The following is a 57,671-nucleotide window of genomic DNA, read 5'->3' on the forward strand; positions in this document are numbered from 1 at the left end:
CCTGATCAGCAACATTGCCCGTCAGACCGAAGCGCCGACCCTGGGCCCCGATGACCTGGACGCCGGCGGCAACCTGGTGGTGCCGCCCTTCGTCGAACCGCACATCCACCTCGACGCCACGCTGACTGCCGGCGAACCGCGCTGGAACATGAGCGGCACGCTGTTCGAAGGCATCGAATGCTGGGGCGAGCGCAAGGTCACGATCACCGAAGAGGACACCAAGACCCGGGCCAAGAAAACCATCCAGACCCTCGCCGCCCACGGCATCCAGCATGTGCGCACCCACGTCGACGTGACCGACCCGCAGCTCACCGCGCTGAAGGCGATGCTCGAAGTGCGCGAGGAAAGTCGGCACTTGGTCGACATGCAAATCGTCGCGTTCCCGCAGGAAGGCATCGAGTCGTACCGCAACGGTCGCGAACTGATGGAAGAAGCGATCCGCATGGGCGCGGACGTGGTCGGCGGGATTCCGCATTTCGAATACACCCGCGACCAGGGCGTGAGCTCGGTGAAATTCCTCATGGACCTGGCTGAGCGCACAGGTTGCCTGGTGGATGTGCATTGCGATGAAACCGACGACCCTCATTCGCGCTTCCTCGAAGTGCTGGCAGAGGAAGCCCGCAGCCGCGACATGGGTTCGCGGGTCACGGCCAGCCACACCACGGCCATGGGTTCTTACGACAACGCTTACTGCGCCAAACTGTTTCGCCTGCTCGGGCATTCGGGGATCAGTTTTGTTTCCTGCCCGACCGAAAGCATTCACCTGCAAGGACGCTTCGACAACTTTCCGAAACGCCGCGGCGTGACCCGGGTGAACGAGTTGCTCGAAGCGGGGATGAACGTGTGTTTCGGCCAGGACTCGATCGTCGATCCCTGGTATCCGCTGGGCAACGGCAACATCCTTCGGGTGCTCGAAGCGGGTCTGCACATCTGTCACATGCTGGGGTATCGCAACCTGCAAAGCGCGCTGGACCTGGTGACCGACAACAGCGCCAAGGCCATGGCGTTGGGTGAGCGTTATGGACTGGAGCGCGGACGGCCGGCGAATTTGCTGATTTTGTCGGCGGACAGCGATTACGAGGTGATCCGCAGTCAGGGATTGCCGCTGTATTCGGTTCGTGGCGGGAAGGTATTGATGAAGCGGCAGATGCCGGTGGTGGAGTTTTTTGGCGAGCAACCCTGAATTTTGCTTCGACAGTAATGGCGCCTTCGCGAGCAAGCCCGCTCTCACATTTGATCTTCAGTGGACATAAATTATGTGTCGGACAGAGATCTAATGTGTGTGGGCTTGCTCGCGAAGGCGCCCCTGAGATCACCGCATCAACCGCGCCGTACCGAACAGGCTGACCCGACTCAATTCACCGCCCATTTCCTCCAGCAAAATCGGCGCCGTACCACCGGGCATCGCCACGCTCACCTCACCCGCCGCCACCCAGCCCACCCGCCACGCCGCACACGCTACTGCGCTCGCACTGGTGCCGGACGACGCGGTCGGGCCTTCCCCGCGTTCAAACACTCGAGCGACAACTCGCCCTTCTGACGCCCGCATCGCCCATTGCAAATTGATACCCGCCGGGCACGGCCGCCCTGCTCCCGTCGGCATGGCGTAGGCAATTTGCGTCAAGCCTTCGGACAATCTCCCCTCGCGCATCTGCTCATTGGACGGCAATGCCTGCGCGTCCTCCACAAGCGTCACGCAGTGCGGATTGCCGACCCGCACGAACTGGCTGCGGGACCACGCCGGCTCCAGTGCCGACAGCGGTTGAACCTGGCTGAGTTCACGACCGTTCATTGTCACCCCTTCAACCCCGTGCGCACTGACCGCCTCAGGCCCGAACGCCGGTTTGCCCAGGTCCAGCCAGAAACCCTGAACGCCCTCGACCTGCGCGGCGCTCACCGACGTTTCACCCGGTGAAGGCGTATCGGCCTTGTCGTGATGAACCCTGAGCACACAGGCTTCGCGGTCCGGAAAAAGCCCTTGGTCGCTGAGCGCCTGAGAGAAAATCGTCAACCCGTTGCCACTGCGCTCAGCCAATGTGCCGTCGGTGTTGACGATCAACAGATCGAACGGCGGCGCTGATTGAAACGGCCCCACCAGTAGCCCATCGCAGCGATGGTCCTTGCTGCCGGCCGGTTGCGTGCCCGGCGCCCAGGCGCAGAATGCCTCGATGGCCGACTTCGCCCATGCCGCGCGGGTTTGCGCCGCCAGACCGGCCTGTTCCGGTAAATCGATCCCTTCGCGACGCACCGCGTCAGGCGCCACTACCGCATAGATGTTGCCTCGAGCATCGTAGAACGGCGTCATGACGCCTCCCGTATAACCATCGCAGGCGTGCAACATATCGCGAAACCGAGACAAGCTGTGCAAGGATGTCACCCTGCCTGAACGCGTAACCGTCCGGACGCTGATCGAACCTCACCGGTGAGTCACTGTCCCTTGGGGACGCGACGTTTTTTGCCAAGGATCGATATGACCAACCTCAACACCCAGACCACCTTCGTGCCCGGACGCCTGGAACAAATGTCCACGCGCGTGGCTTTTTTCATCGCCGGGTTCGGGATTGCCGCGTGGGCGCCGCTGGTGCCTTACGCCAAGGCGCGGGCCGGGCTGGATGAAGGAACCCTCGGCCTGCTGTTGTTGTGCCTGGGGGTGGGCTCGATTCTGGCGATGCCGATGGCCGGGATTCTGGCCACGCGCTTCGGCTGCCGGCGGGTGGCGGTCGGTGGCACCCTGTTGATCTGTGCGGCGCTGCCGCTGCTGGCGACGGTGTCGTCGATTCCGGCGCTGATCGCCGCGTTGTTCATGTTCGGCGCGGGCCTGGGCACGGTGGATTCGACGGTGAACCTGCAAGCGGTGATCGTCGAACGGGCCAGCGGCAAGACCATGATGTCGGGTTTCCATGGGCTGTTCAGCCTGGGCGGGATTGTCGGTGCGGCGGGCGTCAGCGCCTTGCTCGGCTTCGGGGTTTCGCCGCTGGGGGCGATGCTGGTGGTGGTCGTGCTGCTGCTGATCGCGCTGTGCAAAGCCGCGCCGCACATGTTGCCGTATGGCAGTGAACGTTCGGGGCCGGCGTTTGCCGTTCCCCACGGCATCGTGCTGTTCATCGGCGGAATGTGCTTCATCGTGTTCCTCGCCGAAGGCGCGGCGCTCGACTGGAGCGCAGTATTCCTGACGCAGGAACGCGGGATCGACACGGCGTACGCAGGCTTGGGCTACGCCGCATTTGCGTTGACCATGACCGTGGGCCGGTTGACCGGAGACGCGATTGTCCACCGCCTTGGTGCGACACGGGTGATCGTGTTGGGTGGGCTGACGGCCGCCGGCGGCCTGTTTCTCGCGACATTCGCACCGAGCTGGGAGCTGGCGCTGGTGGGTTATGCACTGCTGGGGGCTGGCTGTTCGAACATCGTGCCAGTGCTGTACACCGCCGTGGGCAAACAGACGGTGATGCCGGAAAGCGTGGCAGTGCCGGCCATTACAACACTGGGTTATGCGGGAATTCTGGCAGGGCCTGCGGTGATCGGGTTCATCGCCCACGGCAGCAGCTTGAGTTTTGCCTTCGGGTTGATGGCGCTGTTGCTGGTGGCCGTCGCTATCGGCGGGAAAGTGTTGAAGGTCTGAAAAGCACTGCGATTAATTGTGGCGAGGGAGCTTGCTCCCGCCGGAGTGCGAAGCGGCCCCGAAAAATGGGACTGCTGCACAGTCCAGCGGGAGCAAGCTCCCTCGCCACAGGTTAATCATCGCTCGTGCATTAAAAGCCGACGCTTGCCTGCACAAAGAACGTGCGTGGCGCGCCGACGTACATGCCCGAGTTGTTGTCGCTGGAGCGGGTGAAGTACTGCTTGTCGAAAATGTTTTTCACCCCGGCACCGACCTTCAGGTTCGACAGTTGCGCGCCAAAGTCATAACCGCCCCGCACGTTCCAGGTGACGTAACCCGGAATGTCGCCGTACTGGCCGTCGGCAGTGCCTTCGGTGATGTAGTTGTTGGTGAAGCTGCCATTGGCATTCACCGCTACGCCCGGCGAACGCTGTCTGGACTGGGCAAACGCATCGAGGTTATAGGTCCAGCGGTCGATGTCGTAGCGCAGGCCGGCAGTCGCAACCTGGCGCGAATAGAACGGCAGGTCGCGGCCCTTGAAGCCGGGAATCTCGCCTTCATAAACGGCGCGGGTGTAGGTGATCCCGGCGTTGGCGGTCAGGCCGTCGAGCCGTGGGTCCAGTGCCGCCATGTCGTAGTGAACCGAAGCCTCGATGCCCTGGTGCGTGGTTGCGCCGAGGTTGGTCCAGCCTGCGTCGTTGCTGATGTACTGCAACTCTTTATCGAAGTCGATGTAGAACAGCGTCACTTCGCCGCCCCACACGTCATCGTTGTAACGCGTGCCGACCTCGTAGGTCTTGGCCTTCTCCGGCTCCAGGCCATTGGCGGGTTCGTCACCCGTGCCGCCCTGGCCGAGCTGGAAATACTGCAGGCTGCCAAACGAGGTTTCGTAGTTGGCGAACAGCTTCCAGGCATCGGAGAGGTGATACATCACGCTCAAGGCCGGCAGCGGCTCGTTGCTTTCGATGCTGCGATTCTTTTCCTGCACGCGCTTGCCGGCGGTGTCGAGCACGGGGCGATCGTGCCAGTCGGTGCTGATGTGTTCGAAACGGATACCGGGCGTGATCGTCCAGTTGCCGACGTCGATTTTGTTATCGATGTACACCGAGTTGGCTTCAGTGCCGCCGGTGCGGTCCTGATAGACATGGCCGTCCGAGGCCTTGGTCACGACCGGCTCGTTGTTGACCAGCGCCAGACGACTGGCCTCTTCGTGCATGGCTTCCTTGAGGTAGCGATAACCGACGCTGACTTCCTGGGTGGTCGGGCCGACGTCGAACACATGGGACACCCGCGGTTCGATGCCGAGGGTGTAGTAAGTGCGCGGGAACGAGCCAAGGGTTTTCTGATCGCGGGCGGCGATGTTGCTGCCACGGAAGCTGTCGGAGTAGTAGGTCAACACTTCGGCCTGGGTGCGGTCATCGATCTGCCGCGTCCACTTGAAGGAAATGTCCTTGCGACGTCCGCTGAAGTTGTCGTTGTTGCGGTCGGACTGAAACGGATTGGCATCGTATTGCGCCTGGGTCAGGCCGCCGGGCATGTCGGCGCTGGCGTCGTAGTAATGCAGGTTGAGGCTGAAATCGTCGACATCGGTCGGTGCCCAATGGGTCTTGAGAATCACGTCGTCGATGTCGTTGCCCTGGTTGCGCTCACGGTAACCGTTGCCGTTCACGCCCGAGTACAACAGCGCCACGCCGATGCCGTTGTCCGCCGTTCCGCCGACGAACGCCGTATCGATGTGTTTCCAGCCACCGTGTCGGGAGGTTTCCAGGGTAGTGCCGATTTCGGCGGAAGCTTTTTCCGGGATGGCGCGGGTCACGAAGTTGATCACACCGCCGACGTTTTGCGGCCCGTAGCGCACGGAACCGGCGCCGCGAACCACGTCGATGCTTTCAAGGTTGCCCGAGGAGATCGGCGCCATGGACAGCTGCGGCTGGCCGTAAGGGGCAAACGCTGCCGGCACGCCGTCGATCAGCACCGTGGAGCGTGGCGACAGGCGCGACGTCAGGCCCCGTACGCCGACGTTCAGGGAAATGTCGCTGCCGCCGGTGCCGTTGGCTTCCTGCACTTGCACACCGGGCACACGCTTGAGCACGTCACCGACGTTCATCGCACCCTGCTCGACCATGGCTTCGCGGCGGATCACCGTACGCGCGCCGGGGTGGTTTTGCACCACGGCGGCATCGGCGTCGCCGAGCCAGTCGCCGACCACCTTGATGTCGGTCACGCCCAGTTCCAGCGGGCCGTTGGCGGCGGGAGTCGACGCCTGGGTCAGGGTCACCGCCCCCTCGTCGATCTGATACTCGAGGCCGCTGCCTTGCAACAACTGGCGCAAGGCCTGTTCCGGCGAGAGGTTGCCATCCACCGCCGGGGCTTGCTTACCGGCGACCAGTTCAGGACTGAAAAAAACCTGCAACGAGGTTTGCTGGCCGAGTTCACTGAGCGCCTGACCCAAGGGTTGCGCCGGAATGTGAATGGCATCGGCGGCAAAGGCCTGAGGCAGCGCAACGTTGACCGCCAGCGCAAGGGCCAGCGGCAACCAAGGACGTTTGTTGTTTCGAGCAGCGTTGTTTTTAGCGGTGTTTTTTTTCACGTCGAACCTAGCCCTGTGGATCGCAAGAGTATGCGTTTGTTAATGCAAACCAGTTGCAGTTAGGCTAGAAGACGATGAACTCGAAAAAAACCTGAATTTATTGTGAAATTATTTCCTGACTGCCGTCATCGAGGGTGCGCACGGATACCGGCAGGATGTTCGGCAAGGCCTTGAGCAGCGCGTCGGTATTGTCGGACTTGAACACACTGGTCAGGCGCAGATTGCCGACTTTGTCGTTGCCGACGGTGAGGGGTTTCTCCCGATAGCGCGACACTTCCTCAGCCACTTCGGCAAGGCTGGCGTTGTTGAACACCAGTTTGCCGCTGCGCCAGGCGGTCAGTTCCGCCGGGTTAACGGCATACGCCGCCGCGACGGTGCCCTGGGCGTCGACACGTGTACCGAGGCCGGCAGTGAGGCTGATGAATTCATTGTCGGGCGCACCGCGCCCCTGAACCTTGACCGTACCTTGCTCCACCACGACCCGGGTGTCGCTGACGCCGCGACGCACATCGAAGCGGGTCCCGGTGACCGTGACTTTGCCGCTGCCCGCCTCGACCACGAACGGCCGATCGCTGTCGTGCGCGACGCTGAACATCGCCTCGCCTTCCATCAGCTCAATGTCTCGATGGCCTTTTTCATAGCGCACTTGAAGGCGGCTGCGGCTGTTCAGATCGATCACCGAACCGTCCGGCAACGCCACCTGGCGACGTTCGCCCAGGGCCGTCGAAAACTCGGCGGTGTAAGACGTGGGTTGATTCAAGCCGCTGAACAGTCCCAGGCCGAGCGCCACGGCCAGTACACTGGCCGCCACGGCATAACGCACCAGCGGATGACGTTTGCGGCGCACCGGCGGGGTTTCGCACAAGGCTTGCAGTCGCGCACGTGGCACCAGGTCTGCGGCGGTCCACAGGCCCTGAAGCAATTGAAATTCATCGCGGTGCTGAGAGTGCTCGTTCAGCCAAAGCTCAAAACGTCGACGCTCTTCGACATCGACGGCCGGTTCCTGCAAACGCACAAACCACTGCGCCGCCTCATCGCGAACCGTTGTTTGCCCGCACGCACAATCACGAGTATCCATTATGGAAGTTCCTGTTTGGCTGGGGGTGAGAAGGCGCGGCGCCTTTGTTTCGTGCAGGAGCTGGCGAAGGCTGCGATCTTTTGGCGGTGTTGAAATCGCCGAACATCAAAGGATCGCAGGCTTCGCCAGCTCCTGCAAAAGCCAACGCACATCATGATTGCAGTCCGTCGAGGCGGTCGCGCAGATGCCGCAGGGTGCGGATCATATACTTTTCCACCATGTTCTTGGACAGTCCCAGGCGTTCGGCGATTTCGGCCTGGGTCAGGCCTTCGATCTTCTGCCAGACAAACACCTTGCGACAATTGACCGGCAGCTCGGCCAGCGCCCGTTCGATGCAATCAGCCAATTGGATCGCCTGCATGAAATGCTCCGGGTCGCCGGACGACGACACACTGTGATCGATCGCCTCCGACTCCATGGCACCCCGTCGATCCTCACGCCGATAACCATCCACCGCGATATTGCGCGCAGTCTGGTGCAAATACGCCCGAGGCTGCGCCACCACCGCCGAATCCGACTCAAGCAACCGCACGAAGGTGTCGTGGGCCAGATCCTCGGCCTGCTGTCGATTTCTCAGGCGACGGGTCCAGGTGCCAACCAACTCTTCGTAATGCTCGAAAAAGCCGTGTCTGCGGGGCAGCTTGGGGGACATTGCGGTGTGCTGTGGAGATGGGGCGTGAATAGTAATGCTTCCTATTAACTGGAAGCAATGGATTCCAATCCGAGGCAGATCAACGGGAAAGTTGATTTAGGCACGGAGCCAAAGGATTCTGGCAGGCATCCAAAAGAAGCCAGTCACTGGCTGTAGCAAAGTGTGCTAATGCCAGTCATCGGCTTTCGTCCAGGAACCCCAGACATGTTCACCTCCTTTGCCTCACTGAAAAGAAAACCCCTCGCCCGCCTCGCGCTGGCCATCAGCCTTGCCACGCTCGGCCTGCCGTGTTGGGTCAACCAGGCCAGTGCCCACGGTGGCGCCGCTGAAATGGTGCCGTTGCAATCGGGTCTTGAAGAGTTTGGCGCAACCGTCAAATGGGACGACTACGCCGATCTGTTCGTGATTGCCAAGGACGGCGTTTATCTCAAGGTCAAGCCGGGCAGCAAAGTGGCGGTGCTCAACGGTAAACGGATGGAGCTGAGCGTACCGGTGGTGTTCAAGGGCAAGATCGCCTTCATGTCCAAGGACTTTATCAATCAGGTGTTCCAGTCCGGTCTGGACAAGACGTTTGTCGTCGAGACACGCCCCAACCCGCTCAACCCGCTGAGCGCGGACGAGATCAAGACCGCTGTCGAGATCATCAGGCAATCGGAGCACTACAAACCCGGTTTCCGTTTCACCGAAGTCTCGGTCAACGAGCCGCCGAAGGAGCAGGTGTGGAATTTCGTCTACACCGGGCAGAACGTCGCCCAGCCGCGTCAGGCCAACATCGTGGTGCTCGACGGCAAGCATGTGATCGAGGGCCTGGTCGATCTCGACAGCAAGACGCTCAAGTCGTGGAAACCCGTCGAAGGCGCCCACGGCATGGTCCTGCTGGATGACTTCGCGACGGTGCAATCCGCCATCGAAGCGAGCCCCGACTATGCGCAGGCGCTGGCCAAACGCGGGATCACCGACGTGAAAAAGGTCGTGGCCACGCCGTTGACGGTCGGTTACTTCGACGGCAAGGACGGCCTGGCGCAGGACAAGCGGTTGCTGAAAATCGTCAGCTATCTGAATACCGGTGACGGTAACTACTGGGCGCACCCGATCGAGGGTCTGGTGGCGATTGTCGACCTGGAACAGAAGAAGCTGATCAAGATCGAAGACGACGCGGTCATTCCGGTGCCGATGAAACCCACGCCGTACGACGGGCGCGGGCGCAAGGGCACGTCGGTCAAGCCGCTGGAAATTACCGAGCCCGAGGGGAAAAACTACACCATCACCGGCAACAGCATTCACTGGCAGAACTGGGATTTCCACGTTCGCCTCGATTCCCGGGTCGGTCCGATCCTGTCCACGGTCACGTATGACGACAAGGGCAAGAAACGCAAAATCATGTACGAAGGTTCGCTCGGCGGCATGATCGTGCCCTACGGCGACCCCGATGGCGGGTGGTACTTCAAGGCCTATCTCGACTCGGGCGATTACGGCATGGGCACACTGACCTCGCCGATTGCGCGCGGCAAGGACGCGCCGGAAAACGCCGTGCTGCTGGACGCCACGATTGCCGACTACACCGGCGCACCCACCTCGATTCCCCGCGCCATGGCGGTGTTCGAGCGTTACGCCGGCCCGGAATACAAACACCAGGAAATGGGCCAGCCCAACCTCAGCACCGAACGGCGAGAACTGGTGGTGCGCTGGATCAGCACCGTCGGCAACTACGACTACATCTTCGACTGGGTTTTCCAGCAGAACGGCACCATCGGCATCGACGCCGGCGCCACCGGGATCGAAGCGGTCAAGGGTGTTAAATCGAAAACCATGCATGAAGCCACGGCCAAGGAAGACACGCGCTACGGCACGCTGCTGGACCACAACATCGTCGGCACCACGCACCAGCACATCTACAACTTCCGCCTCGACATGGACGTGGACGGTGAAAACAACTCACTGGTGGAAGTGAACCCGGTGGTGGCCCCGAACGACCGTGGCGGACCGCGGACCAGCACCATGCAGACCGAGCAACAAGTGGTCGGCACTGAACAGCAGGCCGCGCAGAAATTCGACCCCTCGACCGTTCGCCTGCTGACCAACTTCAGCAAGGAAAACAAAGTCGGCAACCCGGTTTCCTATCAGTTGATTCCGTATGCGGGCGGCACGCACCCGGTGGCCAAGGGTGCTAACTTCGGCAAGGATGAATGGCTCTATCACCGCCTGAGCTTCATGGACAAACAACTGTGGGTGACCCGCTACAACCCGGAAGAAAAGTACCCGGAAGGCAAATACCCGAACCGTTCGGACAAGGACGCGGGACTTGGGCAGTTCACCCACGACAATCAGTCCATCGAAAACGCCGATGATGTGGTCTGGTTGACCACCGGCACCACGCACATCGCCCGCGCGGAAGAATGGCCGATCATGCCGACCGAGTGGGTGCATGTGCTGTTGAAGCCGTGGAATTTCTTTGATGAGACGCCGACGTTGAACCTCAACGCGCCGAAGTAAGACACACACAACCCTGTGGGGGCGCGCTTGCTCGCTCCCACAGGAGTTAGGTGTTTATTCAATTGGATCTCAGGCGTGTTTTTTGCGGTATTCACCGGGCGAAATGCCGAACCGCGATTTGAACGCCGTGGAAAAGTAGCTCGAATCGGAAAAGCCCCACGAATACCCCAGCACCGACAACTTCTGCTCCGTACGCGATTGGCGCAGGGACTCCGCGCACAAATCCAGCCGACGATTCTTGATGTACCGCGCAACCACCAGGCCCTTCCTGGCGAACATCCGGTACAGCCCACGCGTCGACATGCCCACTTCTCGCGCCAGCCATTCGGGGCAAAGGTCTTCCGAGCGGATGTGCTCATCAATAAAGCCCAGGGTCTTGCGAAAGAGGCGCTCCTGCACATCCGTGCACGCTTCACTGTGGCTGATGGCCGGACGCAGCAGGCTGACAATCGCCTCCAGCGTCGCTTCGCTTTCTGCCCGGCTCAGGCATTGCTGGTGCGTGGCGTCCAGAATCAGACGGTGCGACAGCATCGCGATGGGCGATGTCGCGGCAATCCGGTGGCCGCACTTGACCTGACTGAAGCGCAGGGTTTGCTCGACCAGTTGCGAGGGAAGAATCAAGGACAACTGCCGCGAGTTTTCACTGTAGGTAAAGTCGCTGGGGCGCGAGGCGTCGATCAGCGTGATATCCCCGGCCGACAGCAACACCTTGCTGTCGCCCTGGGCCATACCGGCGGTGCCATCGAGCTGGAACACCGCAAAGTATTTGCCACCCTCGCCCGCCGCGACTTCCTGAGGCGTGCGGTACAGCCGAGCCTGGCGGGCATCGACAAAACTGAGCTTCAGCGCGCCGTCCTGGTGCTCGCGAATGTGTCCGGCAAACTCGTCACCCAGAGGCTGCGCGTTGAAGGCGCCACAGATCTGGTTGATCTGATGAATCCACTGATCGAAGCCATCACGGCGCTGTGCAATTGAAGAAATCATGTCGGGCCTCACGCAGGCTTGTTTTTATTATCTACGCCAATCCACGGGTTCTCCTGAACAGGGACGCTCCTTCGACAACAAGCGGGTTATTTAAGCCCGCCAAAACGCCGATAGAAGCTTTCGCCCACATCCGGCAACGGACCATCGGCGGTCTCCAGTGCGCTGTTCAACCATTCCTCGGCCTTGGCGTAGATCAGCCGGTAAATATTGCGGCACAACTGCCGGGCGGCGCGCCCTTCCCAATCGCCGGGCAACAATTCGTCCGGCAGCTGCGGGTCGCGCAACAGCAGTTTGCGGTACTCATGAATAAGCAGGACCCGTGCCAGGAAGCAGTCGGACGGCTGCAGGTTTTCCTGCTCGCGAAGCGCTTGCCAGAGCGGTCGGAACAGCTGGATGAACTCGCTGTAATGGGCCGCCAGCTCCTCGATGTTCCAGCTCTCGCGTACCTGCAGACGCAGGGCCTTGGAGGCCAGCACGTCTTGCGCGGTGGTTTCGAAAACGATGGTGTCTTCCTGGGCGCCAAGGTCGAGCAAGGTCGCGTTGACATCGGCCCGATCACTGCGCGGACAGGCCAGCACCGCCGGCGAGATCGCACCAAAACCTTGCCACTCCAGTTCTTCGCGCACTTGTTTGCGCTTGTCCTGGGTCAGTTGCGTGAGCATCACCAGGCACCACGAACCGTCCCATGCCGGAACGGTGGAGCTGTAGACGCGCTTGAAGGCCTTGTCGAAACGCCGGCGACCGGTGCCGGTCAGGCTGTAGTAGCTGCGACGCCCGACTTTCTCGGCGGTCAGCCAGCCTTCCTTGGTCAGGCGAAAAATCGAGGTGCGGATCAGCCGTTCGTTGATGCCGATGGGTTCGAGCAACTGAATCAGACTGCCCAGCCACACCGTGCCGCCGTGGGGTTCGATGGCATCCCCGTACAGCGTGATGATCAAGGAGCTGGCGCGGATCGGCGTCTGTTCCTGGAAGCGGGTAATCAGGTGGTTCAAGGGTGTCAGGGACGACATGGGCGTACCGAGCTGAAAAAAGAAAAGGAATATACCGAATGCGCCTCTCCCTGTGGGAGCGAGCCTGCTCGCGATTGCGCTGTGCCAGATAACAATGATGGTGACTGACACTCCGCAATCGCGAGCAGGCTCGCTCCCACAAGGGGATCAGCGTTCAAGAGACGCTGCCCTTGGGCCGCAGGCCGCTGTCGCTTATGCGCGGGCGGTCGGGTTCCGGTTCGGTCAGCGGCTCGCAGACGCGCATCTGCTCAAGGCAACGCCTGGCCAGTTGCTGATATTCGCGAGTACCCGCCTGTTTCCACGACACCTCTTCATCGCTGAGGCTGCGCTTGACACTGGCCGGCGCGCCCATGATCAGCGACTGCTCGGGGCATTCGAATCCCGCCTTGACGAACGCGGCCGCCGAGACGAATGAGCGAGCACCGATGCGCGCATTGTCCATCACCACCGCATTCATCCCCACCAGTGCATCTGCGCCAATCCGGCACCCGTGCAACACCGCGCCGTGACCAATGTGACCGTTGCGTTCGACCACGGTGTCGCTGTCCGGGAAACCGTGCATCACGCAGGTGTCCTGCAGATTGGCGCCCTCCTCCAGCACGATCCGGCCGAAGTCCCCGCGCAGGCTGGCCAGCGGCCCGACGTAGCACTGGGGACCGACAATCACATCACCGATCAAAACGGCTGACGGATGAACGTAAGCAGTGGGATCAACCACCGGGGTCAAGCCATCGAGGCTGTAGCAGGTCATGGGACGTTCCTTTTCATAAAGCGATGCAGATACTGGATCAGTTTGTATCACATCGCTTTTACCTTAACAAAGCACAAAAACCGTATCACTTATTAATCCCGCGATGCGAGGCGCTCCCGCACGCGCAAAAACCAAAGCTGAAGCCAATAAAAACGGCGACTTCAGCGAGTTTAGAATTTAATCAAAACCTTAACTGGCAAATCAAACCACCCCAAACAAGACACATTAATTAGACATTACTATTGCATTTGCGTATCACGTTGCGGGTATACTCGAGCAAAACCGGCCTACCGCGCCGATCCAATAATGAGCCGGCATTACAGCCGAGCGTGCACCGTGAGGGCATCCGCCATGCCTCTAACCCTTGCTGTCGAGATCATCGAGCCGGGCGTTCGCCTGATTACCCTGCAGCGTCCGCAAGCGCTGAATGCCCTGACCACCGAATTGCTCGGTGAACTGGCCGATGAACTGAGCACCGCCCAAGCCGATCCCGACACCCGCGTCGTGGTCCTGACCGGTAGCCGCAAGGCCTTCGCCGCTGGCGCCGACATCAAGGAAATGGCCGAGCGCGATCTGGTCGGCATCCTCGACGACCCGCGCCAGGCGTCGTGGCAAACCATCACCCGTTTCAACAAACCGCTGATCGCTGCCGTCAACGGCTTCGCCCTCGGCGGTGGCTGCGAACTGGCGATGCACGCCGACATCATCATTGCCGGTGAAGACGCCCGCTTCGGCCAGCCGGAAATCAACCTCGGGATCATGCCTGGCGCCGGTGGCACCCAGCGCCTGTTGCGCGCCGTGGGCAAATCCATGGCCATGCAGATGGTCCTGACCGGCGAACCGATCGATGCCCGCCAGGCCCAACGCGCCGGTCTGATCAGCGAAGTGACGCAACCGGAATTCACTGTCGAACGCGCCCTGCAGGTCGCCCGCAGCATCGCCGCAAAAGCGCCGCTGGCCGTGCGCCTGGCCAAGGAGGCGTTGCTCAAGGCCATGGACACCGACCTCGCCAGCGGCCTGCGTTTCGAACGCCACGCCTTCACCGTGCTCGCCGGCACCCGTGACCGCGACGAAGGCATTCGGGCCTTTCAGGAAAAACGCACACCGACTTTCACCGGGCAGTAACCCGGTCAGCCAATGAATTCGAACGACCTCTCAGAGAGCGCCAAGACCATGAACTTCGAACACATCCTGTTTTCCATCGAGGCCGGCGTCGCCCTGCTCAGCCTCAATCGGCCGGACCAGCTCAACAGCTTCAATGCGCAGATGCATGGCGAAGTGAAAGAAGCGCTGAAACAGGTCCGGCAGAACCCGGACGTGCGCGTCTTGCTGCTGACCGGTGAAGGTCGCGGCTTCTGCGCCGGCCAAGACCTCAGCGACCGCAATGTCGCGCCGGGCAGTGCCGTGCCGGATCTTGGCGAGTCGATCGAGAAGTTCTACAACCCGCTGATCCGCCAGTTGCGTGACTTGCCGCTGCCGGTGATCTGCGCGGTCAACGGCGTGGCGGCCGGGGCTGGCGCGAACATTCCGCTGGCGTGCGACCTGGTAGTGGCGGCGCGTTCGGCGAGCTTCATCCAGGCTTTCTGCAAGATCGGCTTGATCCCCGATTCCGGCGGTACCTGGACCCTGCCACGCCTGGTCGGCATGGCCCGCGCCAAGGCACTGGCCCTGCTGGGCAATCGCCTGACGGCGGAGCAGGCCGAGCAATGGGGGCTGATCTATCGCGTGGTCGACGATGCCGACCTGCGCCATGAAGCCCTGACGCTTGCCCGCCATCTGGCCACACAACCGACGTATGGGTTGGCGCTGATCAAGCGCAGCCTGAACGCCAGCCTGAGCAACACGTTCGACGAACAACTGGAGCTGGAAAAAGACCTGCAACGCTTGGCCGGGCGCAGCGAGGATTACCGTGAAGGCGTCAGCGCCTTCATGGAAAAACGCAGCCCAAGCTTCAAGGGGCGCTGAGTCATGACCGCACTGAACACCAACGCGCGCATCGCGGTGATCGGCGCCGGGGCCATGGGCGCAGGCATCGCTCAGGTCGCGGCACAGGCCGGTCATCCGGTGCTGTTGCTCGACAACCGTCCGGGCGCTGCCGCTCAGGCCATCGACGGCATTGACCGGCAACTGGTCAAGCGTGTCGAGAAAGGCAAGCTGTCGGACGAAGCACGGAAGGCAACGGTCTCGCGTTTAGAGGCGGTGGAAGCCATCGAAGCGCTGGCCGATTGCGAGCTGATCATCGAAGCCATCGTCGAAAACCTCGAGGTCAAGCGCGCTCTTTTTCGTCAGCTGGAAGGCATCTGCGGTGAGCACTGCATTCTGGCCAGCAACACTTCTTCGCTGTCGATCACCAGCATCGCTGCGCAGCTGAGTCATCCGCAACGCTTGCTAGGCCTGCACTTCTTCAACCCGGCGCCGGTCATGGCGCTGGTGGAAATTGTCTCGGGTCTGGCCAGCGACCCGGCGCTGGCCGAGTGTCTTTACGACACCGCCAACGCCTGGGGCAAGAAACCGGTACACACCCGCTCGACACCGGGCTTCATCGTCAACCGCGTCGCTCGCCCGTTCTACGCCGAAAGCCTGCGCCTGCTGCAGGAGGGCGTGGCCGATTGCGCGACGCTGGATGCGTTGATGCGCGAAGCCGGGGGCTTTGCGATGGGCGCGTTTGAACTGACTGATCTGATTGGCCATGACGTCAACTATGCCGTGACCTGTTCGGTGTTCGACGCCTATTACGGCGACACGCGATTCCTGCCGTCGTTGATTCAGAAGGAATTGGTGGAGGCCGGGCGTCTCGGTCGCAAAAGCGGTCATGGTTTCTACAACTATGCCGAAGGTGCGGAGCGTCCACTGCCGACATTCATCAGCAGCAAACAGACCGTCGCAACCTGCACGGCCGAAGGTGATCTGGGCATCGCCAACGCGCTGATCCAGCGATTGCGCAAACACCGGATCGACGTCATTCAGCGCGATGGACAAGGCTTGCTGCGAGTCGGTGATGCCGTGCTCGCATTGAGCGACGGGCGCATGGCCGGTCAGCGCGCCAAAGAAGATGGCTTGCGCAATCTGATCCTGCTCGACCTCGTAGCCGACTTCGGCCAGTCGACTCGAATAGCGATCAGTTGCTCGGCCGGCATCAGCCCCGATGCGCTCGAACACGGCGTTGCGCTGCTGCAACAGGCCGGATTCACCGTCAGCTTACTCAGCGACAGCCCGGCACTCGCCGTCTTGCGCACCGTCGCGATGCTCGCCAATGAAGCCGCCGACGCCGTGCTGCAAGGCGTGGCCTCGGCCGCCGACATCGATCTGGCGATGCGCGCCGGGGTCAATTACCCGCAAGGCCCGCTGGCCTGGGCCGATGCCATCGGCCCTGCGCACATCCTCAACGTGCTGGAAAACCTGCAAGCCAGTTACGGCGAAGAACGCTATCGACCGTCGCTGCTGTTGCGCCGCCGCGTTGCCGAAGGGAGGACTTTCCATGACTAACCATGAAGCGATGAATCTGGCCAGCACCTGCGCGCAAACGCTGTTCAAGCGCGACACCGCCAGCCAGGCGATGGGCATGCGCCTGCTCTCGACCGCTCCGGGTTGCGCCCGCGTCGGCATGAGCGTGCGCGCCGACATGATTCAAGGCCACGGCACCTGCCACGGCGGCTACCTGTTCGCCCTCGCCGACTCGGCGTTCGCCTTTGCCTGCAACAGCTACAACGAAGCCACGGTGGCCATCGGTTGCAGCATCGACTACATCGCCCCGGCACGCTTGGGCGACACCTTGACCGCCGATTGCACCGAGCAAAGCCGCTCCGGTCGCACCGGCAACTACGACGTGCGCATTGAAAACCAACTGGGCCAGCTGATTGCCCTGTTCCATGGCAAATCCTACAAAGTGCGCGGCACAGTGCTCGCGCAGGAGACCCCGAATGAATGACGCCTTGATCATCGATGCGGTGCGGACCCCGATCGGCCGCTATGCCGGCGCCTTGAGCGGCGTGCGCGCCGACGACCTCGGCGCGGTGCCGTTGCGTGAATTGCTGCGCCGTCACCCGCAGGTCGACTGGAACGCGGTCGACGATGTGATCTACGGCTGCGCCAACCAGGCCGGCGAAGACAACCGCAACGTCGCGCGCATGTCGGCGCTGCTGGCCGGACTGCCGGTCAGCGTGCCGGGCACCACACTCAACCGTTTGTGCGGTTCCGGGCTGGATGCGATCGGCACGGCGGCGCGGGCGATTCGTTGCGGCGAGGCCGGGCTGATGCTGGTCGGCGGCGTCGAATCGATGTCCCGCGCACCGTTGGTGATGGGCAAGGCCGAGCAGGCGTTCTCCCGGGACGCGCAGCTCTACGACACCACCATCGGCTGGCGCTTCGTCAATCCGCTGATGAAAAAAGCCTACGGCATCGACTCGATGCCGGAGACCGCCGAGAACGTCGCCGAGCAGTTCAACATCTCCCGCGCCGACCAGGACGCTTTCGCCCTGCGCAGCCAGCAGCGTGCCAGCGCGGCACAGGCCAGCGGGCGTCTGGCCAGGGAAATCGTCGCAGTCGAGATCCCCCAGCGCAAAGGCCCGGCCAAAGTCGTCGAGCACGACGAACACCCGCGCGGCGACACCACGCTTGAGCAACTGCAGAAGCTCGGCACACCGTTTCGTGAAGGGGGCAGCGTCACTGCCGGCAACGCCTCCGGGGTCAATGACGGCGCCTGTGCACTGTTGCTCGCCAGTCCGGAAATCGCCAAGCGCCATGGTTTGAAAGCACGTGGCAGGGTCGTCGCCATGGCCACTGCCGGCGTCGAACCGCGAATCATGGGCATCGGCCCGCTGCCGGCCACGCGCAAGGTGCTGGAACTGGCCAACCTGAGCCTGGCGGACATGGACGTGATCGAACTCAACGAAGCCTTCGCCGCGCAAGGCCTGGCGGTGCTGCGTGAGCTCGGCCTGAGCGACACCGATCCGCGGGTCAACCCGAACGGCGGCGCGATTGCCCTCGGCCATCCGTTGGGCATGAGCGGCGCACGCCTGGTGACCACCGCCCTGCACGAACTGGAAGAACGTCAAGGCCGCTACGCCTTGTGCACCATGTGCATCGGCGTCGGCCAGGGCATCGCGCTGATCATCGAGCGTCTGTCCGACTAAAGAATCGCGATTCCCGGGGAGCCGAGAGGTATCCTTGGGGCATGCACTCAAAGCCCGGCTGAGGCCGGGCTGGAACACAAAAATAATTCGAGTGAAGTTATGAACATGCCAATTGCCAAAGCCGTGCTTGATCCAGTGCTGGACCCGATTGAAACCGCCAGCATCGACGAACTCCGTCAGCTCCAGCTGGACCGCCTGCGCTGGAGCCTGAACCACGCCTACAACAATGTGCCGCTGTATCGGCAACGCTTCGATGCGCTGGGCGTACACCCGGATGACATCAAATGCCTGGAGGATCTGGCGAAGTTTCCGTTCACCACCAAATCCGACCTGCGCGACAACTACCCCTACGGCATGTTCGCCGTGCCGATGCACGACGTGGTGCGCCTGCACGCGTCCAGCGGCACCACGGGCAAACCGACCGTCGTCGGTTATACCCAGAACGACATCGACACCTGGGCCAACGTAGTCGCTCGATCGATCCGCGCAGCGGGTGGCCGACGGGGCGACAAAGTGCATATTTCCTATGGCTACGGCCTGTTCACGGGCGGCCTCGGCGCGCACTACGGTGCCGAACGCCTGGGCTGCACGGTGATTCCGATGTCCGGTGGCCAGACTGAAAAGCAAGTGCAACTGATCAAGGATTTCCAGCCGGACATCATCATGGTCACCCCGTCCTACATGCTCAACATCGCCGATGAAATCGAGCGCCAGGGCATCGACCCGCACAAACTGGCCCTGCGCCTGGGCATCTTCGGCGCCGAACCCTGGACCGGCGAACTGCGCAGCGCCATCGAAAACCGTTTGGGCATTACCGCACTGGACATCTACGGCCTCTCGGAAATCATGGGGCCGGGTGTCGCCATGGAGTGCGCGGAATCCAAGGACGGGCCGACGATCTGGGAAGACCACTTCTACCCGGAAATCATCGACCCGGTCACCGGTGAAGTGCTGCCGGACGGGCAGATGGGCGAGCTCGTGTTCACGTCGCTGAGCAAAGAAGCCCTGCCGATGATCCGCTATCGCACCCGCGACCTGACGCGCTTGCTGCCGGGGACTGCGCGGCCGATGCGGCGGATCGACAAGATCACCGGGCGCAGCGATGACATGTTGATCATTCGCGGGGTGAACGTGTTCCCGACGCAGATCGAAGAGCAGGTGCTGAAAACCAAACAGCTTTCAGAGTGTTACGAGATTCACCTGTATCGCAATGGGAACCTGGACAGCGTTGATGTGCATGTCGAGCTCAAGGCTGAACACCAGCACCTGAACGATGAACAGCAGAAGGCTGTTTGTGGCGAGTTGAGTCGGCATATCAAGACGTATATCGGGATCAGTTCGCGGATCGTCTTGCAGCCGATGCATTCGATCAAGCGCTCTGAGGGCAAGGCTTGTCACGTGATGGACAAGCGCCCGAAGGCATGACTGCTGCACCCTTTTTGGCCCCGCTTTTGCGGGGCTTTTTTTTGGGTGTACTCGGGCTCTGTGGGAGCTGGCTTGCCAGCGATGACGGCCTGATAGCCGGCCTGCAGCTCTTCAGAATCATCGGCGGTGAACGCCCATGTCATGCCCGCCAACAATCCCCTGTGGGAGCTAGCCTGCTAGCGATGGAGGCTCAGACACTGCGTTCATTCAGACAGCACGCGTTATCGTTGGCGACCATCGCTAGCAGGCTAGCTCCCACAGGGAATGTACACATCCGAAGAGCCTGGCCGGCCGGGAGGCCGCCTCGGTTGCATGGGCGGTGGGCCCACGGAGCAGGACCGGAAGGAGGGCATGCCGAGCCTAAGCGAGGCACCGAACGAAAGGGGCAAAAGCGCTTGGTTACTTGGCGCTTCTCCAAGTGACTCGCCGTAAGGGCGAAACCAATAGCCGCCGTTACCGAAGAAACGGATATGTACACCCACCCCCTCCCCCCCAAAGCGATACAAAAAATAATACGACACTATATTTTCTGTTTGATATTAAATTCTGTATCGCTTATAAAGTTCTCCATGCCCTCGATTCAGATTCAAGGCGGGAGACCCCCATGTACGCACAGCTCGTAGAAACCGGCGTAAAGCGCATCAAAGACCTCTCGGAGATGTCCGAACAGGAACGTGCCTTCCAGGAAAAAATCGATTCAGAAATCAAGATCGAAGCGAAAAACTGGATGCCTGATGCCTATCGCCAGACCCTGATCCGCCAGATCTCCCAGCACGCCCACTCCGAAATCGTCGGCATGCTGCCCGAAGGCAACTGGGTCACCCGCGCGCCATCGCTCAAACGCAAACTGCAACTGATGGCCAAGATTCAGGACGAAGCGGGCCACGGCCTGTACCTGTACAGCGCCATGGAAACCCTCGGCGCCGACCGTGACGAGGAAATCGCCAAGCTGCACAGCGGCAAGGCCAAGTACTCGAGCATCTTCAACTACCCGACCTTGAACTGGGCCGACATGGGCGCTGTGGGCTGGCTGGTGGATGGCGCAGCGATCGTCAACCAGGTCGTATTGCAGCGCACCTCGTATGGCCCCTACTCCCGGGCCATGGTGCGCATCTGCAAGGAAGAAAGTTTCCACCAGCGCCAGGGCTACGAAATCCTCCTGACCATGATGCGCCACGGCAATCAGGCACAAAAAGACATGGTCCAGGACGCGATCAACCGCCTGTGGTGGCCGTCACTGATGATGTTCGGTCCAAGCGACGAACACTCCCCCAACAGCGCCCAGTCCATGGCCTGGAAAATCAAGCGCCAGAGCAACGACGAACTGCGCCAGCGCTTTATCGACCAGACCATCCCGCAACTCGAATTGCTCGGTTGCACCTGCCCCGACCCGGACCTGAAGTGGAACGCCGAGCGCGGTCACTACGACTTCGGCGAAATTCAGTGGAGCGAGTTCTACGAAGTGCTCAAGGGCAACGGCCCGTGCAACCAGGAACGCGTCGCCACCCGCCGCAAGGCGATCGAAGACGGCGCCTGGGTCCGTGAAGCCGCGGTCGCACACGCTCGCAAAAAACACAACAAGAACGCCGCCTGATTCGACCACCTGATCTGGAGACACCGCCATGTCCGAATGGACCCTTTTCGAAGTCTTCGTGCGCAGCAAGCACGGCCTCAACCACAAGCATGTGGGCAGCGTGCACGCCGCCGACACCACCATGGCCATCGAAAACGCGCGCGAGTTGTACACCCGTCGCAGCGAAGGCATGAGCCTGTGGGTGGTGCCATCGGCGCTGATCACCGCCTCATCGCCGGATGAAAAAGACCCGCTGTTCGACCCCTCGGACGACAAGGTCTACCGCCACGCCAGCTTCTACGAGCTGCCGGCCGAAGTCGGGCACATGTGAGGTCGACCATGAACACCAAGACTGATCTGATCGAATACCTGTTGCGCCTCGGCGACAGCGCCCTGATCCAGGGCCAGCGCCTGTGCCAATGGTGCGGCAAGGCCCCGGCGCTTGAAGAAGAACTGGCGCTGATGAATGTCGGCCTCGACCTCGTCGGCCAGGCACGCAACTGGCTCGAATACGCCGCCGAACTGCTGGACGACGGCCGCGATGCCGATCACCTGGCATTCCGCCGCGATGAGCGCGCCTATCGCAATCTGCTGCTGGTGGAACAACCCAACGGCGATTACGCGGTGACTATCCTCAAGCAGTTCCTGTATGACGCCTGGCACCTGCAAGTGCTCAGCGGCCTGAGCCAATCCAGCGACGAGCGTATCGCCGGGATCGCCGCCAAAGCGGTGAAGGAAGTGACCTATCACCTGCGCCGGTCCGGCGAGTGGGTCGAGCGTCTGGGCGACGGCACCGAGGAGAGCCACCAACGCATGCTCGCGGCGATCCCTGAGGTTTGGCGCTTCACCGTTGAACTGACCAGTGCCGATGGCAGCGAACAGCGTTTGCACGCAGCCGGCATTACCCCGGACGCCGCCCAGGTCGCCGCGGCCTGGCAAGCCAAGGTCAACGAGATTTTCGCCAGCGCCACCCTGCCCGTGCCGGCCGCGCCGAACTATTTCTATCTGAATGCACGCAAGGGCCTGCACACCGAACACCTGGGCATTCTGTTGGCCGAGATGCAATTCCTGCCACGAGCGTACCCCGATGCGACCTGGTGACCTGATCGCCAGCGACCTCGGCGCCCGGCCGGCACAACCGACCGACCTGGCCGCCGCGTGGGCGACTCTGGCGCAAGTCATGGACCCGGAAGTGCCGGTGGTCAGCGTCGTAGACCTGGGCATCGTGCGCGATCTCGACTGGCAAGCCGGGCATCTGCATGTGGTGGTCACACCGACCTACTCCGGCTGCCCCGCCACCGAAGTGATCGAAAGCGATATCCGCGATGCGCTGGAGCTCGCCGGTTTTCGGGCGCCGCAGCTGGAACGCAAATTGACCCCGGCCTGGACCACCGACTGGATCACCGACAGCGGCCGCGAACGCCTGCGTGCCTACGGCATTGCACCGCCCGACGGCAGCACCAGCAAGCGCAGCCTGCTCGGTGAAAGCCCGGTGATCGTCTGCCCGCAATGCGGCAGCGCGCACACCGAAGTGCTCAGCGAGTTCGGCTCCACCGCGTGCAAGGCGTTGTACCGCTGCGTCGATTGCCGGGAACCGTTCGACTATTTCAAGTGCATCTGAGCGGCGATCGGCCGTCCCAGCTGGAGAACAATAATGAGTAAATTTCACAGCCTGACCATCAAGGACGTTCGCGCCGAGACCCGTGACGCGGTGTCCATCGCCTTCGAGATTCCGCAGCACCTGCAAGACAGCTTTCACTTCACCCAGGGCCAGCACCTGGTGATGCGTACGCAAATGGACGGCGAAGAAGTGCGTCGTTCGTATTCGATCTGCACCGGCGTCAACGACGGTGAATTGCGCATCGCCATCAAGCGCGTCGCGGGCGGGCGTTTTTCAGCGTTTGCCAACGAACAACTGAAGGCCGGACACAGTCTGGAAGTGATGCCGCCGGCCGGGCATTTTCATGTCGAGCTCGATCCCGCTCGCCATGGCAATTACCTGGCGGTTGCAGCAGGCAGCGGCATCACGCCGATCCTGTCGATCATCAAGACCACCCTGCAAACCGAACCCCATAGCCGCGTGACGCTGCTGTATGGCAACCGCTCAAGCTCCGGCGCGTTGTTCCGCGAACAGCTCGAAGACCTGAAAAACCGCTACTTGCAGCGCCTGAACCTGATCTTCGTCTTCAGCCGCGAACAGCAGGATGTCGACCTGTACAACGGCCGGATCAACGCCGAGAAATGCGAGCAACTGTTCACTCGCTGGCTCGATGTCAAAGCCCTCGACGCGGCGTTCATCTGCGGCCCGCAGGAAATGACCGAAACCGTACGCGACAGCCTGAAAGCCAACGGCATGCCGGCTGAGCGTATCCACTTCGAACTGTTTGCCGCCGCCGGCAGCCAGCAAAAACGCGAAGCGCGGGAAGCCGCACGGCAGGTGGATGCCGCGGTCAGCCAGATCACCGTCATCAGCGACGGCCGCGCCCTCGCCTTCGATCTGCCGCGCAACACCCAGAGCATCCTCGACGCCGGCAACGCCCAAGGCGCCGAACTGCCCTACTCGTGCAAGGCCGGCGTGTGCTCGACCTGCAAATGCAAGGTCATCGAAGGCGAAGTGGAAATGGACAGCAACCACGCCCTGGAAGATTACGAAGTGGCTGCCGGTTATGTGCTGTCGTGCCAGGCCTTTCCGGTCAGCGACAAAGTCGTCCTGGATTTCGATCAGCTCTAAGACGCAACGCAAAACACCTGTGGGAGCGAGCCTGCTCGCGATGAAGGCAGTCCATCCAGCATCAATGGAGGCTGACCCACCGCTATCGCGAGCAGGCTCGCTCCCACAGGGGGCCAGTGATCGACCGGAATACACCGTTTCACCCCACAACAAAAACAACAACCGAGAGCGCGCCATGACACCCAAAGACGTAGAACTCATCCGCCAACACCCCGACTTCATCCAGTTGGTCCGCCGCAAACAGAACCTCTACTGGTCGCTGTCGCTGATCATGCTGGTGATCTATTTCGGCTTCGTCCTGCTGGTGGCGTTTTCCCCCGCCACCCTCGGCCAATCCCTGAGCGGTGGCGTGACCTCCGTGGGCATGCTGGTCGGCGTGGTCATTGTGGTGCTGGCCTTCGCGTTGACCGGCTTCTACGTCTATCGCGCCAACAACGTCATTGACCCACTCAACGAAAAACTGAAACAGGAGTGCGCCCGATGAGCCGTCTTCTCGCGTTGTTCCTACTGCCTCTGGCTTTCATTGCTGACTTTGCGGCAGCCGCCGACGGCGCGTCCCGCCCGCTGAACTGGAACGCCATCGGCATGTTCCTGGTGTTTGTGCTGTTTACCCTTGGCGTCACCCGCTGGGCTGCGTTGCGCACCCGCTCAGCCAGCGATTTCTACACCGCGGGCGGCGGCATGACCGGTTTCCAGAACGGTCTGGCGATTGCCGGCGACATGATTTCCGCGGCGTCCTTCCTCGGCATCTCGGCGATGATGTTTCTCAATGGCTACGACGGCTTGCTCTACGCATTGGGCGTGTTGGCGGGCTGGCCGATCATTCTGTTTCTGATCGCCGAACGCCTGCGCAACCTCGGTAAATACACCTTCGCCGACGTAGTGTCCTATCGCCTCGAACAAACCCCGGTGCGCCTGACCTCAGCGTTCGGCACGCTGACCGTCGCGTTGATGTACCTGGTGGCGCAGATGGTCGGCGCCGGCAAACTGATCGAGTTGCTGTTCGGCATCGACTACCTCTACGCGGTGATGCTGGTCGGTGTGTTGATGGTGTTCTACGTGACCTTCGGCGGCATGCTCGCCACCACCTGGGTGCAGATCATCAAGGCCGTGATGCTGCTGTTCGGCACCACGTTCATGGCGTTCATGGTGCTCAAGCATTTCGGTTTCAGCACCGAGGCGATGTTCGCCGGCGCCACCGCCGTCCATGCCAAGGGCAACGCGATCATGGCCCCGGGCGGTTTGCTGTCGAACCCGATCGATGCGATCTCGCTGGGGCTGGGCATGATGTTCGGCACGGCCGGCCTGCCGCATATCCTGATGCGTTTCTTCACCGTCAGCGATGCCAAGGAAGCGCGTAAAAGCGTGTTCTACGCCACCGGCTTTATCGGCTACTTCTACCTGCTGCTGATCATTGTCGGCTTCGGCGCCATCGTGATGGTCGGCACCGATCCAGCGTTCCGCGATGCCAACGGCGCGATTATCGGCGGCGGCAACATGATCGCTGTGCATCTGGCGCAAGCTGTCGGCGGCAACCTGTTTCTCGGCTTCATCTCGGCGGTTGCCTTCGCCACCATTCTGGCGGTGGTCGCCGGTCTGGCGTTGTCCGGCGCCTCGGCGGTGTCCCACGATTTGTACGCCTGTGTGATGCGCAAAGGGCAGGCTACCGAGCAGCAGGAAATTCGCGTCTCGCGAATCGCCACGCTGTGCATCGGCGTGCTGGCGATCATCCTCGGCTTGCTGTTCGAGTCGCAGAACATTGCCTTCCTCTCCGGCCTGGTGCTCGCCATCGCGGCGTCGGTGAATTTTCCGGTGCTGTTCCTTTCGATGTACTGGAAAGGCCTGACCACTCGCGGCGCGGTCACCGGCAGCCTGACGGGGCTGATCTCGGCGATTGTCCTGCTGGTGCTGAGCCCGGCGGTATGGGTCAACGTGCTGCATCACGACAAGGCGCTGTTCCCCTACTCCAACCCGGCACTGTTTTCCATGAGCCTGGCGTTCTTCAGTGCCTGGCTGTTTTCGGTCACCGACACCTCGCCGCGAGCGGCCCTTGAGCGCGGCCGTTACCTGGCGCAGTTCATCCGTTCGATGACCGGCATCGGTGCTTCCGGCGCCAGCAAGCACTAACAACGACCGACTGATGGCAGGGAATAAAAACAATGAAGCCCGCACGTTCTACACCTTATGAATCACTGTTTTCACTGGCCGCCGCATTGAGTCTGCCCATGGTCGCCCCCAGCGCCATGGCCGACTTCATCGACGACAGCAAGGCCCGTATTGAAATGCGCAACCACTACATCAATCGCGATTTCCGTCAGGACAACGCGCCTCAATCCAAGGCTGAAGAATGGGCGCAAGGGTTCACCGCGCGCATCGAGTCCGGGTTCACCGATGGCACCTTCGGCTTCGGTCTCGACGCGCTGGGGGAACTGGGGTTGAAACTCGACTCCAGCCCGGATCGCCGGGGCACCGGTCTGCTGCCCTTCGGCCCGAACAGCCATGAACCGGCGGACGAGTTCAGCGAACTGGGGCTCACCGGCAAGCTGCGGGTATCCAAGAGCGTGTTGAAGCTCGGCACCCTGCAACCCTTGCTGCCGGTGGTGACCTACAACGACACCCGTCTGCTGGGCTCGACCTTTGAGGGCGGTTTGCTGACCAGTCAGGAGATCACCGGCCTGACCGTGAATACCGGGCGCCTCACCAAGGCGAACCTGCGGGATTCCTCCAGCAACGATGACATCGGTTACGGCGCCGCCAGCAGCGATCACTTCGACTTTGCCGGCGGCAGCTACGCGTTCAGTCCGCAACTGAACCTGAGCTACTACTACGGCAAGCTTGAGCAGATTTATCGCCAGCAGTTCGTCGGGCTGGTGCATACCCAGCCGCTGGGCAATGGTTTCAACCTGCGCAGTGACCTGCGCTATTTCGACAGCCGCGGCGACGGCGCCGAGCGGGCCGGGCGTATCGACAACCGTAATTTCAACAGCATGTTCACCGTGTCCCACGGTGCCCACAAAGTCAGTGCCACGTACCAGCAGTTGTCCGGCGACAGTGCTTTTCCGTTCCTCAACGGCGGCGATCCGTACGTGGTCAACCTGGTGACCTACAACACCTACACCCGCGCCGACGAAGACTCCTGGCAGCTGCGTTACGACTATGACTTCGCCGCGCAAGGCATCCCCGGCCTGTCCTTCATGACCCGCTACACCGACGGCCGCCACGTCAAGGCCGGCGCCGTCGACAACGGCCGCGAACGCGAGCGCGACACCGACATCAGTTACGTCATCCAGAGCGGCCCGTTCAAGGACGTCAGCCTGCGCTGGCGCAACGTGACCTTCCGTTCCGGCAATGGCTTGAGCACCGCCCTCGATGAAAACCGGCTGATCGTCGGCTACACCGTGGCGCTTTGGTAATGCCTGAAAGGGCGCGGTCACGGCTGCGCCAGACTTTTTCTTAACCCGGAGGAATCGTGATGCCTCACGCCCCTACCCTGCAAAGTTTCATCGCCGGTCGCTGGATCGGCCAACACGGTGCCCAGGTGCTGCGCAGTGCCATCGACGGCCACGAGATCGCACGCACCCACGAAGAGCGTCCGGACTTCGCCGAAGCCATCGAGCACGGTCGGCGCCAGGGCGTCAGCGGGTTGATGGCGCTGGATTTCCAGCAACGCGCCCAGCGTCTCAAGGCATTGGCCTTGTACCTGAGCGAACGCAAGGAACAGCTTTACGCGATCTCCCACCACAGCGGCGCCACCCGCGCCGACAGCTGGATCGACATCGAAGGCGGCAACAGCACGCTGTTCACCTACGCCAGCCTCGGTTCGCGGGAACTGCCGTCGGGCAACATCGTCCACGAAGGCCCGGCGCTGCAACTCAGCAAACTGGGCACCTTCGCCGGCACGCATATTCTGGTGCCACGTGGCGGCCTGGCAGTGCACATCAATGCCTTCAACTTCCCGATCTGGGGCATGCTGGAAAAGTTCGCGCCGAGTTTTCTCGCCGGCATGCCGTGCATCGTCAAGCCGGCCAGCGCCACCAGCTACCTGACCGAAGCCGTTGTGCGCCTGATGGACGAATCCGGTTTGCTGCCGGCCGGCAGCCTGCAATTGATCATCGGCGGCACCGGTGATCTTCTCGACCGCCTGCAAGGCCAGGACGTGGTGACCTTCACCGGTTCGGCCGACACCGCGGCCAAGCTGCGGGTCAACCCGAACCTGATCCGTAACTCGGTGCCGTTCAACGCCGAAGCCGACTCGCTGAACTGCGCGATCCTCGCCCCGGACGTCACCCCGGACGATGAAGAATTCGAATTGTTCATCAAGGAAGTCGCCCGGGAAATGACCACCAAGGCCGGGCAGAAATGCACCGCCATCCGCCGTGCGATTGTGCCCGCCAGACACATCGATGCAGTCGCCAGCCGTTTGCGCGATCGCCTGAAGAAAGTCGTGGTCGGCGACCCGTCGGTGGAAGGCGTGCGCATGGGTGCGCTGGCCTCTCACGATCAGCAAAAAGACGTCGCCGAACGCCTGGAAAGCTTGCTGCAAAGCAGCGATATGCTGTTCGGCGCCCGCGACGGTTTCGAACCGCGTGGCGAAAACGTCAGCCAGGGCGCGTTCTTCGCGCCGACCCTGTTGCAGGCCCGCGATCCGCACGCCGAGGGTGGCGCCCACGACATCGAAGCGTTCGGCCCGGTCAGCACCTTGATGGCCTATGACGATCTGGATGAAGCACTGGTTTTGGCCGCTCGCGGCAAAGGCAGCCTGGTGGCCAGCTTGATCACCAAGGACCCGAAGATTGCCGCCAAAGCCATCCCGGTCGCGGCCGCCTGGCACGGGCGCTTGCTGGTGCTGGATCGCGAATCCGCCGCCGAATCCACCGGCCACGGCTCGCCCCTGCCGCAACTCAAACATGGCGGCCCGGGCCGTGCCGGCGGCGGTGAAGAGCTCGGTGGCCTGCGCGCGGTGAAACACTACTTGCAACGCGCCGCGGTGCAAGGCTCGCCGACCATGCTCGCTGCGGTCACCGGCGAATACGTGCGTGGCGCCAAGGTCATCGAAACCGACGTGCATCCGTTCCGCCGGTTCTTCCAGGATTTGCAGATTGGCGAGTCGCTGCTGACCCACCGCCGTACCGTGACCGAGGCCGATCTGGTGAACTTCGGTTGCCTCTCCGGCGATCATTTCTACATGCACTTCGACGAGATCGCAGCCAAGGAATCGCAATTCGGTAAACGCATCGCTCACGGTTACTTTGTGCTGTCAGCGGCGGCCGGGCTGTTCGTATCGCCGGCGCCGGGGCCGGTATTGGCCAACTATGGTCTGGATACGTTGCGTTTCATCAACCCGGTGGGGATTGGCGACACGATCCAGGCGCGCCTGACGTGCAAGCGCAAAATCGATCAGGGGAAAAAGAGCCCTCAGGGCATTCCGCAGGGTGTGGTGGCGTGGGACGTGGAAGTCACCAACCAACTGGGTGAACTGGTCGCCAGTTACGACATCCTCACCTTGGTCGTCAAGCGCGAGGATTGACGCAACCCTGTAGCTGGCTTGCCGGCGATGACGGCCTGAGGATCAATGCAAATCCAAAGGCCGCATCGCCGGCAAGCCCGCTCCAACAGTGGCTTTCAGTGAACGCCCGTTTCACGCGGTACATCGATCAATGACTGTAACCGAACCACTGCGCGCTCAAGCCCAAGCGCTGGAACACGAAAGGACCGAGGTTCTGGTCGCTGAACAGGGCGCTATTGTTCACTGCCTTCTTCACGGACATGCCCGCCCCCTTCCTCTTAAATAAGTACCTGACGGTCGGTATCAAAAATAAATTGCCGCAAAATATTACATACGTCATATTACGAGCATAATTAAACGCCGATTTCCACAGGTAATCCTCTATGACCAGCATGCCCAGCCTTGAACCCGACGTCGCTGTTGCGGTGAGCACGCACAAGCCTCCCCTGCTCAAGCGCCTGATCCTGCTGACGCTGGCCATTGCTGCCCTGGTATTTGCAGGCCTTTACGCCGCCCACTGGTGGACCGCCGGGCGTTTCATCGAAGAAACCGACGATGCCTACATCGGTGGCGACGTGACGGTCATCGGGCCAAAGGTCGCGGGTTACATCGAAGAAGTGCTGGTCAGCGACAACCAGAAAGTGCAGGCCGGCGACGTGCTGATCCGCCTCGATTCCCGTGACTACCGCGCCCACCTGGCCAAGGCCGAAGGCGCGGTTGCCGCCGAAGAAGCCTTGCTCGCCAACCTCGACGCCACCGAACAACTGCAACAGGCGGTGATCGGCCAGGCCCGCGCCGGGATTGCTGCCACGGGCGCCGAAACGGCCCGCTCCCGGGATGACGACGTGCGCTACAAAAAACTGGTCGGCAGCAACGCTGTCTCGGTAGAAAGCGCCCAACGCGCCAACGCCACCTTCAAGACCGCCCAGGCACTCAGTGCCCGGGCCCAGGCCGAACTTCTGGCCGCGCAACGCCAACTGAATGTAATCGCCACGCAGAAACAACAAGCCCGTGCCGCGCTGATGCAGGCCCGCGCCGAGCGTGACCTGGCGCAGTTGAACGTCGGTTACACCGAACTGCGCGCGCCCATCGACGGCGTGATCGGCAACCGCCGGGCGCGGGTCGGCGCGTACGCACAGGCCGGTTCGCAACAGTTGTCGGTGGTGCCGGCGAGCGGGTTGTGGGTCGATGCCAACTTCAAGGAAGACCAACTGGCACACATGACGCCGGGTCAACGGGTGGTCATTCATGCCGACGTGCTCTCGGGTCAGGCATTCCACGGTCATCTGGACAGTCTCGCGCCAGCCAGTGGCTCGCAATTCAGTGTGTTGCCTCCGGAAAACGCCACCGGCAACTTCACCAAGATCGTGCAACGGGTGCCGGTGCGGATCGTGCTCGATCCGGCCGATGGCGTGCTCGGTCATCTGCGTCCGGGCCTGTCGGTCACTGCTGAAGTGGACACGCGCAAGGAGCCTGAAACCCCTGCCGTGGCCCGCGCACCATGAGCCGCGCCCTCGCCGCCCCTGCGCAACCGTTCAACGCCGCCAGCATGGCGACGGCAACCAAGGTGTTGGCCTTCGCCAGCATGTGCATCGGCATGTTCATTGCGCTGCTGGATATCCAGATCGTCTCCGCGTCATTGCGCGATATCGGCGGCGGACTGTCGGCGGGCACCGACGAAACGGCGTGGGTGCAGACCAGTTACCTGATCGCCGAAATCATCGTGATTCCACTGTCCGGCTGGCTCTCGCGAGTGTTCTCGACACGCTGGCTGTTCTGCGCTTCCGCGGTGGGTTTCACCCTGGCCAGCCTGCTCTGCGGCGCGGCCTGGAATATCCAGAGCATGATCGCCTTCCGCGCGTTGCAAGGTTTTCTGGGCGGCTCGATGATCCCGCTGGTGTTTACCACGGCGTTCTTTTTCTTCACTGGCAAACAACGGGTGATCGCCGCCGCGACCATCGGTGCGGTGGCGTCATTGGCGCCGACATTGGGCCCGGTGATCGGCGGCTGGATCACCGACATTTCGTCCTGGCACTGGCTGTTCTACATCAACCTGGTGCCGGGGATTTTCGTCGCGGTGGCGGTGCCGATGCTGGTGAAGATCGATCAGCCGGAACTGTCGCTGCTCAAGGGCGCCGACTATCTGAGCATGGTGTTCCTGGCGCTGTTCCTTGGTTGCCTTGAATACACCCTCGAAGAAGGCCCGCGCTGGAACTGGTTCAGTGACCGCACGATTCTGACCACCGCATGGATCAGTGGCCTGGCCGGTCTGGCGTTCATTGGTCGAACCTTGCACGTGGCCAATCCGATCGTCGATTTACGCGCCCTCAAAGACCGCAACTTTGCCCTCGGCTGCTTCTTCTCATTCGTCACCGGGATCGGCCTGTTCGCCACGATTTACCTGACGCCGCTGTTTCTCGGCCGAGTGCGTGGCTACGGCGCGCTGGACATTGGTCTGGCGGTTTTCTCCACCGGGGTGTTCCAGATCATGGCGATTCCGCTGTACGCCTTTCTGGCCAACCGCATCGATCTGCGCTGGATCATGATGACCGGCCTCGGGTTGTTTGCGTTATCGATGTGGGACTTCAGCCCGATCACCCATGACTGGGGGGCGAAAGAATTGATGTTGCCGCAAGCCCTGCGCGGGATTGCCCAGCAACTGGCAGTACCGCCCGCAGTCACCCTGACACTCGGTGGACTGGCGCCGGCCCGGCTCAAACACGCTTCAGGACTGTTCAACCTGATGCGCAACCTCGGCGGCGCCATTGGCATCGCCGCGTGTGCAACCATCCTCAATGACCGGACCAACCTGCATTTCACCCGCCTGGCGGAAAACCTCAACAGCACCAACGAAGCGCTGAATCAGTGGCTGTCCCAGGTCGGCAACAACTTCGCCACCCTCGGCCAGAGCGGTGACGTGGGCATCACCGCCAGCCTGCGCCAGTTATGGCTGCTGACCTACCGCGAAGCGCAGACGCAAACCTACGGCGACGCGTTCCTGATGATCGGCGCTTGCTTCGTCATCGCCACGGCGATGGTGCCCTTGATGCGCAAGGTGCAACCACCGGCCGCGCCGAGTGCGGATGGTCATTGAGTCGTGTGGGTTACATCTGTCAGCAACGCTTTATCAGGACTCGTCTGCCATCGCAGGCCAGTAGCTGGACAGACTGAGAACATCCGGCCTGCTAACATGAACATGCTGCACCTGCGCCGTCGAAGTTGCCTCCTGATTATGATTATTTACAATTCGGGCGCGTACGGGCTCCCTATGCATAACAGTCAACTTAGTTCCAGGCACAAAAGGTAACTCCACGTCGAGCGCTTCTGCCGGCACGTCCCCGCGTAGTTCATGAAAATGAATGATTTCTCCCTCAGGCGATTTCAACATGATCGATATATACACAGAACTGAAATACGCATGAGGGCGAACAGCATGCATCACCAGACGAATATTCCCCGCCCAGGTATTCATTTCCATGTCAGCTACACTATGCCCGCCAAGTCCTTCAAGACGCCATGTAAAACGAGTACCGGAAATTGTTTGATTGACCGGTGCAGGGTGGAATTCAAGCGTGCGATAGCGCTCAAACAGCTGACTTTTAATCGGCTCCGCAAATGTATTGATCGCTCGACGAAAGTCCTGTTTGATCGGATGCCCATCGTGCAGAGCAAGATGTGGAAGCCGTGCAAAAATCGCCGTATTCTTATCAATTTCAAGCCTTAAATTTTCGCCCGCATCGGTCCCATAACTGATATTCACTAGCCCCTGATTGGTTATCTTCAATGTATTGTTTTCAATGTTTTCAATCACCGCCGATGCCGAACTATTAGAGACGGACATACGACTGGATTCCTTATGAAATAATTCGATAACATACCCCATTGCAATTGGAACTTCCGCAGAGAACAATTCCGTGTACTGGCCCTGCATTTCACGAGAAAAAACAACATCCCCCTGTTCATCCTTTACTATGACTCGGGCATACACAGCCTCCTTGAAATAGACGTGTGGTCTTGAGTAAACAACATCCATCAAAAGGCACCCAGTCGAAACATTTATGCCAATTTTACAAAAAATGCCAGCCAAGCCTCCGAGGAATATGGTTTGATCCGCCAAACCACTTGCATAAGATTTTCTGTAAACACAGTTAAATACACCACCCGCTTGGGTTACTGCTACATAACAGCTAACGGGCTGATATTCGCCATCTTCAGCAGACGGCAACTCCACGACATAAAGCCCCAACGGCAACTTTTCTACGAAAATTGTTGCATTCTCTATTTTTACAACCCTCGCCGCTCCCCGCCCATCGCTCAATAAAAACGACTTACCATTCAGTTCATTATAAACATCAGGTTCAAAAACAAATGACATGTCAGCTGTCAACCCTGTAACGCTGAGCTGCTTACAGCTGACCAGGTCCAGAGGACTTCTCAGCCCCAGCTGCGCCTGGACAGGTTTGAGATGATTTTGCTGAACAAGTCGATAAACAGGGTAAAAAGGTATGGCGTTACTATATGCATTCTCAATCATCTGTCGCGGAGTCAGTGACACTTTTGCAAATGACATAAACTCGGAAACATTGACATTGGCCACATCGATGGCGACAGCACTCAATAAATCCATCGCAAGGTAATTCTCTGGTTTAAACCCGGCACCATTACTCAAGCGACGATAGCGCCGGTAAAACTCGATAATACCTTGCTCGCCAGTACGATCGAATATCAACAACAAGAAAAATAAAATCGCACTCAAATCCCCGCCAACCGTACCCGAATCAAAGTGCTCCCTGAGTAACCCGTAAAGACGTTCCTCACCGCTGGCGTATAACCATCCAACTTTATAGTAATCCTCCCCCAACACCTTTTTCTGATAGTGCGCAGCCAGAACGTTATTCCAAACCTCCCGGAGATAGACGGTACTATAATTCGCGAACATCCCCTCGTACCCATGACCTATTTCATGAATACTTCCCCAATTGGAACCCTTGATATTCAGCCAAAAATTCGCGACAGAATCAGAGGATTGAGCAGTCCATGCGTGTCCATAATAGGCCGCACCACGTCCTGACTTATCGGCCTTCATAAAAAAACGATTAGGTATGTTTTTGTCGGTAAGCGCGACCGGATTGAATGAGAGACCCGCCAGGTAATTGAAGTACTCGAAAATGCCGTCATAGTAATCGACCAGACTCTTCAACCCGGTTGCCTGATGCAATGCTTTCAAGGTGTCTTTATCTTTAGCTGGAATAAGAATCTTCGCGCAAGCAGAGTCAACCACTGCGTATTCGGCTTCCTGGGAATCCCAATCCTGAAAAAAAAGATCGGCATCATACGCCACACTATAAAAAGGAAGACACTTTAAATCACCAAGCACCTCCACTTCAATATTGACGATTTCACCTCCTTTTTCGGTATATGGAGTAGAAAAAAATGGGACAGATACGTAACTTACATAAACTTCCGCCCACTCAGTAGTTACCTCGTAATGAGCTTCAGTTTTAGAGTCATCGTTCAAACAGTTCAACGTTACGCCGCTGTTTGACGCCGGGAATGTTTGCCGAAATCGCATCTTCCCCCCTGCCAGAACGATTATCATCAAGGGGGATCGATCGTGATAGATACCTTTACTTAAACCCGAGCCAAGCAACCAGCCAGGTCTTTCAAGGCAGCAAATCTCATAGAGACGAGATTTGAAATCTACGCGGGTCATAATCATTCCTTCGACAGTGCAGTAATGGACGTCGAAGGAATACTAAAACTGGCAGACAAGCCTGAGTAACTGTCACAATTAACAGCTGACTAGATCTTTTCCACATAAGCCGGCCGAATAAAATAATTAACCAGAAAAGCAAATTGTAGCGACACCCTGACCGCGGCCAGTGGACCTTGATGCGCAAGGAATAACCACCGGCCGCGCCGTCAACGGACGCTCATTGATCAGGCTTGAGGCGTTTTACGGAAACCGACAGCCAGGCGATTCCAGCTGTTGATGGTGGAAATCGCCACGGTCAGGTCGACCATTTCCTTGGGGCTGAACTGCGACGCAACCACTTCGTAGTCTTCGTCCGGGGCGTGGGTCAGGCTCAGTTGGGTCAAGGATTCGGTCCAGAGCAGCGCCGCGCGTTCGCGATCGGTGAAGAACGGTGCCTCGCGCCAGGCCGTCACGGCGAACAGGCGACGTGGGGTTTCCCCGCCCTTGATCGCATCGGCGGTGTGCATGTCGATGCAGAAGGCGCAGCCGTTGATCTGCGACGCACGCAGCTTGACCAGTTCAATCAGGTTCTTTTCCAGCGGCAGCTTCGATACAGCGGTTTCCAGCGCGATCATGGCTTTCAGTGCATCAGGGGAAGCGGTGTAGAAATCGGTACGAGCTTTCATGTCGGGCTCCAGGAGCAAGTGAGGGTGGAGCTACGTTAATCCCGCAGGCCGGCTGCTCAAATAGCCAATATTCCAGAAGTCGAGGAGGCCACCGGCCTGGCCACCGCAGGCTGCGCCTACAAATAAGCAGCGTTCGCTCAACCCCCATAAAAAATAAAGTCTGTCAGGCTGATTGCCAGCACTCGGTCCACGCCACTAGAATGCGATCAATTCTTAATTGCAACCAGGCCCGGACGCCCGAAACGAGTATCTGCCCCCCATGTCGTCAGCCGACCAGCCTTCGAACCAGCACATCCACACCCTCTACAGCGAACACCACGGTTGGCTTCAGGGATGGCTGCATCGAAAACTCGGTAACCGCTGCGACGCGGCCGACCTGGCCCACGATACGTTCCTGCGCCTGTTGACCCGACAAGCCGTCAAACCCTTTGGGAGCGAGCCTCGTGCCTTGCTGACGCACATCGCCAAGGGACTGGTGATTGACCGCTGGCGACGCCAGGACATCGAGCGCGCCTATCTGGAAACCATCGCTCAACTGCCGGTCGCCGAAGTGCCGTCGCCGGAAACCCGCCTGCTGATTCTCGAAACCCTGATGCGCATCGAAGCGCTGTTGCGCGAATTGCCGGCGATCACTCGCGAGACCTTTATGCTGTCGCAGATCGAGGGGTTGACCTATGTGCAGATCGCCTCACGCCTGAGTGTGTCGCTGATCACCGTCAAACGGCACATGCGTGCCGCGTTCATTGCCTGCCTGAGTGTCGCCTGATGAATTCGACGATGATCAACCCGCAGATTCTCGGCGAAGCCGCCGACTGGCTGGTGCAGTTGCATTCAGGGACCGCAACGCCGTCCGACCATCAGGCCATTGCCCATTGGCGCAGCCGCAGTGCCGAGCATGCCCAGGCCTGGCTGCGGGCCGAAGCGCTGCTCGGCGAGTTTCGCAACGTTCCGGCCAATCTCGCCATCCAGACCCTGCAACGGGCTTCACGCAAAGAAGGCCTCAGCCGTCGCCAGACCCTCACGCGCGTGGGCTTGTTCCTGATGGCCGGCCCCTTGGGCTTCGCCTCGCAACATATGCCCTGGCAGCAATGGACGGCCGATCAGCGGACAGCCGTGGGCGAACAGAAACGCCTGCAACTGCCTGACGGCAGCGAGGTGCTGCTCAACACGGAAAGTGCCGTCAACATTGCCTTCAACGGGCTTGAGCGGCGCGTCATGTTGCTGGATGGCGAAGCATTGATCAGCGCCGCGAGGGATTCAGGTGCACGGCCGTTTATCGTGGAAACCCCGCAATGCATAACCCGCGCGTCGGGTGCCCGGTTTTGCGTGCGGATCCATGGTTCGCGCAGTCAGGTGTCCGTGCTCGAAGGGCTCGTGGAGGTCACGCCGCTGTTGGTTTCACAGAGCGCCACCCTCAAGGCTGGTGAACGCCAGAGCTTCAGGCTCGACCGGTTCGACCCGGTGGAACGTTTCGACACCAGCGCCCTGGCCTGGGACAAGGGCATGTTGCTGGCGAACAATATGCGCCTGGATGAATTGCTTGGTGAGTTGAGTCGCTACCGTCCCGGCGTGTTGCGCTGCCATGCGGATGTCGCCGGGCTGCGGGTGTCGGGCGCGTTCTCCCTGCGTGACACTGACGCCAGCCTGCGTCTGCTCAGCGATACGCTGCCGCTGAAAATCAGCAGCCTGACCCGCTATTGGTTGTCGGTCGAACCGCGGGTCTGAAGGCACCGCCATTTTCTTTCACTGCTCCCTGATACCTTTCCGCGTTTCGTTCGGTGTGTGGATAGACCCTTTCAATTCCACGCGCTCGACAGGAACGCCGAATGACTTCAACGCCATTGCACCGCCCCGCCGATTTCCCGCTCAAGGCCCTGAGCCTGAGCATTGCCCTGGCCTTTAGCGCGTTGATGCCCGTGTCCAGCCAGGCCGCCGACGCCATCCATGAAAATACCAGCCGCAACGTCAACATCGGACCGGGGTTGCTCAGTCAGACGCTGGCGCAATTCGCCGTGGCGACCGGGGTGCCGCTGTCGTTCGATCCGGCACAACTGGGCGATCGCCAGAGTCCGGGATTGCAGGGCAACTACAGCGTGCAGTCGGGCTTCGCGCAATTGCTTGAGGGCAGTGGTTTCGAGCTGATCAGCACGGGCGGGAACGGTTACACCGTGGCGCCGCGAATCGCCATCGACGGCGCGCTGGAACTGGGCGCTACCAACGTCAGCGCCATGAGCGACGACAACGCTGACACCTACGGCGGCGGCCAGGTCGCCAGGGTGGCGCAGGTCGGCATGCTCGGTAATCAGGCCGTGAAAGACTTGCCCTTCAGCGTCACCAGTTACACCGCCAGGACCATCGCCGACCAGCAAGCGCAGACCGTGGGCGATGTGTTGCTCAATGATGCCTCGGTGCGCCAGTCCGCCGGGTTTGGCAACTTCTCCCAGGTGTTCATGATCCGCGGTTTGCCGCTGCTGTCCGATGACATTTCCTATAACGGTCTTTACGGCATCTTGCCCCGGCAGATCATCGCCACCGAAGCCCTTGAACGGGTCGAGTTGTTCAAAGGACCGAATGCTTTCGTGAATGGTGTCACGCCCAGCGGCAGCGGGATTGGCGGTGGCGTCAACCTGCAACCCAAACGCGCCAGCGATGTGCCGACCCGCAGCGTCACCCTCGATTACAGTGACGATGGCCGAGTGGGTGGGCATCTGGACCTGGGCCGGCGCTTTGGCGAAGACAACCGCTTCGGAGCCCGGGTCAACCTGCTGCAACGCGAAGGCGCCACCGCCGTCGATGACGAAGACCGTCGCTCGTCGCTGATCAGCGTCGGCCTGGACTATCGCGGCGATCGCCTGCGTGTGTCCACGGACCTGGGTTACCAGAAACAGGTGATCAATCAAGGTCGTTCGGTGGTGTATGTCGACTCGTCCTTGCAGAAAGCGCCCAAGGTACCGGACGCCAACGCCGGTTATGCGCAGAGCTGGAGCTATTCGCAACTGGAGGACACCTTCGGCATGGCCCGCGCCGAATACGACCTCAGCGACAGCTGGACAGCCTACGTCTCCGGTGGCGCCAAACACACCCGGGAAAACGGCGTGTATTCATCGCTGACCGTCACCGACCTCAACGGCAATGCCCGGGGCGGCATGCTCTACTCGCCACACGACGAGGACAACAAAAGCCTGATGACCGGCCTCAACGGCCACTTGTACACGGGGTCGATCAGTCATCAATTGAACCTGGGCCTCGCGGGTATCTGGGGCCAGCAACGCTCGGCGTTCGAAACCATAGGTGCCGCCAGGCGCTACAGCACCAACCTCTACGACGTCACCGATAAACCGCGCCCAAGCCCGACATCGTTCGCCAGCGACATTCACGATCCGCGCATCGTCGGAAAGAACACCCTGCGCAGCGCGGCGGTGTCCGACACCCTGGGCTTCATCGACGATCGCGTCTTGCTCACCCTAGGCCTACGGCGCCAGACACTGAACGTCGACGGCTGGAACACCACCACCGGCGCGCGCACTTCAAGCTATGAAGAGTCGATCACCACGCCGGTCTACGGGCTGGTGATCAAGCCGTGGGAACACGTTTCGTTTTATGCCAACCGCATCGAAGGCCTGGCCAAGGGCCCGACGCCGCCGACCACCGCACTCAACCGCGACGAAACCTTCGCCCCGGTGCGCAGCAAGCAAATCGAAGCCGGCGTGCGCCTGGACATGGACACTTATGGCGCGAGCCTGGGCGTGTACCGCATCGAACAGCCCTCGAGCTACACCCAGAACGGGATCTTCCGGGTCGACGGCCAGCAGCAAAACAAAGGCGTGGAATTGAACATATACGGCGAACCCCTCGATGGCCTGCGCCTGCTGAGCGGTGCGACGCTGATGAAGACCGTGATCGAAGGCAGCACCAACGGTATCAACGACGGCAACCGCGCGGTCGGCGTGCCACGCTTTCAACTCAACGTCGGGGCCGACTGGGACGTGCCGGGCATCGAAGGTGCGGCACTCAGTGCACGGATGTTGCGCACGGGTGGGCAATACCTGAATGCTGCCAACACTCAGAGCATTCCAGCGTGGAACCGCTTTGATGTCGGGTCGCGGTATGCGTTCAGGCTTGATGAAAAGGAAATCACCTTGCGCGCCAACCTGGAGAACGTAGCGAACAAGGCGTATTGGGCGTCGGCAAACGGTGGGTATCTGACGCAGGGGACACCAAGGACGTTGAAGGTGTCGGCGACGGTGGATTTCTGATCTGAGTCAGGCGGTGAACCTGCCGCCGCCATCGCGAGCTGGCTCCCACAGTTGATCTCCAGCGAACCGAAAATTTGCGTTCGACACAGATCCATTGTGGGAGCTGGCTTGCCGGCGATCCGCGCAGCGCGCCATCCAGCACAGATCACTAGGCCCGACTGCGCAACCACTGCAAAAACCCCTTCTTCGCCACCACCTTCGGTGCTTCCTGGGTCAACGTCTGCGCCTTGTGCAAACGAAAATCCAGCAGCGCCTTCATCGCTTCGCCGATGTCATGCCGCGCATCCAGGCACGGTTTGAGGTAGTCCTTCTCGATCCGGTACAGGCTGCAAGCGGTCTTGGCACTGAAGTCCGCCGGCAGCGCCGTATCCGACAGGATCCCGCCCTCGCCGATCACTTCGCCCGGTCCCATGCGCCCGGATTCGAACTTGACCCCGGCACGGCTCAGCGTCACCGAGACCACGCCTGATTCGATGATGAACAAATGATCGCTGACCTCCCCCGCCGGCAGGATCACCTCCCCCGGACGGAAGGTTTGCAGGGTCATGTGTTGTGCGAAGGTTTCTTTCTCTTCCTGACGCAACGTCGAGAAAATCGCCGAGCTTTCCAGCAACGCCCGTGGCCGTGACAGCCCCGCCGGCGCATTCGATTCGACGCTGGACAACAGGCTCACACCAGACGCCTGCAAATGCCGGAACGCCAGATCGAACAGCAGATTGCGCACCATGCGCTTCTGGTCCATCGAGACCACGAAGCCGCTGATTTCGTATTCCACGCCGGTGGCACTCGAGCCTTTGAGGGCCACGCACGGTGCCGGTTTGGCCAGCAGATATCGGCACCCCTCCATCGCCCGTTCCAGCGCATCGATCACTGTTTGCGGCCGCTCATGCGGGCTGAGTTGCAGACTGATCGATACACCGAAAATGTCACTCGGCCGGCTGAAGTTGATGATCTTGGCCTTGGCCGCCAGCGAGTTGGGAATCACCGCCATGCTGCCCTGGGCGGTTTGCAGGCGCGTGGCGCGCCAATCGATGTCGGTGACCCGACCCTCGGTGCCGTCGATGGAGATCCAGTCATCCAGTTGGTAGGGTTTGGTGGTGTTGAGGACAATCCCCGAGAACACGTCGCTGAGGGTGCTTTGCAACGCCAGGCCGACGATGATCGCCAACGCACCGGAGGTGGCCAGCACGCCTTTGACCGGCAGGTCGAGCACGTAGGCCAGGGCCGCGATGATCGCGATCAGGAAAATCACCGCGCCGAGCAAATCCTGGAGCAAGCGCCCGGTGTGCCCGACCCGCTGCATCATCACCGCGCCAATCAACACCGTCAGGGTGCGCGCGCCGAACAGCCACCAGCCAATCTGCAAACCGGTCGCCGCCAGGTGCAGCGGCACATTGTCAGCCCAGGGCGCTGGCTCCAGCGGATTCAAACCCTCGTTGAACAGCAGCATGCTGAACAACGCGAAAATCACCAGCCGCACCACCAGTTTCCAGTTGCTGCCGCCGGCACTGATCAGGCGCCACAATCCCAGGTCGATCAGGATCAGGATCAGGGCGCTGATCAACGGGTGATTGGTGAGCAGTGACAGCATCAAACGACTCCAGGCATGTACGGATGGGCACAGTGTAGGAGCAAACGCGGGCCAGTGGACAATACAAAAACCTGTGGGAGCGAGCCTGCTCGCGATGGCGGTTGAACAGACACATTTGCAGTGACTGATCGACCGCTATCGCGAGCAGGCTCGCTCCCACAGGTTATGGGTGTTGCCAGATTTATTTGCTGTTGGTCAGCGTGTTGTAGCTGGTCATCAGGTTGCGGTAGTCCGGGATGTGGTTGGAGAACAGGGTCGCCAGGCCTTCCACATCGTTACGCCAGTCGCGGTGCAGCTCACACGCCAGGCCGAACCAGGTCATCAGTTGCGCGCCGGAAGACGACATGCGGTCCCAGGCCGATTGGCGGGTCAGCTCGTTGAACGTGCCGGAAGCGTCGGTCACCACGAACACTTCAAAGCCTTCCGCCAGGGCCGACAGCGCCGGGAATGCCACGCACACCTCGGTCACCACGCCGGCGATGATCAGTTGCTTCTTGCCGGTGGCCTTGATCGCCTTGACGAAATCTTCGTTGTCCCAGGCGTTGATCTGGCCAGGACGGGCAATGTACGGCGCATCCGGGAACAGCTCCTTGAGTTCAGGCACCAGCGGACCGTTGGGGCCGGTTTCGAAACTGGTGGTGAGGATGGTCGGCAATTTGAAGTACTTGGCCAGGTCGGCCAGGGCCAGCACGTTGTTCTTGAAACGGTCTGGATCGATGTCCCGCACCAGTGACAGCAGGCCCGCCTGATGATCCACCAACAGAACGGCGGCGTTATCCTTGTCGAGACGTTTGTAAGAAGTAGTCATGGGGTAATCCTCGCTTTTATATCGATGCCGAACGGGCCGGCGACTGGGTTTGGTGATTTCGTTTCAATCTGTTCAACTGCTCATCCGCCCAAACCGACCCGACTGAAAGTCGGCAAAGGCCTGGTGGATTTCCTGCTCGCTGTTCATCACGAACGGGCCATGGCCGACGATCGGTTCGTCGATCGGCTCGCCGCTGAGCAGCAACACCACTGCATCGTTATTGGCTTCCAGACTGATCTGGTTGCCATTGCGTTCGAACAACGCCAACTGTCCTTCGCGCACCAGCTCCAGGCCGTTGACCTGAACCGTGCCGCGCAGCACCACCAACGCGGTGTTGCGGCCTTCATGCAGGTCGAGGGCCAGCAACTTGCCGCCGTTGAGGCGCAGGTCCCAGACGTCGACCGGGGTGAATGTCCGCGCAGGACCGGTGTGGCCGTCGAACTCGCCGGCGATCAGACGCAGGCTGCCGGCCTTGTCCTTGAGCGGGATTCTCGGGATGTCGCCATCGAGAATCGTCTGGTAACCGGCGTCGGCCATTTTGTCCTTGGCCGGCAGGTTGACCCACAGCTGGACCATTTCCAGGGTGCCGCCGGTTTTGGCAAAGCCTTCGGAGTGGAATTCTTCGTGAAGAATTCCCGAGGCGGCGGTCATCCATTGCACATCGCCCGGGCCGATCTTGCCGCCGCTGCCGGTGGAGTCGCGGTGCTCCAGTTCGCCCTTGTAAACGATAGTCACGGTTTCGAAACCGCGGTGCGGATGCTGACCAACGCCACGACGCTCGGTGGTCGGGGTGAATTCAGCGGGACCGGCGTGATCCAGCAGCAAAAACGGGCTGATGTGTTTGCCCAGGTTGTCGTAGGAAAACAGCGTACGAACCGGAAAACCGTCGCCGACCCAATGGGTCCGTGGGCTGGTGTAAATGCCGATGATGTTTTTCATGCTGCCTCCAAATCTGTGGTTTGACGCGATGAACAAAGCTTAAAACCGAACCCTTTGGTGCGCTAGACTGCAAAAATCAGCCTTAGCGTTCTATATGGAGAACGATGGTGGAAGACCTCAACACCCTCTACTACTTCACCCAAGTGGTGGAACATCAGGGTTTCGCCGCGGCAGGGAGGGCGCTGGACATGCCCAAATCGAAGCTCAGCCGGCGCATCGCCGAGCTCGAAGAGCGCCTCGGCGTGCGCCTGTTGCATCGCACCAGCCGGCATTGTTCGCTGACGGAAATCGGCCAGGCCTATTACCAGCGCTGCCTGGCCATGCGCGTAGAAGCGGAAAGCGCCGCCGAACTGATCGAACGCAACCGTTCCGAGCCCCAGGGCCTGGTGCGCATCAGTTGCCCGACCGCGCTGCTCAATTCCTGGGTCGGGCCGATGCTGACCCGCTACATGCTCAAGTACCCGCTGGTGGAGTTGTTCATCGAGAGCACCAACCGCCGGGTCGACCTGATCCACGAGGGCTTCGACATTGCCCTGCGCGTACGTTTTCCGCCGCTGGAAAACACCGACATGGTGATGAAGGTGCTGGGCAACAGCACCCAATGCCTGGTGGGTAGCCCGGCGTTTGCCGAGCGCTTGTCGACGCCCGCCTCCCCGGCCGATCTCAGCGGTTTGCCCAGCGTGCATTGGGGCGCGGCGCAGCGTGAATACCAGTGGGAGTTGTTCGGCGCGGACGGCGCCAGTGCGCTGATTCGGCACGCGCCACGCATGGTCACCGATGACCTGCTGGCGTTGCGTCACGCGGTGCTCGCGGGCATTGGCGTCGCGCACCTGCCTTGTGTGGTGGTGCGCGATGACATCGCCGCCGGACGCCTGGTAGAACTGGTGCCGGGCTGGGCGCCCAAGTGCGGGATTGTCCACGCGATCTTTCCCTCTCGCCGTGGACTGCTGCCGTCGGTGCGGGCGTTGATCGACTTTCTGGGGGAGGAATTCAGTCACAGCGATATTGCGTGAGGGATTCGACACGCGGGGCTGGCGGAGATTTTATTTCGGACATAATATCAGCGCAGATTACAACCATAATATCAGCGCCCGTCCGAGGACATGATCATGCAGAGCCCCAACCGAGAAGCCACCCTCGCCCAATGGATTGCCCAGGAAGACGCCATGCGCGCACGTCTGGCCGCCCCCGGCAGTCTGTCGATGGCCGAGGTCAGCGCGCTGTCGCCCAGCGAATTCTTCGACGGCATCGGCAACGGTGAACTGCCCTCTCCGCCCATTGGCACACTGATGGATTTCATCCCCATCGAATGGTCGGCCGGGCTGTTCATTTTTCAGGGCACACCGGATTCGCGGCATTACAACCCGCTAGGCAGCGTGCATGGCGGCTATGCGGCAACCTTGCTGGACTCGTGCATGGGCTGCGCCATTCACACGCAGCTGAAAAAGGGCCAGGGGTATACGACGCTGGATCTGCGCATCAGCTATGTTCGTGCGTTGACTGGCGCCAGTGGGCCGGTGCGGGCCGAGGGCAAGATCGTCCATCTGGGACGTTCGACGGCGCTGGCCGAGGGGCGGATTTATGATGTGGATGGGCGGTTGTATGCGACGGGTTCGACGACTTGCATGATTCTTGAGGCGCGGGGGTAGCCTTTAAGATCAAAAGATTCATGACTTGCGGTAAACATTGCTTTGCCTCACCAGCGGTTTTTCTCAAGGATACGCACGCGGATACTCGTGCCCATTCCCACTGCAAACCCTGGAGTCATTGATGTCTATTCCCGCATTCGGTCTTGGTACGTTTCGCTTGCAAGGCCAGGTGGTCATTGATTCGGTGAGCACTGGCCTGGAACTGGGCTACCGCGCCATCGATACCGCGCAGATCTACGAGAACGAAGCCGGAGTCGGCGAGGCCATCGCGGCCAGCGGCGTCGCCCGTGAGGCGTTGTTCATCACCAGCAAGATCTGGGTGGCCAACTTCGCCAAGGAGCGCTTGATCGACAGCCTCAAGGAAAGCCTGCAAAAACTGCAAACCGACTACCTGGACCTGACCCTGATTCACTGGCCATCGCCGGAAGACCAGGTGCCGGTCGAAGAATTCATGAGTGCCCTGCTCGAAGCCAAAAAACTCGGCCTGACCCGGCAGATTGGCGTCTCCAACTTCACCGTCGACCTGATGAAACAGGCGATTGCCGCCATCGGTGCCGAGCACATCGCCACCAACCAGATTGAGCTGCACCCGTACCTGCAAAACCGCAAGGTCGTCGAGTTCGCGCAGAGCCAGGGCATCCAGATCACTTCCTACATGACCCTGGCGTACGGCGAAGTGCTGAAAGATCCGGTCATCCGGCAGATTGCCGATAGCTTGCAAGCAACGCCTGCGCAAGTGACGCTGGCCTGGGCGATGCAATCGGGTTACGCGGTAATTCCTTCGTCGACTAAACGCGCCAACCTGCAAAGCAATCTGAAAGCCTGCGACCTGACCCTGAGTGACGCCGACATGGCGCTGATCGCCGGTCTTGAGCGCGGCCACCGCCTGACCAGCCCCAAAGGCATCGCGCCGAACTGGGATTAACCCTCAACCCTGCGCCAGGCGTTGGTCCAGCCGTGTCATGGCCTGCTGCAGCAGATCAACCGCGAGGTCGATCTGCGCAGCATGGCCCTCCCTGCAGGCATGCTCCAGCGTCTCGCAACACTCGATCAGACCGACCGCCCGAATCATCAACGCCCCACCCTTGATACGGTGCGCAAGCGTGCGAAGCACTTGCTGCTGGCCGCTCGCATGCGCCTCGAGCAGTTCATCCCGATCAGTGCGATTGGTCATGACCACGTCGTGCAGCAGTTGCGTGATCAACTCCTGGTCGCCACCGACGTATTGCAGCAAGCCGCTCAGATCGATCTCGGCGTTTGCAGATGCTTCGGTGGTCGACTCCTGCCCGTCGATAAATTTCGAGGCCAGCCAGGCACTCAGTTCCGGCAGGCCGATCGGTTTGAACAGGCAATCGTCCATGCCCGCCTCCAGGCAACGAGCCTTCTCATCAGGCTGAGCATTGGCGGTCAACCCCAGGATCAGCGTTGGCGGCAATCCCTGTGCACGCTCTTCATCGCGTATCGCCCCCGTCAATTCATAACCGTTGCACACCGGCATGTTGCAATCGGTCACGACCACATCAAACTGAAATTCGCGCCACATCTCGAATCCTTTCCGCCCCTCCTCGGCGACCATCACGCTGTGCCCCAGATAGCCCAACTGCCGGGACATCAACAGACGGTTGGCCGGGTAATCATCAACCACCAGAATCGTCAGTGGACGCGTCTGCTCCAACCCTTCGTCTTCGGGCACAGCGCAGGAGGGCAGCGCAAGCAACGCGGGCAGTTCAAGGCAGACTTCGATCCGCGTACCCCGTCCAAGCGTGCTCTCGAGGAGCAATCGGCCGCCCATCATTTCGCACAACGTCCGGCTGATTACCAACCCCAGCCCGGAACCTTGCCGGCCTGAATGCGGATTGTTGCCGGCCTGCACGAACGAACTGAACAGTCGCTGCTGATCGAGTGCGCTGATGCCGATGCCGGTGTCTGCAATACGCAGGCTCACCGCTCGACGCCCCGCTACGCCAGGTTCGACCTGCAATGTCAGGCTCACTTCGCCTTCGCGGGTAAACTTGATCGCATTGCTCAGCAGATTGGACAGCACCTGCTTGAAACGCGTGGGATCGATCAACACATCGCAATCGCTTTGATCGCCCAGTTCGACGCGCCAATCCAGATTCTTCTGCCGTGCCAGCCCCTCGAAGACCCGGCACACCGACTCGACCAGCGAGCGCAAATTGGCCCGTTCCGGTGTCAGGGACAAATGCCCGGACTCGATACGCGCGATGTCCAGAATGTCGCCAATCAACGCCAGCAATTGTTGGCCGGCACTGGATGCCACTTCGATGGCCGGACGGTCGATAACGCCTTTATCCGCCTGCTTCAGAGCCAGTTCGAGCATGCCAAGCAACGCATTCATCGGCGTGCGGATTTCATGGCTCATGGTGGCCAGAAACGTGGTTTTCGCACGGTTGGCATCGTCCGCGGCGTCCTTGGCGTCCTGCAACTGACTGAGCAATTGCTGACGCAGTCGAATCTGCCGACGCTGCCAGGCGATCCAGACCAGCGCCAGCAACAACAAGGCGCCGGCGGCGGCAAAGGCCTGGAGAATGTCCTGACGGTGACCCAGCCAGAAACTTGGCTCGACCATCAGGTCATTTCTCCAGTTGCTCGTCATTGCATCGATTTCTTCGAGTGGAATGCTGAGCAGCGCCTTGTCCAGAATCGAATGCAGCACCACCGCCTCGCGACCGGTTGCCAGGGTGCTGCGAGCCGGGTCGGTGCCGACGGTGCTGGTCACTTGCAGCCGGTCCCGATACTGCCGTGAAATCATGACCCTGGCACCGATCAGCGAGTTGATGCCGCCATCCGCGCTGCCTTGGGCAACCATTTCCATCGCTTGCGCCGTTAATGGCGCATTGACCAGTTTGATCTGCGGAAAGTGCTGACGAATGAACTCACCGGTGCTGTTGCCCTGGGTCAGGGCCAATGTTTTACCGGCCATTTCATCCAGTGTCCGGGGACTGCCCGGCGCGATGCGCGTCACCAGCACATTGGGACTGGTCAAAAACGGTCGGGTGAAACGCAATTCGGTTTCACGTTCGACGCTGGGGCTGATCCCGGCGACCAGATCGACCTTTCCGGTCCTGATCCACTCCAGCATTTGCGCCACTGACCGGGTCGGTTGAATGTCGAACTTCAAACCTGTGCGCAGGCTGATTTTCGCCAGTACATCAATGCTGATGCCCCGATACTTGCCCTCAGGGTCGATGAAGGAAATCGGCATGAGGTTTTCGTTGATCGCTACTCGGACGCGCGGGTGATCATCGAGCCAGCGTTGTTCGATCACGCTGAAGAGCGGGGCCTGAGTGCCTGCGATGGAGGTCCCGCTGCCGCCCCATCGGCGCAGGATGTTCATCCGTTCATTGGTCGGGATAGCAGCCAGCGCCCGGTTGACGATGCGTTGCAGCTGATGATTGTCGTTGCTCATCGCGAAGGCGAAACGACCGGACTCCAGAAGCGCAAAATCGGCCAGTTGAACATTGTTGAGGTAGTTTTTGCTGATCAGGTAGTTGGCGCTGATGGCATCGCTGAGGACAGCATCCGCCTGACGGAACGCTACGGCCCCCACCGCCTCAAGCGTCGAGGGATACAGTTCGACATTCGCCTTGGGATAAAACGCCCGCACTTGCTGCTCGGGCAAATAGTGGTAGAGCATCGCCAGCCGTTTATTGGCGAGATCGGGGTCAAGCGGCGCCGTCGAATCCGTACGGGTCAGCACGACGGGTTGATCGTCCGCATAGGCAGCGGACATCCGCAACTGTGGGTCCTCGACCTCGTAACGATTGGCTGTTCCCAGCAAATCAGCCTTGCCTTCCTTGATCGCCCGCACCGCCTCGTCTCGCGATGCATAGCGACGAACATCGATTTCCACCTGCAATAACTGCTTGAGCAACCCGGCATAGTCAGCCGTCAATCCTTCGTAATCGGTGCCGGTGGTGGTGATGTCGAAGGGTGGATAATCCGGCGCCGAGATGGCCAGCACCAACCGGCCCTTTTGCCGCAGCAACCGCGAATCGGCATCCGCCAGTTTGACGTCGTAGCCGTCGACAGTGGAGCGTCCCAGCAATTTCAGGGTTTGCGGTTGTGCGTCGACGCGGGATATCCATAGACAGCCCAGCAGCGCGAGGAATAGCAGGCAACGCAAACGCCGGAAGGTCTTCATTCAGATCAATTCATGGCGTCTGGCGAAATGACTCAGGTGTACATTGGATTCAACGTTGAGTTTTTCTTTCAATCGGGTCTTGTAGGTGCTGGTGGTCTTGGGACTCAGGTTCATGAGTTCAGCGATTTCCTTGTTGCCCAATCCCTTGGCCAGGTACACCAGGATTGTCAGTTCGCGGTCGGAAAGCCTGTGGATCATCTCCTTCTCGTTGCATTGCAGCGTGCTCAGCGCCACCGAACTCGACGGCAGCTTGGCGAAATAGGTGTAACCGGCCATCACTGCATGCACTGCCTCGTGCAGATGCTGCAGATCGTTGGACTTGGAAACGTACGCCACGGCACCGGCACGCATGCAACGGTCTTGATAAAACCGAGGGTCCTGGCCGGTGAAAACCAGTACTCGGCATCGCTCATCACTGGCCTGGATGCGGGCCAGTACTTCCAGCCCGCCGAGACGGGGCATCATCAGATCCAGCACCACCAGATCAGGTTGATGCTCACGAATCGCCGAAAAGACCTCGTTGCCGCTGGATACCTCGTGAATCGGATGAAACCCTTCCTGTTTAAGCAGTATTTTGACGGCTGCGCGAACCACCGGATGGTCGTCCGCAACCACCGCTGATCTCGCTGGCTTCATGGCAACTCCTGTGCAAAGGCACGACAATTGAGCAATCAATACCCATGGGCCAGGCCCGGGCAGTACGTAGGGCTGCGCGAAGACTCTTGCATGGAAATCCGCGCCAGACTACCTGACAGAAATGACAGTGCCGACGAACGGTAATCGTGGATCAACTGTTGCCATCAACCGCTGAATGCATGCCAGATCAGGCAGCGCGGCGAGGCTCACCTGTACCTTCTGCTGCACGCACGCAGGGATCGACGGCAACTTCACCTGCTCGCCGTCATAGATCAATGCGTGGCGAACCTGTGGGTTATCGAGGACAAAACCAGGCAGGTCGAACGCTTCACCCGCCAGCGAGGCATTGATGACCACCAGATCAAAAGGCTCGCTCCCGTATTCGACCAGCGTCAGCAATTCCGCCAGGTCTCGCACCGGCGCCACGCGGTAGTAATCGAGCCGGTTGAACAGGCGCTCGATTCTCATCCGCTGGAAATGCTGCTCGTCGGCAATCAGGATACGTAACGCTTTGTTAGGCAACCGGGGCCCCCAGGAGGGTTTCAGATTCGTGAGGCCGCAAGGCTACGGAAGAGCCAAGGAGTTTTCTGTAGGACTATTCCTAAATAACGGGCGCCACATCCGGTAGTGGGAAATAAAGTCGGGCTTCAGAACGCCTATTGACGATCGGCGGCAGTAAAATGTTGGCCAGGTTGATGTTGTTGAGTGCTTGGATCAGAAAATCCTTGAGTCACATGGCCCCCCTGTGGCGAGGGAGCTTGCTCCCGCTCGACTGCACAGCAGTCGTAAAACCGGTTGCTGCGATCTTTCAGCGCTGCCGGTTTTTTGGGGCCGCTTCGCAGCCCAGCGGGAGCAAGCTCCCTCGCCACAGGGTTTTGTCGTGTTTACTGCCAGCCAAACCGGCGGATATAGAACCCCTTCACCGTCTGGGTCAGCGCCATGTACGCCAGCAGGATCACCGGCAGGAACACGAAGTACAGCGACGGCAGCGCCTGCAATTTGAAGTAGTGCGCCAAAGGCCCCATCGGCAGGAAAATCCCCACGGCCATGATGATCCCGGTCATCACCATCAGCGGCATGGCCGCGCGGCTTTGCAGGAACGGGATCTTCGGCGTGCGGATCATGTGCACGATCAGCGTCTGCGTCAGCAACCCGACCACGAACCAGCCGGACTGGAACAGGGTTTGATGGTCCGGGGTATTGGCGTCGAACACGTACCACATCAAGGCAAACGTGGTGATGTCGAAGATCGAACTGATCGGCCCGAAGAACAACATGAAACGCCCGACATCCGCCGGTTGCCAGCGCTGGGGTTGCTTGAGCATTTCTTCATCGACGTTATCGAACGGGATGGCGATCTGCGAAATGTCGTAGAGCAGATTTTGCACCAGCAGGTGCATCGGCAGCATCGGCAGGAACGGGATGAACGCGCTGGCCACCAACACCGAGAATACGTTGCCGAAATTCGAGCTCGCGGTCATTTTGATGTACTTGAGCATGTTGGCGAAGGTGCGGCGTCCTTCCAGCACGCCCTCCTCCAGCACCATCAGGCTTTTCTCCAGCAGGATGATGTCGGCCGCTTCCTTGGCGATGTCCACGGCGCTGTCCACCGAGATACCGATGTCGGCGGTGCGCAAGGCCGGCGCGTCATTGATGCCGTCGCCCATGAACCCGACCACATGGCCGTTGCCTTTGAGCAGACGGACGATGCGTTCCTTGTGCGTTGGCGTCAGTTTGGCGAAGACGTTGGTGGTCTCCACCGCCACGGCCAGTTCGGCGTCCGTCATGCGCTCGATGTCGTTGCCCATCAGCAGGCCTTGCTGTTCCAGGCCGACTTCGCGGCAGATCTTCGCGGTGACCAGTTCGTTGTCGCCAGTCAGCACTTTCACCGCCACGCCATGCGCCGCCAAGGCGTTCAGGGCCGGCGCGGTGCTTTCCTTCGGTGGGTCGAGAAACGCCACGTAGCCGATCAGCGTCAGGGCCTGCTCATCCGCCAGGCTGTAGGTGTCGCGCCCCTCGATCATTGGCCGCGCGGCGACCGCCACCACCCGCAGTCCTTCGGCGTTGAATGCAGCGGTGACCTGACGAATCCGCGCCAACAGGTCATCGGTCAGCGCTTCATCGACCTCGCCGTGCCGCACTCGGGTGCACACCGCCAGCACCTCTTCCACCGCCCCTTTGCAGATCAGCAGGTGCGATTGATCGCGCTCGGCGACCACCACCGACATGCGCCGGCGGGTGAAGTCGAACGGGATCTCGTCGACCTTGCGAAACGCCGTCCCGACTTTCAGTTCACGGTGGACCTCGACGTGTTCGAGCACCGCCACGTCCAGCAGGTTTTTCAGGCCGGTCTGGTAGTAGCTGTTGAGGTAGGCCATTTCCAGCACGTCATCGGAATCGTTACCCCAGACATCGACGTTGCGCGCCAGAAAAATTTTGTCCTGGGTCAGGGTGCCGGTTTTGTCAGTGCACAACACATCCATGGCGCCGAAGTTCTGGATCGCGTCGAGGCGCTTGACGATGACCTTTTTGCGCGACAGGAATACCGCGCCTTTGGCCAGGGTCGAGGTGACAATCATCGGCAGCATTTCCGGGGTCAGGCCCACGGCAATCGACAGCGCGAACAGCAGTGCTTCGGTCCAGTCGCCCTTGGTGAAACCGTTGATGAACAACACCAGCGGCGCCATGACGAACATGAAGCGGATCAGCAGCCAGCTGACTTTGTTGACCCCGGTCTGGAACGAGGTCGGCACGCGGTCGGTGGCACCGACCCGCTGGGCCAGTGCACCGAAATAGGTGCTGTTGCCGGTGGTCAGAATCACCGCCATCGCGGTGCCGGACACCACGTTAGTGCCCATGAACAGGATGTTGTCGAGGTCCAGCGGATTGCTCGTGTCGCTGTCCTGCTGGCGTGGGAATTTTTCCACCGGCATCGATTCGCCGGTCATGGCCGCCTGGCTGACGAACAGGTCCTTGGCGTTGAGCACGCGGCAATCGGCGGGAATCATGTCGCCGGCCGAGAGTACAACCAGATCCCCCGGCACCAGCAGTTTGATCGGCACTTCGGTGCGCAATGCATCCCGACGCATCACCGTGGCCGTGTTGCTGACCATCGCCTTGAGTGCGTCGGCCGCCTGGTTGGATTTGGTTTCCTGCCAGAAGCGCAGCAAGGTCGAGAGCACCACCATCGAGAAAATCACGACGGCGGCTTTCATGTCCTCGGTCAGCCAGGAGATGACCGCGAGCAATGTCAGCAGCAGGTTGAACGGGTTTTTGTAGCAGTGCCACAGGTGAACCCACCACGGCAGCGGTTGTTCGTGCTCGACTTCGTTGAGGCCGAATTGCACGCGCAGTGCATCGGCCTCGGCTTCGCTCAGGCCGTCAGTGTGGCTGTTGAGGTTGTCCAGCAGTTGCCCGGTGTCGCTGTTGGCGGCGCTCACCAGGGTTTGCGCCAGGGTCGGCGGCATCTCGCGGCTGACCGTGGTGTCGGTGAAGTTTTCCAGCAGCGCCAGGCGACGGAAGTGTCGGGCGATGTGGCGGGTGCGCAGGAATCCGGCGAAGAATTCCTTGAGCAGGGTCAGGTTCATGGCAGTTCCCCCAGGGTCAGCCGGGAAACCTTCCAGCAGGCGTGTCGGTGCGCCGCGATGACGACAACAAGTCGAACATCACGCACGGTTCAGCGTCGATGAGAGGACGTCGGGACACGGACCAGGACTGGCCGCGATCGGGATGCCGCTGCTCGCTTTGTCGGCGAGACAACGGCACAAAAAGTGGCGCGTTATCTTGCCGAGGATCTGCCGGTTATTGGAACCGGCCGACTACTGTCACTCGAACAAGTACCCACTGTGGGTCTCCGTTATTGATGAAAACGCGCGAAGCTTACGCCCCGTTTTTTGGAGAGTAAACGAAGGATTGGCCAGTCGTGGGGGAATTGCGGGGTTCTTCAGGGAGGGTTCAGGATTCAAGATATGTGATGCCTTTGAGGACGCCATCGCGAGCAGGCTCGCTCCCACAGTGGATCTTCAGTGAACACAAAATTGGTGTAAGACAGAGATCAAATGTGGGAGCGAGCCTGCTCGCGATGGCGTCCTCAAAAGCGCCGAAAATCTTAGCTGGCAGTCGCCAATAACAAATCCATCACCGACCGACCCTGCCCACGGCTCTTGCCATGTTCATACAACGACCCGGCAATCTCATCCGCCCGGATCGGCAGGATCGACAGCAAGGTGTCGCTCAACCCGTGGCTCGCCTGGCAGAAGCCCTGCATGTAGATACCGGCCTTGCAGCGCTCGTCGGTGATCAGTTTGTAGTTGCGATCCACTTCGAAATCACCCAGGTATTCTTCCAGCGGCGCCAGCAGTTTGCGGTGCATCTGACGCTCATACCCGGTGGCCAGAACCACAGCGTCGTAATGACGGACCGTGACTTCGCCGGTCGCGTTGTTACGCACGGCCAGTTCAATGCCGCGCTCGGTGGCGGTGGCTTTTTCGATAGTGGTCAGGGTGCGGAAGGCATGACGGGCAATGCCCGAGACTTTCTGGCGATAGAAGATGCCGTAGATGCGTTCGATCAGGTCGATGTCCACCACCGAATAGTTGGTGTTGTGGTACTCGTTGACCAGCCGCTCACGCTCGCTGCTCGCCTGCTGGAACACCAGGTCGGTGAACTCCGGCGAGAACACTTCGTTGACGAACGGGCTGTCGTCCGCCGGCTTCAGCGCCGAGCCGCGCAGGATCATGTCCACCTGCACCGACGGGAAGCTGTCGTTCAGATCGATGAAGGCTTCCGCCGCGCTCTGCCCGCCGCCGATGATCGCGATGCTCATCGGCTGATTGTTCACGCACGGTTGCCTGGCCATCTGCGCCAGGTACTGCGAGTGATGGAACACCCGACCGTCATCCTTCAACGCCTTGAACGCTTCGGGAATACGCGGTGTGCCACCGGCGCTCACCACCACCGAACGGGTGGTGCGCACGTGTTGCTGACCCTGGGTATCGCGGGAGATCACCCGCAACGCTTCGACCTGCTGGTTGTGCAACACCGGCTCGATGGTCAGCACTTCTTCGCCGTAGCGGCTCTGTTCGGCAAATTGCCCGGCGACCCAGCACAGGTAGTCGTTGTACTCCATGCGGCACGGATAGAAGGTGCCTAGGTTGATGAAGTCCACCAGACGACCGTGGTGCTTGAGGTAGTTGACGAATGAATAGGGGCTGGTCGGGTTGCGCAGGGTCACCAGGTCCTTGAGGAAGGAAATCTGCAACTCGCTCTGGGTTACCAGGGTATTGCCGTGCCAGCGATAGTCCGCCTGCTTGTCGAGAAACAGAACATCCAGCTCGCCCTGACTCGGCCCGCGCTCTTGCAGAGCGATGGCCAGCGCCAGGTTCGAAGGGCCGAAACCGACGCCGATCAGGTCGTGAACGATGGGCGATGCAATTGCCTGTGTCATTTCCAGTGTCCTCTGGATGAACCCCTCAACACGGGGAGGAAGCCTAAATGACCTGGCTATCCTTGGGAGCACAGCAGGTCGTCTGTTGAGTAGGAACGAGGACAATGAAATAAAATTTAACAACAAACGCTCAGTGGGCGTCCCATTGCCGCATCCGCACCCGGCAATGCTTCATTGCATTGACGATGTGCTTTTCCACCAACGCGCGGGAAATGCCGAGGTGTTCGGCAATTTCCGGGTGCGACAAGCCATCGATCTTGCGCAGCAGGAAACTCTCGCGGCACAGCCGTGGCAATTCAGCCAACGCACGCTGGAGCATCTCCAGGCGCTGGCCATGATCAAGGCAGTTGTGAGGGGACGGAGTGAAGTAGCGCTCTTCATTGTCGAGCACCTCCAGCGACTCGACCTGACGCAAGGCATTGCGCCGATGGTCGTCGATCACCAGATTGAGCGCGGTGCGATACAGGAATGCCCGGGGCTGCTCGATCGGCGTGTCGCTGGAACGTTCCAGAACCCGCACATAAGCGTCATGCACCACATCTTCGGCCACCTGACGGTTGCCCAGCTTGGCGTTCAGGAAGCACACCAGCTCGCGATAGTAGTTTTCCAACCATGACTCCCGGCCGCATGGGTGCGGTTTCTATCCTTGAGCCACCGCATCGACCGCCGAAAATGGGCAGTGGCACGATAGTGGCAATTCGAGTGTGTAATTTATAGTAATTCTCATATAGATTTAAAGTATTGCTTCAGCTTGCCCGACAAATAGTCTTGGTCTTGTGGGAGAGAGCCTGTGTGGCGAGGGGATTTATCCCCGTTGGGCTGCGGAGCGGCCCCGGCATTTCAAAGTTAAAATGCATTTACGACTGCTTCGTAGCCGAACGGGGATAAATCCCCTCGCCACATGCCCTCAATGTGTTTGTGTCGGCTTGTGTCGAGGCCTAAATTCCCCGCCCCTTTTCTCGTTTAACGGACAGCTCCCCGTCTCTGTCGGCCTCCCGACAGCGTTCACCTGTTGCCACATTTCGTGCGCAGGCTGAGCGAAGGGCCTATTTCCATTGCCGGAACCCTGCATGAAACGTCCCCGACAGACCCGACGCGCCCTGCTTGTAGCACTTTGTCTGATCCCCGTTATCGCCGTGGCTGCCTGGCAGGTCATCCCGCCCGGCCGAGACAAATTCGCCACGGTGCAAGTCAGCCGCGGCGACATCGAAAGCAGTGTCACGGCCCTCGGCACCCTGCAACCTCGACGCTACGTCGACGTCGGTGCACAGGCGTCCGGGCAGATCCAGAAGATCCACGTGGAAGTCGGTGACGTGATCAAGGAAGGCCAGCTGCTGGTGGAAATCGACCCGTCCACGCAGCAGGCCAAACTCGACGCCGGGCGTTTCTCGATTGAAAACCTCAAGGCGCAACTCGAGGAACAACGGGCGCAACACGCACTGGCCCGGCAAAAATTCCAGCGCCAGCAGAGCCTCAAGGCCGGCGGTGCCACCCGCGAAGAAGACGTGCAAACCGCCCAGGCTGAACTGCGCGCCACCCAGGCACGCATCGACATGTTCCAGGCGCAGATTCGCCAGGCCCAGGCCAGCTTGCGCAGTGATCAGGCCGAACTCGGCTACACGCGCATTTACGCACCGATGTCCGGCACCGTGGTCGCACTCGATGCCCGTGCAGGTCAGACCCTCAACGCGCAACAGCAAACGCCGCTGATTCTGCGCATCGCCAGGTTGTCACCGATGACGGTCTGGGCTGAAGTCTCGGAAGCCGACATCGGTCACGTCAAACCCGGCATGTCCGCCTGGTTCACCACCCTCAGCGGCGGCAAGCGTCGCTGGAGCAGCACCGTGCGGCAGATTCTGCCGGTGCCGCCCAAGCCTCTGGACCAGACCAGCCAGGGCGGCGGCAGCCCGGCCAGTTCGAGCAAAAGCGGCAGCGCCCGCGTGGTGCTGTACACCGTACTGCTCGATGTCGACAACGCCGATAACGCGCTGATGGCGGAAATGACCACCCAGGTATTCTTCGTTTCCAACCAGGCGAAAGACGTGCTCACCGCCCCCATCGCCGCGCTGCAAGGCGGCACGCAGCCGGACCTCCAGACCGCCCGGGTCGTCGCCAAGAACGGCCGCATCGAGCAACGTGACGTGCGCACCGGCATCAGCGATCGCCTGCGGGTGCAGATCCTCGACGGCTTGCAGGAAGGCGATCACCTGTTGATCGGACCGGCCGACGGGAGTGGCGGCTGAATGCAGACGCCCCTGATCGACCTGCAGGACA

The 57,671-nt window shown here is 60.5% G+C and carries 46 protein-coding genes (2 of these 46 only partly in view); 28 read left to right on the forward strand and 18 right to left on the reverse strand.

Annotation, left to right across the window (positions count from 1 at the left end; genetic code table 11):
* Positions 1-1,183, forward strand: partial view of a cytosine deaminase gene (codA, locus tag ACM1ZW_RS30630; RefSeq protein ID WP_017339728.1) — the 3' portion only. The gene continues 65 nt to the left of window position 1, outside the view; the window shows 1,183 of its 1,248 coding nt (coding positions 66-1,248); its start codon lies beyond the left edge, outside the window; it ends in the stop codon at positions 1,181-1,183.
* A gap of 129 nt (positions 1,184-1,312) precedes the next feature.
* On the opposite strand, the gene ACM1ZW_RS30635 is transcribed toward codA, so the two are convergent.
* The gene (locus ACM1ZW_RS30635) at positions 1,313-2,305 is read right to left on the reverse strand and encodes a diaminopimelate epimerase (protein WP_017339729.1); all 993 of its coding nucleotides are present in this window, start codon (positions 2,303-2,305) and stop codon (positions 1,313-1,315) included.
* A gap of 165 nt (positions 2,306-2,470) precedes the next feature.
* Between ACM1ZW_RS30635 and ACM1ZW_RS30640 the strand changes: the two genes are divergently transcribed.
* Positions 2,471-3,622: an MFS transporter gene (locus ACM1ZW_RS30640; protein WP_017339730.1), complete on the forward strand. Its 1,152-nt coding sequence runs from the start codon at positions 2,471-2,473 to the stop codon at positions 3,620-3,622.
* Positions 3,623-3,752: 130 nt separating this feature from the next.
* Here the strand turns inward: ACM1ZW_RS30640 and ACM1ZW_RS30645 are convergent, their stop codons facing one another.
* The 3 genes from ACM1ZW_RS30645 to ACM1ZW_RS30655 all read right to left on the reverse strand — a co-directional run bounded on the left by ACM1ZW_RS30645 (position 3,753) and on the right by ACM1ZW_RS30655 (position 7,921).
* Complete coding sequence (locus ACM1ZW_RS30645) at positions 3,753-6,191, reverse strand: TonB-dependent siderophore receptor (RefSeq protein WP_017339731.1); 2,439 nt, start codon at positions 6,189-6,191, stop codon at positions 3,753-3,755.
* A gap of 97 nt (positions 6,192-6,288) precedes the next feature.
* On the reverse strand, positions 6,289-7,272 hold the full coding sequence (locus ACM1ZW_RS30650) for a FecR family protein (protein WP_416740863.1): 984 nt from the start codon (positions 7,270-7,272) through the stop codon (positions 6,289-6,291).
* A 148-nt stretch (positions 7,273-7,420) separates the two neighbouring features.
* Positions 7,421-7,921: a sigma-70 family RNA polymerase sigma factor gene (locus tag ACM1ZW_RS30655; protein ID WP_017339733.1), complete on the reverse strand. Its 501-nt coding sequence runs from the start codon at positions 7,919-7,921 to the stop codon at positions 7,421-7,423.
* 204 nt (positions 7,922-8,125) lie between these two features.
* Here ACM1ZW_RS30655 and tynA point away from each other — a divergent pair, with 204 nt between their 5' ends.
* Positions 8,126-10,414 (forward strand): primary-amine oxidase, encoded by a 2,289-nt coding sequence (gene tynA / locus ACM1ZW_RS30660; protein WP_414878004.1) that lies wholly within the window; start codon positions 8,126-8,128, stop codon positions 10,412-10,414.
* Between the two features lie 69 nt (positions 10,415-10,483).
* Here tynA and feaR read toward each other — a convergent pair whose 3' ends face one another.
* The 3 genes from feaR to paaY form a co-directional block, all read right to left on the reverse strand.
* Complete coding sequence (gene feaR, locus ACM1ZW_RS30665) at positions 10,484-11,398, reverse strand: transcriptional regulator FeaR (protein WP_017339735.1); 915 nt, start codon at positions 11,396-11,398, stop codon at positions 10,484-10,486.
* 86 nt (positions 11,399-11,484) lie between these two features.
* Positions 11,485-12,408 carry a phenylacetic acid degradation operon negative regulatory protein PaaX gene (paaX, locus tag ACM1ZW_RS30670; RefSeq protein ID WP_017339736.1) on the reverse strand — a complete coding sequence of 308 codons (924 nt, stop codon included), beginning with the start codon at positions 12,406-12,408 and terminating at the stop codon, positions 11,485-11,487.
* A gap of 154 nt (positions 12,409-12,562) precedes the next feature.
* Positions 12,563-13,159 (reverse strand): phenylacetic acid degradation protein PaaY, encoded by a 597-nt coding sequence (gene paaY, locus ACM1ZW_RS30675; RefSeq protein WP_017339737.1) that lies wholly within the window; start codon positions 13,157-13,159, stop codon positions 12,563-12,565.
* Positions 13,160-13,510: 351 nt separating this feature from the next.
* On the opposite strand from paaY, the gene paaF reads away from it, so the two are divergent.
* From paaF to ACM1ZW_RS30760, 17 genes are all read left to right on the forward strand, one after another.
* On the forward strand, positions 13,511-14,284 hold the full coding sequence (paaF, locus tag ACM1ZW_RS30680) for a 2,3-dehydroadipyl-CoA hydratase PaaF (protein WP_414878005.1): 774 nt from the start codon (positions 13,511-13,513) through the stop codon (positions 14,282-14,284).
* Between the two features lie 48 nt (positions 14,285-14,332).
* Positions 14,333-15,124, forward strand: coding sequence for a 2-(1,2-epoxy-1,2-dihydrophenyl)acetyl-CoA isomerase PaaG (paaG, locus tag ACM1ZW_RS30685; protein ID WP_017339739.1), 792 nt, complete (start codon positions 14,333-14,335; stop codon positions 15,122-15,124).
* A gap of 3 nt (positions 15,125-15,127) precedes the next feature.
* Positions 15,128-16,645 (forward strand): 3-hydroxyacyl-CoA dehydrogenase PaaH, encoded by a 1,518-nt coding sequence (gene paaH / locus ACM1ZW_RS30690; RefSeq protein WP_416739947.1) that lies wholly within the window; start codon positions 15,128-15,130, stop codon positions 16,643-16,645.
* The gene (paaI, locus tag ACM1ZW_RS30695) at positions 16,638-17,087 is read left to right on the forward strand and encodes a hydroxyphenylacetyl-CoA thioesterase PaaI (RefSeq protein ID WP_017339741.1); all 450 of its coding nucleotides are present in this window, start codon (positions 16,638-16,640) and stop codon (positions 17,085-17,087) included. The genes paaH and paaI overlap by 8 nt, the downstream gene beginning before the upstream one ends.
* Positions 17,080-18,291, forward strand: a complete 1,212-nt coding sequence (pcaF, locus tag ACM1ZW_RS30700; protein ID WP_414878007.1) for a 3-oxoadipyl-CoA thiolase — start codon at positions 17,080-17,082, stop codon at positions 18,289-18,291. The genes paaI and pcaF overlap by 8 nt, the downstream gene beginning before the upstream one ends.
* A 99-nt stretch (positions 18,292-18,390) precedes the next feature.
* Entirely contained in the window at positions 18,391-19,716 is a 1,326-nt protein-coding gene (paaK, locus tag ACM1ZW_RS30705) for a phenylacetate--CoA ligase PaaK (RefSeq protein WP_414883223.1), read from the forward strand.
* A gap of 604 nt (positions 19,717-20,320) precedes the next feature.
* The gene (gene paaA, locus ACM1ZW_RS30710; RefSeq protein WP_017339745.1) at positions 20,321-21,310 is read left to right on the forward strand and encodes a 1,2-phenylacetyl-CoA epoxidase subunit PaaA; all 990 of its coding nucleotides are present in this window, start codon (positions 20,321-20,323) and stop codon (positions 21,308-21,310) included.
* 28 nt (positions 21,311-21,338) lie between these two features.
* Positions 21,339-21,620 carry a 1,2-phenylacetyl-CoA epoxidase subunit PaaB gene (paaB, locus tag ACM1ZW_RS30715; protein WP_416739948.1) on the forward strand — a complete coding sequence of 94 codons (282 nt, stop codon included), beginning with the start codon at positions 21,339-21,341 and terminating at the stop codon, positions 21,618-21,620.
* 8 nt (positions 21,621-21,628) lie between these two features.
* Complete coding sequence (gene paaC, locus ACM1ZW_RS30720; RefSeq protein ID WP_414878008.1) at positions 21,629-22,390, forward strand: 1,2-phenylacetyl-CoA epoxidase subunit PaaC; 762 nt, start codon at positions 21,629-21,631, stop codon at positions 22,388-22,390.
* Positions 22,377-22,910 carry a 1,2-phenylacetyl-CoA epoxidase subunit PaaD gene (paaD, locus tag ACM1ZW_RS30725; protein WP_017339747.1) on the forward strand — a complete coding sequence of 178 codons (534 nt, stop codon included), beginning with the start codon at positions 22,377-22,379 and terminating at the stop codon, positions 22,908-22,910. The genes paaC and paaD overlap by 14 nt, the downstream gene beginning before the upstream one ends.
* 33 nt (positions 22,911-22,943) lie before the next feature.
* A complete protein-coding gene (gene paaE / locus ACM1ZW_RS30730; protein WP_017339748.1) occupies positions 22,944-24,020 on the forward strand; it encodes a 1,2-phenylacetyl-CoA epoxidase subunit PaaE in 1,077 nt (358 codons plus the stop codon).
* Between the two features lie 175 nt (positions 24,021-24,195).
* A complete protein-coding gene (locus ACM1ZW_RS30735) occupies positions 24,196-24,504 on the forward strand; it encodes a DUF485 domain-containing protein (RefSeq protein ID WP_017339749.1) in 309 nt (102 codons plus the stop codon).
* The gene (locus ACM1ZW_RS30740; RefSeq protein WP_414878009.1) at positions 24,501-26,147 is read left to right on the forward strand and encodes a cation acetate symporter; all 1,647 of its coding nucleotides are present in this window, start codon (positions 24,501-24,503) and stop codon (positions 26,145-26,147) included. Before ACM1ZW_RS30735 ends, ACM1ZW_RS30740 begins: the two co-directional genes overlap by 4 nt.
* Positions 26,148-26,179: 32 nt before the next feature.
* Positions 26,180-27,433: an OprD family porin gene (locus tag ACM1ZW_RS30745; protein ID WP_416739949.1), complete on the forward strand. Its 1,254-nt coding sequence runs from the start codon at positions 26,180-26,182 to the stop codon at positions 27,431-27,433.
* Between the two features lie 59 nt (positions 27,434-27,492).
* Positions 27,493-29,547 carry a phenylacetic acid degradation bifunctional protein PaaZ gene (gene paaZ / locus ACM1ZW_RS30750; protein ID WP_017339752.1) on the forward strand — a complete coding sequence of 685 codons (2,055 nt, stop codon included), beginning with the start codon at positions 27,493-27,495 and terminating at the stop codon, positions 29,545-29,547.
* 362 nt (positions 29,548-29,909) lie between these two features.
* Entirely contained in the window at positions 29,910-31,031 is a 1,122-nt protein-coding gene (locus ACM1ZW_RS30755; RefSeq protein ID WP_416739950.1) for an HlyD family secretion protein, read from the forward strand.
* The gene (locus ACM1ZW_RS30760; RefSeq protein WP_414878013.1) at positions 31,028-32,620 is read left to right on the forward strand and encodes a DHA2 family efflux MFS transporter permease subunit; all 1,593 of its coding nucleotides are present in this window, start codon (positions 31,028-31,030) and stop codon (positions 32,618-32,620) included. Before ACM1ZW_RS30755 ends, ACM1ZW_RS30760 begins: the two co-directional genes overlap by 4 nt.
* 33 nt (positions 32,621-32,653) lie before the next feature.
* Here ACM1ZW_RS30760 and ACM1ZW_RS30765 read toward each other — a convergent pair whose 3' ends face one another.
* Positions 32,654-35,239 carry a putative mucin/carbohydrate-binding domain-containing protein gene (locus ACM1ZW_RS30765; protein ID WP_416739951.1) on the reverse strand — a complete coding sequence of 862 codons (2,586 nt, stop codon included), beginning with the start codon at positions 35,237-35,239 and terminating at the stop codon, positions 32,654-32,656.
* 227 nt (positions 35,240-35,466) lie between these two features.
* Entirely contained in the window at positions 35,467-35,907 is a 441-nt protein-coding gene (locus tag ACM1ZW_RS30770; protein ID WP_017339756.1) for a carboxymuconolactone decarboxylase family protein, read from the reverse strand.
* A 259-nt stretch (positions 35,908-36,166) separates the two neighbouring features.
* On the opposite strand from ACM1ZW_RS30770, the gene ACM1ZW_RS30775 reads away from it, so the two are divergent.
* The 3 genes from ACM1ZW_RS30775 (at position 36,167) to ACM1ZW_RS30785 (ending at position 40,163) form a co-directional block, all read left to right on the forward strand.
* Positions 36,167-36,673 (forward strand): sigma-70 family RNA polymerase sigma factor, encoded by a 507-nt coding sequence (locus ACM1ZW_RS30775; RefSeq protein WP_017339757.1) that lies wholly within the window; start codon positions 36,167-36,169, stop codon positions 36,671-36,673.
* Positions 36,673-37,632: a FecR domain-containing protein gene (locus ACM1ZW_RS30780; RefSeq protein ID WP_414883216.1), complete on the forward strand. Its 960-nt coding sequence runs from the start codon at positions 36,673-36,675 to the stop codon at positions 37,630-37,632. Before ACM1ZW_RS30775 ends, ACM1ZW_RS30780 begins: the two co-directional genes overlap by 1 nt.
* Positions 37,633-37,733: 101 nt before the next feature.
* Entirely contained in the window at positions 37,734-40,163 is a 2,430-nt protein-coding gene (locus ACM1ZW_RS30785; protein WP_416739952.1) for a TonB-dependent siderophore receptor, read from the forward strand.
* 148 nt (positions 40,164-40,311) lie between these two features.
* Here ACM1ZW_RS30785 and ACM1ZW_RS30790 read toward each other — a convergent pair whose 3' ends face one another.
* From ACM1ZW_RS30790 to ACM1ZW_RS30800, 3 genes are all read right to left on the reverse strand, one after another.
* Positions 40,312-41,754: a mechanosensitive ion channel domain-containing protein gene (locus ACM1ZW_RS30790; protein ID WP_017339760.1), complete on the reverse strand. Its 1,443-nt coding sequence runs from the start codon at positions 41,752-41,754 to the stop codon at positions 40,312-40,314.
* 181 nt (positions 41,755-41,935) lie between these two features.
* Positions 41,936-42,562 (reverse strand): isochorismate family cysteine hydrolase YcaC, encoded by a 627-nt coding sequence (gene ycaC, locus ACM1ZW_RS30795; RefSeq protein ID WP_007907677.1) that lies wholly within the window; start codon positions 42,560-42,562, stop codon positions 41,936-41,938.
* Positions 42,563-42,634: 72 nt separating this feature from the next.
* Positions 42,635-43,501, reverse strand: coding sequence for a pirin family protein (locus tag ACM1ZW_RS30800; RefSeq protein ID WP_416739953.1), 867 nt, complete (start codon positions 43,499-43,501; stop codon positions 42,635-42,637).
* 104 nt (positions 43,502-43,605) lie between these two features.
* On the opposite strand from ACM1ZW_RS30800, the gene ACM1ZW_RS30805 reads away from it, so the two are divergent.
* The 3 genes from ACM1ZW_RS30805 to dkgB all read left to right on the forward strand — a co-directional run bounded on the left by ACM1ZW_RS30805 (position 43,606) and on the right by dkgB (position 46,075).
* Positions 43,606-44,514, forward strand: coding sequence for a LysR substrate-binding domain-containing protein (locus ACM1ZW_RS30805; protein WP_017337618.1), 909 nt, complete (start codon positions 43,606-43,608; stop codon positions 44,512-44,514).
* Between the two features lie 96 nt (positions 44,515-44,610).
* Entirely contained in the window at positions 44,611-45,150 is a 540-nt protein-coding gene (locus ACM1ZW_RS30810) for a PaaI family thioesterase (protein WP_017337617.1), read from the forward strand.
* Positions 45,151-45,271: 121 nt separating this feature from the next.
* Positions 45,272-46,075, forward strand: a complete 804-nt coding sequence (dkgB, locus tag ACM1ZW_RS30815; protein ID WP_416739954.1) for a 2,5-didehydrogluconate reductase DkgB — start codon at positions 45,272-45,274, stop codon at positions 46,073-46,075.
* A gap of 3 nt (positions 46,076-46,078) precedes the next feature.
* Here dkgB and ACM1ZW_RS30820 read toward each other — a convergent pair whose 3' ends face one another.
* The 6 genes from ACM1ZW_RS30820 to ACM1ZW_RS30845 all read right to left on the reverse strand — a co-directional run bounded on the left by ACM1ZW_RS30820 (position 46,079) and on the right by ACM1ZW_RS30845 (position 56,007).
* Positions 46,079-49,315 (reverse strand): transporter substrate-binding domain-containing protein, encoded by a 3,237-nt coding sequence (locus tag ACM1ZW_RS30820; RefSeq protein ID WP_416739955.1) that lies wholly within the window; start codon positions 49,313-49,315, stop codon positions 46,079-46,081.
* Complete coding sequence (locus ACM1ZW_RS30825; RefSeq protein ID WP_017337614.1) at positions 49,316-49,951, reverse strand: response regulator transcription factor; 636 nt, start codon at positions 49,949-49,951, stop codon at positions 49,316-49,318.
* A gap of 108 nt (positions 49,952-50,059) precedes the next feature.
* Complete coding sequence (locus tag ACM1ZW_RS30830) at positions 50,060-50,473, reverse strand: chemotaxis protein CheY (RefSeq protein ID WP_017337613.1); 414 nt, start codon at positions 50,471-50,473, stop codon at positions 50,060-50,062.
* A gap of 362 nt (positions 50,474-50,835) precedes the next feature.
* On the reverse strand, positions 50,836-53,538 hold the full coding sequence (gene mgtA, locus ACM1ZW_RS30835) for a magnesium-translocating P-type ATPase (protein ID WP_416739956.1): 2,703 nt from the start codon (positions 53,536-53,538) through the stop codon (positions 50,836-50,838).
* Between the two features lie 521 nt (positions 53,539-54,059).
* A complete protein-coding gene (locus ACM1ZW_RS30840; protein ID WP_017337610.1) occupies positions 54,060-55,397 on the reverse strand; it encodes a lysine N(6)-hydroxylase/L-ornithine N(5)-oxygenase family protein in 1,338 nt (445 codons plus the stop codon).
* A 130-nt stretch (positions 55,398-55,527) separates the two neighbouring features.
* Positions 55,528-56,007 carry a sigma-70 family RNA polymerase sigma factor gene (locus tag ACM1ZW_RS30845; RefSeq protein ID WP_017337609.1) on the reverse strand — a complete coding sequence of 160 codons (480 nt, stop codon included), beginning with the start codon at positions 56,005-56,007 and terminating at the stop codon, positions 55,528-55,530.
* Positions 56,008-56,467: 460 nt separating this feature from the next.
* Here ACM1ZW_RS30845 and ACM1ZW_RS30850 point away from each other — a divergent pair, with 460 nt between their 5' ends.
* Both ACM1ZW_RS30850 and ACM1ZW_RS30855 read left to right on the forward strand, forming a co-directional pair.
* A complete protein-coding gene (locus ACM1ZW_RS30850; RefSeq protein WP_017337608.1) occupies positions 56,468-57,640 on the forward strand; it encodes an efflux RND transporter periplasmic adaptor subunit in 1,173 nt (390 codons plus the stop codon).
* A protein-coding gene (locus ACM1ZW_RS30855; protein ID WP_416739957.1) for a MacB family efflux pump subunit crosses the window boundary here: on the forward strand, positions 57,641-57,671 show its 5' portion. The gene runs 1,943 nt beyond the window's last position; 31 of the gene's 1,974 nt are visible here — the first part of the coding sequence; the start codon lies at positions 57,641-57,643; its stop codon lies off the right edge, out of view.

This window comes from Pseudomonas sp. NFX71, assembly GCF_048079215.1.
Taxonomy (GTDB): domain Bacteria; phylum Pseudomonadota; class Gammaproteobacteria; order Pseudomonadales; family Pseudomonadaceae; genus Aquipseudomonas; species Aquipseudomonas fluorescens_B.

What these genes read in the sequence shown, in the direction of transcription:
- ACM1ZW_RS30635 (WP_017339729.1), bottom strand. Translation starts at nt 2,305, where the DNA reads ATGACGCCGTTCTACGATGCTCGAGGCAACATCTATGCGGTAGTGGCG.
- ACM1ZW_RS30640 (WP_017339730.1), top strand. Translation starts at nt 2,471, where the DNA reads ATGACCAACCTCAACACCCAGACCACCTTCGTGCCCGGACGCCTGGAA.
- ACM1ZW_RS30655 (WP_017339733.1), bottom strand. Translation starts at nt 7,921, where the DNA reads ATGTCCCCCAAGCTGCCCCGCAGACACGGCTTTTTCGAGCATTACGAA.
- tynA (WP_414878004.1), top strand. Translation starts at nt 8,126, where the DNA reads ATGTTCACCTCCTTTGCCTCACTGAAAAGAAAACCCCTCGCCCGCCTC.
- feaR (WP_017339735.1), bottom strand. Translation starts at nt 11,398, where the DNA reads ATGATTTCTTCAATTGCACAGCGCCGTGATGGCTTCGATCAGTGGATT.
- paaX (WP_017339736.1), bottom strand. Translation starts at nt 12,408, where the DNA reads ATGTCGTCCCTGACACCCTTGAACCACCTGATTACCCGCTTCCAGGAA.
- paaY (WP_017339737.1), bottom strand. Translation starts at nt 13,159, where the DNA reads ATGACCTGCTACAGCCTCGATGGCTTGACCCCGGTGGTTGATCCCACT.
- paaF (WP_414878005.1), top strand. Translation starts at nt 13,511, where the DNA reads ATGCCTCTAACCCTTGCTGTCGAGATCATCGAGCCGGGCGTTCGCCTG.
- paaG (WP_017339739.1), top strand. Translation starts at nt 14,333, where the DNA reads ATGAACTTCGAACACATCCTGTTTTCCATCGAGGCCGGCGTCGCCCTG.
- paaH (WP_416739947.1), top strand. Translation starts at nt 15,128, where the DNA reads ATGACCGCACTGAACACCAACGCGCGCATCGCGGTGATCGGCGCCGGG.
- paaI (WP_017339741.1), top strand. Translation starts at nt 16,638, where the DNA reads ATGACTAACCATGAAGCGATGAATCTGGCCAGCACCTGCGCGCAAACG.
- pcaF (WP_414878007.1), top strand. Translation starts at nt 17,080, where the DNA reads ATGAATGACGCCTTGATCATCGATGCGGTGCGGACCCCGATCGGCCGC.
- paaK (WP_414883223.1), top strand. Translation starts at nt 18,391, where the DNA reads ATGAACATGCCAATTGCCAAAGCCGTGCTTGATCCAGTGCTGGACCCG.
- paaA (WP_017339745.1), top strand. Translation starts at nt 20,321, where the DNA reads ATGTACGCACAGCTCGTAGAAACCGGCGTAAAGCGCATCAAAGACCTC.
- paaB (WP_416739948.1), top strand. Translation starts at nt 21,339, where the DNA reads ATGTCCGAATGGACCCTTTTCGAAGTCTTCGTGCGCAGCAAGCACGGC.
- paaC (WP_414878008.1), top strand. Translation starts at nt 21,629, where the DNA reads ATGAACACCAAGACTGATCTGATCGAATACCTGTTGCGCCTCGGCGAC.
- paaD (WP_017339747.1), top strand. Translation starts at nt 22,377, where the DNA reads ATGCGACCTGGTGACCTGATCGCCAGCGACCTCGGCGCCCGGCCGGCA.
- paaE (WP_017339748.1), top strand. Translation starts at nt 22,944, where the DNA reads ATGAGTAAATTTCACAGCCTGACCATCAAGGACGTTCGCGCCGAGACC.
- ACM1ZW_RS30735 (WP_017339749.1), top strand. Translation starts at nt 24,196, where the DNA reads ATGACACCCAAAGACGTAGAACTCATCCGCCAACACCCCGACTTCATC.
- ACM1ZW_RS30740 (WP_414878009.1), top strand. Translation starts at nt 24,501, where the DNA reads ATGAGCCGTCTTCTCGCGTTGTTCCTACTGCCTCTGGCTTTCATTGCT.
- ACM1ZW_RS30745 (WP_416739949.1), top strand. Translation starts at nt 26,180, where the DNA reads ATGAAGCCCGCACGTTCTACACCTTATGAATCACTGTTTTCACTGGCC.
- paaZ (WP_017339752.1), top strand. Translation starts at nt 27,493, where the DNA reads ATGCCTCACGCCCCTACCCTGCAAAGTTTCATCGCCGGTCGCTGGATC.
- ACM1ZW_RS30755 (WP_416739950.1), top strand. Translation starts at nt 29,910, where the DNA reads ATGACCAGCATGCCCAGCCTTGAACCCGACGTCGCTGTTGCGGTGAGC.
- ACM1ZW_RS30760 (WP_414878013.1), top strand. Translation starts at nt 31,028, where the DNA reads ATGAGCCGCGCCCTCGCCGCCCCTGCGCAACCGTTCAACGCCGCCAGC.
- ACM1ZW_RS30765 (WP_416739951.1), bottom strand. Translation starts at nt 35,239, where the DNA reads ATGACCCGCGTAGATTTCAAATCTCGTCTCTATGAGATTTGCTGCCTT.
- ACM1ZW_RS30770 (WP_017339756.1), bottom strand. Translation starts at nt 35,907, where the DNA reads ATGAAAGCTCGTACCGATTTCTACACCGCTTCCCCTGATGCACTGAAA.
- ACM1ZW_RS30775 (WP_017339757.1), top strand. Translation starts at nt 36,167, where the DNA reads ATGTCGTCAGCCGACCAGCCTTCGAACCAGCACATCCACACCCTCTAC.
- ACM1ZW_RS30780 (WP_414883216.1), top strand. Translation starts at nt 36,673, where the DNA reads ATGAATTCGACGATGATCAACCCGCAGATTCTCGGCGAAGCCGCCGAC.
- ACM1ZW_RS30785 (WP_416739952.1), top strand. Translation starts at nt 37,734, where the DNA reads ATGACTTCAACGCCATTGCACCGCCCCGCCGATTTCCCGCTCAAGGCC.
- ACM1ZW_RS30790 (WP_017339760.1), bottom strand. Translation starts at nt 41,754, where the DNA reads ATGCTGTCACTGCTCACCAATCACCCGTTGATCAGCGCCCTGATCCTG.
- ycaC (WP_007907677.1), bottom strand. Translation starts at nt 42,562, where the DNA reads ATGACTACTTCTTACAAACGTCTCGACAAGGATAACGCCGCCGTTCTG.
- ACM1ZW_RS30800 (WP_416739953.1), bottom strand. Translation starts at nt 43,501, where the DNA reads ATGAAAAACATCATCGGCATTTACACCAGCCCACGGACCCATTGGGTC.
- ACM1ZW_RS30805 (WP_017337618.1), top strand. Translation starts at nt 43,606, where the DNA reads ATGGTGGAAGACCTCAACACCCTCTACTACTTCACCCAAGTGGTGGAA.
- ACM1ZW_RS30810 (WP_017337617.1), top strand. Translation starts at nt 44,611, where the DNA reads ATGCAGAGCCCCAACCGAGAAGCCACCCTCGCCCAATGGATTGCCCAG.
- dkgB (WP_416739954.1), top strand. Translation starts at nt 45,272, where the DNA reads ATGTCTATTCCCGCATTCGGTCTTGGTACGTTTCGCTTGCAAGGCCAG.
- ACM1ZW_RS30820 (WP_416739955.1), bottom strand. Translation starts at nt 49,315, where the DNA reads ATGAAGACCTTCCGGCGTTTGCGTTGCCTGCTATTCCTCGCGCTGCTG.
- ACM1ZW_RS30825 (WP_017337614.1), bottom strand. Translation starts at nt 49,951, where the DNA reads ATGAAGCCAGCGAGATCAGCGGTGGTTGCGGACGACCATCCGGTGGTT.
- mgtA (WP_416739956.1), bottom strand. Translation starts at nt 53,538, where the DNA reads ATGAACCTGACCCTGCTCAAGGAATTCTTCGCCGGATTCCTGCGCACC.
- ACM1ZW_RS30840 (WP_017337610.1), bottom strand. Translation starts at nt 55,397, where the DNA reads ATGACACAGGCAATTGCATCGCCCATCGTTCACGACCTGATCGGCGTC.
- ACM1ZW_RS30850 (WP_017337608.1), top strand. Translation starts at nt 56,468, where the DNA reads ATGAAACGTCCCCGACAGACCCGACGCGCCCTGCTTGTAGCACTTTGT.